The organism is Streptomyces sp. ISL-98 (assembly GCF_018614055.1).
Taxonomy (GTDB): domain Bacteria; phylum Actinomycetota; class Actinomycetes; order Streptomycetales; family Streptomycetaceae; genus Streptomyces; species Streptomyces spiramyceticus.
In genome coordinates this window covers 1-57,671 of record NZ_JAGGPB010000032.1, presented here as the reverse complement: position 1 = coordinate 57,671, position 57,671 = coordinate 1, and the positions used below count along the sequence as shown (strand labels likewise).

General features: G+C 70.5%; 41 protein-coding genes and 1 pseudogene. 24 read left to right on the top strand and 18 right to left on the bottom strand.

Features of this window, described 5'->3' with window-relative positions:
- Window positions 1–125: 125 nt before the first annotated feature.
- Entirely contained in the window at window positions 126–1,019 is an 894-nt protein-coding gene (locus J7I98_RS21420) for a LysR family transcriptional regulator (protein WP_214922715.1), read from the top strand.
- A 148-nt stretch (window positions 1,020–1,167) separates the two neighbouring features.
- Window positions 1,168–2,331, top strand: a complete 1,164-nt coding sequence (locus J7I98_RS21415) for a putative Ig domain-containing protein (RefSeq protein WP_214922713.1) — start codon at window positions 1,168–1,170, stop codon at window positions 2,329–2,331.
- Here J7I98_RS21415 and J7I98_RS21410 read toward each other — a convergent pair.
- Window positions 2,318–2,680, bottom strand: a complete 363-nt coding sequence (locus J7I98_RS21410) for a helix-turn-helix domain-containing protein (protein ID WP_308377877.1) — start codon at window positions 2,678–2,680, stop codon at window positions 2,318–2,320. The genes J7I98_RS21415 and J7I98_RS21410 overlap by 14 nt on opposite strands.
- A 137-nt stretch (window positions 2,681–2,817) precedes the next feature.
- Here J7I98_RS21410 and J7I98_RS21405 point away from each other — a divergent pair, with 137 nt between their 5' ends.
- Window positions 2,818–3,900, top strand: a complete 1,083-nt coding sequence (locus tag J7I98_RS21405; protein ID WP_214922709.1) for an NADH:flavin oxidoreductase/NADH oxidase — start codon at window positions 2,818–2,820, stop codon at window positions 3,898–3,900.
- A gap of 33 nt (window positions 3,901–3,933) precedes the next feature.
- On the opposite strand, the gene J7I98_RS21400 is transcribed toward J7I98_RS21405, so the two are convergent.
- Together J7I98_RS21400 and J7I98_RS21395 are read right to left on the bottom strand one after the other, a co-directional pair.
- Entirely contained in the window at window positions 3,934–4,782 is an 849-nt protein-coding gene (locus J7I98_RS21400; RefSeq protein WP_214922707.1) for an SMP-30/gluconolactonase/LRE family protein, read from the bottom strand.
- Window positions 4,779–5,549, bottom strand: a complete 771-nt coding sequence (locus J7I98_RS21395; protein WP_214922705.1) for an IclR family transcriptional regulator — start codon at window positions 5,547–5,549, stop codon at window positions 4,779–4,781. The genes J7I98_RS21400 and J7I98_RS21395 overlap by 4 nt, the downstream gene beginning before the upstream one ends.
- 191 nt (window positions 5,550–5,740) lie before the next feature.
- Here J7I98_RS21395 and J7I98_RS21390 point away from each other — a divergent pair, with 191 nt between their 5' ends.
- The 7 genes and pseudogenes from J7I98_RS21390 to J7I98_RS21360 all read left to right on the top strand — a co-directional run.
- On the top strand, window positions 5,741–6,889 hold the full coding sequence (locus J7I98_RS21390; RefSeq protein WP_214922703.1) for a mandelate racemase/muconate lactonizing enzyme family protein: 1,149 nt from the start codon (window positions 5,741–5,743) through the stop codon (window positions 6,887–6,889).
- Window positions 6,886–7,896: an alcohol dehydrogenase catalytic domain-containing protein gene (locus J7I98_RS21385; RefSeq protein ID WP_214922701.1), complete on the top strand. Its 1,011-nt coding sequence runs from the start codon at window positions 6,886–6,888 to the stop codon at window positions 7,894–7,896. The genes J7I98_RS21390 and J7I98_RS21385 overlap by 4 nt, the downstream gene beginning before the upstream one ends.
- Before the next feature lie 313 nt (window positions 7,897–8,209).
- A complete protein-coding gene (locus tag J7I98_RS21380) occupies window positions 8,210–9,199 on the top strand; it encodes a hypothetical protein (RefSeq protein ID WP_214922699.1) in 990 nt (329 codons plus the stop codon).
- A 6-nt stretch (window positions 9,200–9,205) separates the two neighbouring features.
- Window positions 9,206–10,327: a multiple monosaccharide ABC transporter substrate-binding protein gene (chvE, locus tag J7I98_RS21375; RefSeq protein WP_214922697.1), complete on the top strand. Its 1,122-nt coding sequence runs from the start codon at window positions 9,206–9,208 to the stop codon at window positions 10,325–10,327.
- Window positions 10,327–11,880, top strand: a complete 1,554-nt coding sequence (gene mmsA / locus J7I98_RS21370) for a multiple monosaccharide ABC transporter ATP-binding protein (RefSeq protein ID WP_214922669.1) — start codon at window positions 10,327–10,329, stop codon at window positions 11,878–11,880. The genes chvE and mmsA overlap by 1 nt, the downstream gene beginning before the upstream one ends.
- A gap of 5 nt (window positions 11,881–11,885) precedes the next feature.
- Window positions 11,886–13,124, top strand: coding sequence for a multiple monosaccharide ABC transporter permease (gene mmsB / locus J7I98_RS21365; RefSeq protein ID WP_214922667.1), 1,239 nt, complete (start codon window positions 11,886–11,888; stop codon window positions 13,122–13,124).
- A gap of 30 nt (window positions 13,125–13,154) precedes the next feature.
- Window positions 13,155–13,471 (top strand): annotated as a pseudogene (locus J7I98_RS21360) (hypothetical protein); the annotation flags it as partial.
- Between the two features lie 132 nt (window positions 13,472–13,603).
- Here the strand turns inward: J7I98_RS21360 and J7I98_RS21355 are convergent.
- The 5 genes from J7I98_RS21355 to J7I98_RS21335 all read right to left on the bottom strand — a co-directional run bounded on the left by J7I98_RS21355 (window position 13,604) and on the right by J7I98_RS21335 (window position 19,041).
- Window positions 13,604–14,002 carry a hypothetical protein gene (locus J7I98_RS21355; RefSeq protein ID WP_214922663.1) on the bottom strand — a complete coding sequence of 133 codons (399 nt, stop codon included), beginning with the start codon at window positions 14,000–14,002 and terminating at the stop codon, window positions 13,604–13,606.
- A gap of 10 nt (window positions 14,003–14,012) precedes the next feature.
- Window positions 14,013–15,182, bottom strand: coding sequence for a winged helix DNA-binding domain-containing protein (locus tag J7I98_RS21350; RefSeq protein ID WP_214922661.1), 1,170 nt, complete (start codon window positions 15,180–15,182; stop codon window positions 14,013–14,015).
- 60 nt (window positions 15,183–15,242) lie between these two features.
- On the bottom strand, window positions 15,243–16,304 hold the full coding sequence (locus J7I98_RS21345; RefSeq protein WP_214922659.1) for a hypothetical protein: 1,062 nt from the start codon (window positions 16,302–16,304) through the stop codon (window positions 15,243–15,245).
- An 83-nt stretch (window positions 16,305–16,387) separates the two neighbouring features.
- Complete coding sequence (locus J7I98_RS21340; protein ID WP_308377876.1) at window positions 16,388–18,265, bottom strand: neutral/alkaline non-lysosomal ceramidase N-terminal domain-containing protein; 1,878 nt, start codon at window positions 18,263–18,265, stop codon at window positions 16,388–16,390.
- A gap of 11 nt (window positions 18,266–18,276) precedes the next feature.
- The gene (locus J7I98_RS21335) at window positions 18,277–19,041 is read right to left on the bottom strand and encodes a class II aldolase/adducin family protein (protein WP_374225163.1); all 765 of its coding nucleotides are present in this window, start codon (window positions 19,039–19,041) and stop codon (window positions 18,277–18,279) included.
- A 158-nt stretch (window positions 19,042–19,199) separates the two neighbouring features.
- On the opposite strand from J7I98_RS21335, the gene J7I98_RS21330 reads away from it, so the two are divergent.
- From J7I98_RS21330 to J7I98_RS21310, 5 genes are all read left to right on the top strand, one after another.
- Window positions 19,200–19,868 carry a TetR/AcrR family transcriptional regulator gene (locus J7I98_RS21330; RefSeq protein WP_251020956.1) on the top strand — a complete coding sequence of 223 codons (669 nt, stop codon included), beginning with the start codon at window positions 19,200–19,202 and terminating at the stop codon, window positions 19,866–19,868.
- Between the two features lie 91 nt (window positions 19,869–19,959).
- The gene (locus tag J7I98_RS21325) at window positions 19,960–21,045 is read left to right on the top strand and encodes an exo-alpha-sialidase (protein ID WP_214922655.1); all 1,086 of its coding nucleotides are present in this window, start codon (window positions 19,960–19,962) and stop codon (window positions 21,043–21,045) included.
- Window positions 21,046–21,155: 110 nt separating this feature from the next.
- A complete protein-coding gene (locus J7I98_RS21320; protein WP_214922653.1) occupies window positions 21,156–21,833 on the top strand; it encodes a uracil-DNA glycosylase in 678 nt (225 codons plus the stop codon).
- A complete protein-coding gene (locus tag J7I98_RS21315; protein ID WP_308377875.1) occupies window positions 21,830–22,879 on the top strand; it encodes a BadF/BadG/BcrA/BcrD ATPase family protein in 1,050 nt (349 codons plus the stop codon). Before J7I98_RS21320 ends, J7I98_RS21315 begins: the two co-directional genes overlap by 4 nt.
- Before the next feature lie 95 nt (window positions 22,880–22,974).
- Window positions 22,975–23,901 (top strand): sirohydrochlorin chelatase, encoded by a 927-nt coding sequence (locus J7I98_RS21310; RefSeq protein WP_214922651.1) that lies wholly within the window; start codon window positions 22,975–22,977, stop codon window positions 23,899–23,901.
- Between the two features lie 126 nt (window positions 23,902–24,027).
- Here J7I98_RS21310 and J7I98_RS21305 read toward each other — a convergent pair whose 3' ends face one another.
- From J7I98_RS21305 to J7I98_RS21295, 3 genes are all read right to left on the bottom strand, one after another.
- Window positions 24,028–25,077: a lactonase family protein gene (locus J7I98_RS21305; RefSeq protein WP_214922649.1), complete on the bottom strand. Its 1,050-nt coding sequence runs from the start codon at window positions 25,075–25,077 to the stop codon at window positions 24,028–24,030.
- A 30-nt stretch (window positions 25,078–25,107) separates the two neighbouring features.
- Window positions 25,108–26,325: a nitric oxide synthase oxygenase gene (locus J7I98_RS21300; RefSeq protein WP_214922647.1), complete on the bottom strand. Its 1,218-nt coding sequence runs from the start codon at window positions 26,323–26,325 to the stop codon at window positions 25,108–25,110.
- Window positions 26,326–26,488: 163 nt separating this feature from the next.
- Window positions 26,489–27,991: an FUSC family protein gene (locus J7I98_RS21295; RefSeq protein WP_214922645.1), complete on the bottom strand. Its 1,503-nt coding sequence runs from the start codon at window positions 27,989–27,991 to the stop codon at window positions 26,489–26,491.
- 227 nt (window positions 27,992–28,218) lie between these two features.
- On the opposite strand from J7I98_RS21295, the gene J7I98_RS21290 reads away from it, so the two are divergent.
- Both J7I98_RS21290 and J7I98_RS21285 read left to right on the top strand, forming a co-directional pair.
- Window positions 28,219–28,701 (top strand): Lrp/AsnC family transcriptional regulator, encoded by a 483-nt coding sequence (locus tag J7I98_RS21290; protein WP_214922643.1) that lies wholly within the window; start codon window positions 28,219–28,221, stop codon window positions 28,699–28,701.
- Between the two features lie 24 nt (window positions 28,702–28,725).
- Complete coding sequence (locus J7I98_RS21285; protein WP_214922641.1) at window positions 28,726–29,421, top strand: HAD family phosphatase; 696 nt, start codon at window positions 28,726–28,728, stop codon at window positions 29,419–29,421.
- 23 nt (window positions 29,422–29,444) lie between these two features.
- Here J7I98_RS21285 and J7I98_RS21280 read toward each other — a convergent pair whose 3' ends face one another.
- On the bottom strand, window positions 29,445–31,103 hold the full coding sequence (locus tag J7I98_RS21280) for a bifunctional NAD(P)/FAD-dependent oxidoreductase/class I SAM-dependent methyltransferase (protein WP_214922639.1): 1,659 nt from the start codon (window positions 31,101–31,103) through the stop codon (window positions 29,445–29,447).
- A gap of 83 nt (window positions 31,104–31,186) precedes the next feature.
- Here J7I98_RS21280 and J7I98_RS21275 point away from each other — a divergent pair, with 83 nt between their 5' ends.
- The 5 genes from J7I98_RS21275 to J7I98_RS21255 all read left to right on the top strand — a co-directional run bounded on the left by J7I98_RS21275 (window position 31,187) and on the right by J7I98_RS21255 (window position 37,719).
- Window positions 31,187–31,780 (top strand): helix-turn-helix domain-containing protein, encoded by a 594-nt coding sequence (locus tag J7I98_RS21275; RefSeq protein WP_214922637.1) that lies wholly within the window; start codon window positions 31,187–31,189, stop codon window positions 31,778–31,780.
- Window positions 31,781–31,877: 97 nt separating this feature from the next.
- Complete coding sequence (locus J7I98_RS21270; RefSeq protein WP_214922635.1) at window positions 31,878–32,531, top strand: DNA polymerase ligase N-terminal domain-containing protein; 654 nt, start codon at window positions 31,878–31,880, stop codon at window positions 32,529–32,531.
- Window positions 32,528–33,178, top strand: a complete 651-nt coding sequence (locus J7I98_RS21265; protein WP_214922633.1) for an endonuclease — start codon at window positions 32,528–32,530, stop codon at window positions 33,176–33,178. Before J7I98_RS21270 ends, J7I98_RS21265 begins: the two co-directional genes overlap by 4 nt.
- 124 nt (window positions 33,179–33,302) lie before the next feature.
- Complete coding sequence (locus J7I98_RS21260; RefSeq protein WP_214922631.1) at window positions 33,303–35,384, top strand: neutral/alkaline ceramidase; 2,082 nt, start codon at window positions 33,303–33,305, stop codon at window positions 35,382–35,384.
- Between the two features lie 118 nt (window positions 35,385–35,502).
- Window positions 35,503–37,719 carry a sialidase family protein gene (locus tag J7I98_RS21255; protein WP_214922629.1) on the top strand — a complete coding sequence of 739 codons (2,217 nt, stop codon included), beginning with the start codon at window positions 35,503–35,505 and terminating at the stop codon, window positions 37,717–37,719.
- A gap of 103 nt (window positions 37,720–37,822) precedes the next feature.
- On the opposite strand, the gene J7I98_RS21250 is transcribed toward J7I98_RS21255, so the two are convergent.
- From J7I98_RS21250 to J7I98_RS21235, 4 genes are all read right to left on the bottom strand, one after another.
- Window positions 37,823–40,042 carry an NADP-dependent isocitrate dehydrogenase gene (locus J7I98_RS21250; protein ID WP_214922627.1) on the bottom strand — a complete coding sequence of 740 codons (2,220 nt, stop codon included), beginning with the start codon at window positions 40,040–40,042 and terminating at the stop codon, window positions 37,823–37,825.
- A gap of 268 nt (window positions 40,043–40,310) precedes the next feature.
- Window positions 40,311–41,513 carry an ABC transporter permease gene (locus J7I98_RS21245; RefSeq protein ID WP_214922625.1) on the bottom strand — a complete coding sequence of 401 codons (1,203 nt, stop codon included), beginning with the start codon at window positions 41,511–41,513 and terminating at the stop codon, window positions 40,311–40,313.
- The gene (locus J7I98_RS21240; RefSeq protein ID WP_214922623.1) at window positions 41,510–42,301 is read right to left on the bottom strand and encodes an ABC transporter ATP-binding protein; all 792 of its coding nucleotides are present in this window, start codon (window positions 42,299–42,301) and stop codon (window positions 41,510–41,512) included. The genes J7I98_RS21245 and J7I98_RS21240 overlap by 4 nt, the downstream gene beginning before the upstream one ends.
- Window positions 42,298–43,458: an efflux RND transporter periplasmic adaptor subunit gene (locus J7I98_RS21235; RefSeq protein ID WP_214922621.1), complete on the bottom strand. Its 1,161-nt coding sequence runs from the start codon at window positions 43,456–43,458 to the stop codon at window positions 42,298–42,300. Before J7I98_RS21235 ends, J7I98_RS21240 begins: the two co-directional genes overlap by 4 nt.
- Before the next feature lie 309 nt (window positions 43,459–43,767).
- On the opposite strand from J7I98_RS21235, the gene J7I98_RS21230 reads away from it, so the two are divergent.
- Window positions 43,768–44,421, top strand: coding sequence for a response regulator transcription factor (locus J7I98_RS21230; RefSeq protein WP_214922619.1), 654 nt, complete (start codon window positions 43,768–43,770; stop codon window positions 44,419–44,421).
- A 179-nt stretch (window positions 44,422–44,600) separates the two neighbouring features.
- Window positions 44,601–45,734: a HAMP domain-containing sensor histidine kinase gene (locus J7I98_RS21225; protein ID WP_251020954.1), complete on the top strand. Its 1,134-nt coding sequence runs from the start codon at window positions 44,601–44,603 to the stop codon at window positions 45,732–45,734.
- Window positions 45,735–45,799: 65 nt separating this feature from the next.
- Here J7I98_RS21225 and J7I98_RS21220 read toward each other — a convergent pair whose 3' ends face one another.
- Both J7I98_RS21220 and J7I98_RS21215 read right to left on the bottom strand, forming a co-directional pair.
- Window positions 45,800–46,321: a hypothetical protein gene (locus J7I98_RS21220; protein ID WP_214922615.1), complete on the bottom strand. Its 522-nt coding sequence runs from the start codon at window positions 46,319–46,321 to the stop codon at window positions 45,800–45,802.
- Window positions 46,322–46,533: 212 nt separating this feature from the next.
- A complete protein-coding gene (locus J7I98_RS21215) occupies window positions 46,534–57,654 on the bottom strand; it encodes a non-ribosomal peptide synthetase (RefSeq protein WP_285438063.1) in 11,121 nt (3,706 codons plus the stop codon).
- Window positions 57,655–57,671 lie beyond the last annotated feature (17 nt).

The following is a 57,671-nucleotide window of genomic DNA, read 5'->3' as shown; positions in this document are numbered from 1 at the left end:
ATCCACGACCCATGCCGCCACGGTATGGAGTGCTGCCGACCGGACCTCAATCGCCTTGACCGGGCGGACATTTGTTCACGCGTGTGCCTCTTACACCCTCACGGCCCTGGAGTTAACGTCCGCACATGACCCCCACACTGCAGCAGCTGCGCTATCTCGTAGCCGTCGCGGACTGCCGTTCCATCACCGCCGCGGCGTGCTCCGTCTACATCGCCCAGCCCGCCCTCTCCCGCTCCATCCAGTCCCTGGAACGCGATCTGGGCGTGGAGCTCCTGGACCGCAGGGGCAGGGGCGCGACTCTCACCCCCGAAGGCACGCGCGCCGTACGTCTGGCCCGCACCGTCCTGGACGCCGTGGAGGCGATCGAGGACATCGGTCCGGCGCACGGCGGCAGTTCGCCCGCCACGCTGATCGTGGCCGTGACCCCGACCCTCTCCCTCGACCTCGCCGCCGACCTCGTGCCCTCCTTCACCGAACGCCATCCCGGCGTCGACGTGCGCCTGCTCCAGCACGACAGCCGTGAGGCACTCGTACGGGCCCTGACCGACGGCGCGGCGGAGCTGGGCCTGGTCGATCTGCCCGTCGACAAGGATCTGTCCACACACCACCTCCAGGACCGCGAGGTCGTACTGATCTCCCCGCCCGGCTCCGGACTGCCCGATCCGATGCCGTTCCGGATGCTGGGCGGCCTGCGGATGGTGCTGCCGACGCCCGGCACCGGCCGGCGCACGGAGCTGGAGGCGATGTTCGGCCGCGTCGGGGTGCGTCCGGTGGCGGTGGTGGAGGCGGACGAGCGGCTCGCCTGGGTGACCAGCGTGGCGGACGGGCGCGGCTCGCTGATCTGGTACCGGGACATGGTGTTACGGGCCTTCGGCCACCGTGTGGAGGTCCGCTCCTTCACCCCGCCGCTGCTGCGCGCCGTCGGCATCGTCCACCCGCGCGGCCCGCTCAGCCGCGCCGCCCGCGCCTTCCTCTCCCACGCCAGGCACAACGCACCCGTGCGGGAACCGGCGAGGTGAGGAGCGAGAGGAGAAGAGCGAGAGGAGGAGTCGGGGTGAGGAGGCAAGGCCTGGAGGTGGGCCGCCATGCCCGCCGGGCATCGGCCCATGCCCAACGGGTGTGCGTTGCGCGCTTGGACCCTCGACCGCCCGCCGTCACATTGTGCTCATGCAGCGATACCTGATTCGTACGGCCATGGGCGCGGCGCTCGTCACCACCGCCGCCCTCTTCGCGGCCCCGCCGACCCCGGCCGCAGCCGCGCCGTCCGCCGCGCCGGAGCGCGCGTGCACCCTGCCCCCGGGCCTCGCCGAGCTCAGCGGCCTCGCCATGAGCGCCAGACACCCGGGCGTCTTCTACGCCGTCAACGACAGCGGCAACACCACTCAGGTGTTCGCCGTCGACTGCAGTGGCGCCACCGGCGTCCTGAAGGCGACGTACAGCCTCAGCGGCGCGACCAACACCGACTGGGAGGGGCTGGCCGTCGGCAAGGACGCGCAGGGCCGACCCGTGATCCAGGTCGGCGACATCGGCGACAATTTCAGCGGCCGCGCCGAGCTCACCGTCTACAGCTTCCCCGAGCCCGACCAGCTCGCGAACGCCACGGTGACACCCACCGCCCTGCGCTTCGCCTACTCCGACGGCAGACACGACGCCGAGTCGCTCCTCGCCGATCCGACGACGGGTCAGCTGTACGTCGCCAGCAAGCTGATCGGGGCCGCCGGCCAGCTCTACAAGGCCCCGCTGCCACCCCAGTCCGGCCAGGTGAACACGCTCACCCCGGTCCGTCCGGGCCCGGTCTTCGCCACGGACGGCGCCTTCTCCCCCACCGGCAAGTCCTATGCATTGCGCAGCGGCGGCCCGCTCGGTGCCAATACGGCGTACATCTACGACGCCGCCGGCACGAAGCTCGCCGAGGTGGCGCTGCCGTCGCAGCCGCAGGGCGAGACCCTCACGTACGCCAATTGCTCGACCCTGCTCGTGGGCTCGGAGAACGACACCCAGCTGTGGCGCGTCCCGCTGCCACCCGAGGCCGCACCGGGCTGCGGTGGCACCACTCCGCCGCCGGACGGGGACCTGAAGGTGTCCAACCCCGGCACGCAGACCTGCAAGTTCAACCAGAGCTGCACGATCCAGATCACCGCCACCGGCGGCAAACCACCGGTCAGCTACAGCGCCTCCGGACTGCCCTTCGGCCTGAGCATCGACACCGCCACCGGCCGGATCACCGGCAAGCCCTGGCAGACCGGCACCCTCCAGATAACCGCCAGGGCAACCGACTCCACCACAGCCTCCGCCACCACCACGTTCCCCCTCGGCATCAACTGGTTCTAGCGCCGCCGAGCCGGTCCGCCTCCCCGGCCGCCGCCGCGAGAACGGCGTCGAGCAGGCCGGGGAAGAGCGCGTCCAGGTCGTCGCGGCGCAGCCTGTTGAGCTTGGCGGTGCCCCGGTAGACCTGCTGGATCACACCGCTCTCCCGCAGCACCCGGAAGTGGTGGGTGGTGGTGGACTTGGTGACGGGCAGGACGAAGTACGAGCAGGAGAGCTCGGCCTCGTCGGCGGAGGCCATCTCGCGGACGATGCGCATCCGCATCGGGTCGGAGAGCGCGTGCAGCACCCCTTCGAGACGGATCTCGTCGCGCGCGGGGTGCGCGAGTTCACGCGCGCTGGTGACGGTGCTCACGACGGCTCCAGTTCGTTGGTGTCTTCGTCTTCGTTCAGGGATGCCCATTGTACGAGAACCATCGTAGTTTGACATTCACCGTACTACGACGAGTATCGTACGACGCGTCCCCGGCACCGTCGTGAATGGAGTCCGCCGTGAGCAGCCTGTTCGAGCCCTACACCCTGCGTTCGCTGACCGTCCCGAACCGGGTCTGGATGGCCCCGATGTGCCAGTACTCGGCGGAAGTCTTCGGGCCGAACGCGGGCGTGGCGAACGACTGGCACTTCGCCCACTACGCGGCCCGCGCGGCCGGCGGCACCGGCCTGATCCTCGTCGAGGCGACGGCTGTGAGTCCCGAGGGGCGCATCAGCCCGTACGACCTGGGCATCTGGAACGACACACAGGTCGAGGCGCTGCGCCGGATCACCGGCTTCCTCAAGAGCCAGGGCACGGTCGCGGGCATTCAGATCGCCCACGCGGGACGCAAGGCGTCGACCGACCGTCCCTGGGAGGGCGGGGCGCCGGTAGGGCGGGACGAGGCCAACGGCTGGCAGCCCGTCGGACCGAGCCCCGTCGCCTTCGCCGAGGACCACCCCGTACCGGACGAGCTGTCGGCCGACCGGATCAAGGAGATCGTCGGGCAGTTCGCCGACGGGGCCCGGCGCGCGCTGGAGGCCGGCTTCGAGGTCGTCGAGGTGCACGGCGCGCACGGCTACCTGATCGGCGAATTCCTCTCCCCGCACAGCAACCACCGCACCGACGAGTACGGCGGCTCGTTCGAGAACCGGACCCGCTTCGCGATCGAGGTCGTCGACGCGATGCGTGCGGTGTGGCCGGAAGAACTGCCCCTGTTCTTCCGGATCTCGGCCACCGACTGGCTCGACGAGAACGGCTGGACGGCGGACGACACCGTCCGCTTCGCCCGTCTCCTCAAGGCGCACGGGGTCGACCTGCTGGACGTCTCCACCGGCGGCAACGCGTCGGGCGTACGCATCCCGACGGGTCCCGGCTACCAGGTGCCGTTCGCCGCGCGGGTCAAGGCCGAGACCGGTCTGCCCGTCGCCGCCGTCGGCATGATCACCGAGCCCGGGCAGGCCGAGAAGATCCTGGCCAATGGCGAGGCGGACGCGGTCCTGCTGGGCCGTGAGCTACTGCGCAACCCGTACTGGGCGCGGCAGGCGGCGCGGGAGTTCGGCGGGGACGTCCACGTCCCCGATCAGTACCACCGCTCGGTCTGAACCGGCAGCGGGAGCCGCGGGCTCAAGCCCTCCTCAGCCCGCGAAGGGGGTGGCGGGAAGGCCCCGGCCCGCGTCCGGGAGGACCAGCAGGGAGCCTGCGAGCGGGTGCGGGCGGGTGAGGCCGGTGCGGGCCGTGGTGATGTAGAGGTCGCGCAGGCCGTGGCCGCCGAAGGCGCAGGCGGTCGGGCGCTGTACGGGCAGTTCGACGATCCGGTCGAGCTGCCCCTGCGGCGTGTAGCGGCGGATCTGCCCGCCGCCCCAGAGCGCGACCCAGACGCAGCCGTCCGCGTCGACGGTCAGCCCGTCGGGGAAGCCCGCGCCTTGCTCGATCTCCGCGAACGACCGTCGGCTGAGGGCCTGTTGACCGTCTGCGTCGAAGTCGAAGACGTCCACGCGGCGCGTGGGGCTGTCGACGTAGTACATGAAACGCCCGTCGGGACTCCAGCCCGTGCCGTTGCTGACGGCAGCGCTCAATACCTCGGTGACCGCGCCGTCCGGAGCGATCCGGGTGAGGTTTCCGCCGCCGGGCTCCTCGTCGTAGCGCATGGTGCCCGCCCACAGCGCCCCGTCCGGAGCGACCACCGCGTCATTGCCGCGACGGCCGCGCACAGGGGCGTACGCCAGCCAGGAGAAAGTAGCCAGGTCGGGTCCGTACAGGCCGATGCCGTCGCGGAGATTGACCACGAGCCCGCCGCCGGTGCGCGGCTTGGCCGCGCCGACGTGCTGTTCGGTGGCCATGACCGTACGGCGGCCGCTCACCGGGTCGTACGTGTGGATGCGGGCGGACAGGATGTCCACCCAGATCAGCCGGCTGCCCGCCGGGTCCCACGTCGGCCCCTCGCCGAGCGACGCCCGCTCCCGTACCGCGATTTCCGGCCTCACCCCTGGCCCCGGTGACCGAGGCGGAGGGACAGGTCACCCGCCCCCTTGGTGGCCAGCTCGGCGAGCTCGGTCTCGCGCTCCTCGCTCCAGCGGATCATCGGTACGGAGATGGAGAGCGCGGCCACGACCCGCCCCGACCGGTCCCGCACCGGGGCTGCCACGCAGCTCACGTCCGGGTTGGACTCACGGTGCTCGAAGGCGACCCCACGATCCCGGATCCCGGCAAGCACGTCGAGCAACTCCCCCGGATCCGTGATGCTGTTGGGTGTCATGCCGACCAACTCGCGCCCGGCGATACGGGCGTCGAGTTCGGGCTCCGGCAGAGAGGCGAGCAGCATCTTGCCGACGGAGGTGCAGTGCGCGGGAAGCCTGCGGCCGGCGGCCGAGACCATGCGGACCGCGTGCGTGGAATCGACCTTGGCGATGTAGATGACATCGGCGTCTTCGAGGATGGCGACATGGACGGTCTCGTCACAGGTCTCCGCCACCTCGCGGGCCACCTGCTGTCCCTCGGCGGCAAGATCGAGCTGCTCGGCGTACCGGCTGCCGAGCTGGTACGTCCGTACGCCGAGCCGGAAGCGGCCGGGCTGGTCGGGGACCGGCACCACGTACGAGCGCGCGGCGAGCGTGGTGATGAGCTCGTGCACGGTGGTGCGGGGGAGCTGGAGTTTGCGGGTGATGTCGGGCGCGGACAGCGTGCCGTCCCCTTCCAGGAACAGCTCGAGTATGTCCAGCGCCCTGGTCACTGCCGGGACCAGTCGCCCCATGGTCGGCCACCTTCCTCTTCCGTTCGATACTCCGATCATTGACCGGTATTGCGAACACAGGCTAACCACAGGCACCTTCACCCGGCAATGGGCGTACACAGCCATTGACACCCCCTGGAGTGGCTGATTACGGTCACGCCAGCATTTCGAACGTGTGACGAAATCTCGAACACTTCCGAGGGGCAACTGCCTTGCGCATCACCGGAATCAGCACACATGTCGTCGGGACGCCCTGGCGCAATCTCACCTACGTCCTGGTACACACCGACGAGGGGCTCACCGGTGTCGGCGAGACCAGGATGCTCGGCCACACGGACGCGCTCATCGGTTACCTCCGCGAGGCCGAGGCCAATCACATCGCTGGATCCGACCCGTTCGCGGTCGAGGATCTCGTACGGCGCATGAAGTACGGCGACTTCGGACGGGCCGGCGAGATCGTGATGTCAGGCATCGCGGTCGTGGAGATGGCCTGCTGGGACATCAAGGGAAAGGCACTGGGGGTACCGGTCTGGCAGCTCCTCGGCGGCCGGGTCACCGACAGGGTCAAGGCGTACGCGAACGGCTGGTACACCACGGAGCGCACTCCGGAGGCGTACCACAAGGCAGCGGCGGCAGTCGTGGAGCGCGGCTACCGGGCCTTGAAGGTCGACCCGTTCGGGACCGGCCATCTGGAGCTCGACCAGGCCGGAACGAACTACGCGGTGTCACTCGTCGAGGCCGTACGGGACGCGATCGGCCCGGGCACCGAGCTGATGCTGGAAATGCACGGCCGCTTCTCCCCCGCCACGGCCGTACGGCTCGCCCGGGAGCTGGCCCCCTTCAAGCCCGCCTGGCTGGAGGAACCGGTCCCGCCGGAGAACCTCAAGGCCCTGGAGAAGGTCGCGGCGAAGGTGGACATCCCGATCGCGACGGGTGAACGGATCCACGACCGGATCGAGTTCCGCGAGCTCTTCGAGTCGCAGGCCGCCGACATCATCCAGCCCGACGTGGGCCATATCGGCGGAATCCTGGAGGCACGGAAGCTCGCAGCGACAGCCGAGACGCACTACACGCTGATCGCTCCGCACAATGTCGGCGGTTCGGTGCTGACTGCGGCAAGTCTCCAACTGGCCGCCTGCACCCCGAACTTCAAGATCCTGGAGCACTTCAACGACTTCGCGGACGCGGAGATCAAGAAGGTGGTGAAGGGCGCTCCCGAGGTCGTCGACGGCTACTTCCAGGTGTCGCACGCACCCGGACTGGGTGTCGAGCTGGATGTGGCCGCCGCGGCGGAATTCCCCCAGCAACAGGCCCGGTTCGACCTGTGGGCCGAGGGCTGGGAGCAGAGGAAGCCGAAGTGAGCAGCCGACGCGTCGTCATCGACGCCCCGGGCTCGCACCGGCTGGAGGTGGGCGCACGGCCGACCGGCCCGGGTCCGGGCGAGGTGCTCGTGCGGGTCGCCGCAGCCGGGATCTGCATGAGCGACCGCGAGGTGTACGACGGCCATCGCGACCCGGCGTACGTCCGCTACCCAGTCGTCCCCGGGCACGAATGGTCCGGGACCGTCGAGGCGGTGGGGGACGGCGTGGACGCGGCGCTGGTGGGGCGGAAGACCGTCGCGGAGGGGTTCCGGGCCTGCGGGGTGTGCGAGCGGTGCCGGGGCGGTGAGACCTCACTGTGCGATTCCGGTTACGAGGAGACGGGGTTCACGCAGCCCGGCGCTTTCGCCGACCACGTCGTCGTACCGGCGCGGCTGCTGCATCCCCTCGCCGACGACGCCGACCTGCGGGCCGCCGCGCTGCTGGAGCCGGCAGCGGTGGTGGCCGCCGCGGTGCGGGCGGGGCGGGCGGAGGCGGGGGAACGGATCGCGGTGGTGGGGGCGGGGACGCTGGGGCTGCTCGCGGTGCAGTTGCTGGCGGCGGGTGGCCCGGCGGAGCTGACCGTCTTCGATCCGCGCGCGGAACGGGCCGAACTGGCTTTGGCATTCGGGGCGACGCGGGGGTGTGCGCCGGAGGAGGCGCCTCGCGGGAGGTACGACCTCGTTGTCGAGACGGCGGGTGCGCCGTCGACTGCTGCCTCGTCGTGCCTGCTGGCTCGACGCGGGGGGCGCGTGATCCTCACGGGGATGTTCGCCCCGGGGGCGACGGGCATCGACCCGGTACACCTGTCGCTGAGCCAGCTCACGCTGCGGAGCGTATTCGGGGCGCCGTCGGCGGCCTGGTCGTACGCGATACGGGCATTTACGGCTGGGCTGCTCGACCCCGGGCCGCTGATCACGCACGAGTTTCCGCTGGAGCGGTTCGGGGATGCGGTGGCGTTGGTCGGGGGTGGCGACCCGAAGACCGGGAAGGTGCTGCTGCGGCCGTAGGGCGCGGGCGGGGGCGGCTTTACCCCTACCCGCCCCTCCCGAACTGAGGGCAAGCCCCAGCCTCCCGGAGGGGCTGAATACCTCCAGCCCCTGGGGGTCCCCCTGGACGAAGTCCTTGGGGGAGTTTGAGAAGCGGGGTGGGGCGGAGCCCCACCCACGACGCCGCAAATGTCACAGCCGAGAAGGTGCGGGCAGGGGAACGCGCCGCAGGCAACCCGCACCGCACCACCACCCGCACCTCCCACCCCCACCCCACTCCGCCCACCGACTCGAACCCCGTCCGAAATATCGAACCACTCAACCAGGGAGCCACGTGACACCCACCTCCACCCACCACCGCCTCCTCCGCCGCCCCGGCGCCACCGCCCTGGCCCGCATCGGACACACCGCACCCGACGACAACCCCGCCGACGCATCCCCCCACTCCTTCCCCGACGGCGGCACCTGGCGCACCGAAGTGCCCTCCGTCGAAGGCCCCGAGGCACTGGCCGCCGTACTGAAGGAGAGCTCGCGCCTCCACGTCCCGATCCACCGCATCAGCCAGGGCAGCGGCATCTGGATGCTCACGGACGCCGAGATCACCGAGATGGTGGACTCCTGCGCGGAACGCGACATCGAGCTCTGCCTCTTCACCGGACCGCGCGGCACCTGGGACATAGGCGCGGCCACCCGCACCGACTCGGGCGGCGCGGGACTGCGCGCCCGAGGCCACGACGCCCTGGCCGGTTGCGTCGAAGACGCCGTTCGCGCAACCGAGTTGGGCGTACGGTGCCTGCTCGTCGCCGACGAGGGCGTCCTGTGGACCCTGCACCGCCTCCGCATCCACGGCGTACTCCCGGCCGACACCACCTTCAAGGTGTCCGCACTGATCGGCCCCGTCAACCCGGCTTCGTACGCCGTGTACGAGCGTCTCGGCGCCGACTCCCTCAACATCCCCTCCGACCTCACCCTCACCCACCTCTCCGAGATCCGCCGGACCAGCCGCGCCCCCATGGACCTCTACGTCGAGGCACCCGACGACCTCGGCGGTTCCATCCGGATGTACGAAGCCGCCGAGCTGATACGTCGCGGCGCTCCCCTCTATCTCAAGTTCGGGCTCTCCCGGTCCCCCGGCATCTACCCGTACGGCGCCCAGCTCCGCGACACCGCCCTCGCCGCCGTCCGCGAGCGCGTGCGGCGCGGGCGGCTCGTACTCGATCTGCTCGCCCGGCACGGCGCCGACGGCGGCATGTCCCCGCTCGGCTCCCGGCTGCCCGGCGAGCTGCACCGCTTCCCTGTCACCACCACCCCCGAGAAGGACTGATCCGTCATGCGACGACGCATATCCCGAGCCGCGACCGCTGCCGCCGTCACCACGACCGCGCTGGCCCTGTCCCTCTCCGCCTGCGGCCAGAGCAGTGAGGGCGGCAGCAAGGAGAAGAAGTCCGCGGGCAGTTCCACCGTCGGTATCGCGATGCCGACCAAGTCCTCGGAGCGCTGGATCGCCGACGGCAACACCATGGTCGAGCAGTTCGAGAAGCTCGGCTACAAGACCGACCTGCAGTACGGCGAGGACGACGTCGACCAGCAGGTCTCACAGGTCGAGAACATGATCACCAAGGGCGTCGACGTCCTGGTGATCGCGGCCATCGACGGCCGCGCGCTCAGCGACGTCCTCCAGCAGGCCGCCGACCAGGACGTCAAGGTCATCAGTTACGACCGTCTGATCCTCGGATCCCCGAATGTCGGCTACTACGCCTCCTTCGACAACGAGAAGGTCGGCGTCCTCCAGGCCACGTACATCATCGAAAAGCTCGGCCTGAAGGACGGCGGCAAAAGCAGCAAGAAGGGGCCGTTCAACATCGAGCTGTTTGCCGGGTCCCCCGACGACAACAACACCCGCTACTTCTTCCAGGGCGCGTGGAAGACGCTCAAGCCGTACATCGACAAGAAGCAGCTGGTCGTCAGGAGCGGCCAGACCAAGCTCGACCAGGTCACCACGCTCCGCTGGGACGGCGGCACCGCCCAGAAGCGCATGGACGACCTGCTCACCAAGGCGTACGGCAATGACGACGTGGACGCGATCCTCTCCCCGTACGACGGGATCTCCATCGGCATCCTTTCCGCGCTCAAGTCGGACGGCTACGGGACTTCGGCCAAGCCCTACCCGGTCGTGACGGGGCAGGACGCCGAGGTTGCCTCGGTGAAGTCGATCATCGCGGGGCAGCAGACCCAGACCGTCTACAAGGACACCCGGGCCCTCGCCAAGCAAACCGTGCAGATGGCGGACGCCGTACTGAACAACAAGAAGCCCGAGGTCAACGACACCAAGACGTACAACAACGAGAAGAAGGTCGTGCCGTCCTTCCTGCTCGACCCGGTCAGCGTCGACAAGAGCAACTACCGCTCCGTTCTGGTCGACTCGGGCTACATCAAGGCGAGCGACCTCTGATGGCGGGGCCACCGGCGGGGCCCGTCCTGGAGATGCGCTCGATCGTCAAGACCTTCCCCGGGGTCAAGGCACTCTCCGATGTCACGCTGACCGTCGAACGGGGCGAGGTCCACGCCATCTGCGGCGAGAACGGCGCGGGCAAGTCGACGCTGATGAAGGTCCTCAGCGGGGTTCATCCGCACGGGAGTTACGAGGGGAGCATCCTCTTCGACGGCGAACACTGTGCCTTCAAGGACATCCGGGCCAGCGAGGCCCACGGCATCGTGATCATCCATCAGGAGCTCGCCCTGGTGCCGTATCTCTCCCTCGCCGAGAACATCTTCCTCGGCAATGAGCACGCCAAGGGCGGGTTCATCAGCTGGAACGAGACGCTGAAGCACGCCTCCGCCCTGCTCAGGCGCGTGGGACTCAACGAGCATCCGCAGACGCGGGTCGCGGACATCGGGGTCGGCAAGCAGCAGCTCGTGGAGATCGCCAAGGCGCTCTCCAAGGAGGTGAAGCTACTGATCCTCGACGAGCCGACGGCCGCGCTCAACGACGAGGACTCGGCCAAACTCCTCGATCTGATCCTGGAGTTGAAGAGTCAGGGCATCACCTCGATCATCATTTCGCACAAGCTCAACGAGATCGCGATGGTCGCCGACTCGGTGACCATCGTCCGCGACGGCCGGACCATCGAGACCCTGGACGTCAGGGCCGAAGAGACGACCGAGGAGCGGATCATCCGCGGCATGGTCGGCCGCGATCTCGACCACCGCTTCCCCGAGCGGACGGCGTACGAGGGCGAGGCGGGCGCAAATCCAGCCCTAGAGGTCCGCGACTGGACCGTGCACCACCCCATCGACCAGCAGCGCAAGGTCGTCGACGGCGTCTCGGTCCACGTCCGCCGGGGCGAGATCGTGGGCATCGCAGGGCTGATGGGCGCCGGCCGCACCGAGCTCGCGATGAGCGTCTTCGGGCGGTCGTACGGGCGCAACATCAGCGGCACGGTCCTCAAGGACGGCAAGGAGATCCCTACCAGGACCGTCCCGGAGGCGGTGGGCCACGGCATCGCGTACGTCACCGAGGACCGCAAGCAGTACGGCCTCAACCTCATCGACACCATCGGACGCAACATCACCCTGAGCGCCCTGCCCAAGGTGGCACGGCGCGGCATCGTCGACGAGCACGAGGAGACCAGGGTCGCCGAGTCGTACCGCAGGAGCATGAACATCAAGGCGCCGACGGTCTTCGAGCAGGTCGGCAGGCTCTCCGGCGGCAATCAGCAGAAGGTCGTACTCAGCAAGTGGATCTTCGCGGGTCCGGACGTGCTGATCCTCGACGAACCGACCCGCGGCATCGATGTCGGCGCCAAGTACGAGATCTACACGGTCATCGACAAGCTCGCCGCCGAGGGCAAGGCCGTCGTCTTCATCTCCTCCGAACTCCCCGAACTGCTCGGCATGTGCGACCGCATCTACACGATGTCCGCCGGCCGGCTCACCGGTGAGATCGAGCGGGCGGACGCGACCCAGGAAGTTCTGATGCGACACATGACCACGGACAAGAGGTAGGACAGATGGGCCCGGTCACCACCGACAAGCCGCAGCCTTCGGGGCCGGCCGTCGCCGAGCCGCGAGGCTCCGCCGTCAGCACGCTCCTGCTGGAGGCGATGCGCCGCAACATGCGCCAGTACGGGATGCTCATCGCCCTCGCGCTGATCGTCGCGCTCTTCGCGATCTGGACCGACGGCGTGCTGCTCCAGCCGAACAACGTCACCAATCTGGTGCTCCAGAACAGCTACATCCTGGTTCTCGGCATCGGCATGATGATCGTCATCATCTCCGGCCACATCGACCTGTCGGTCGGCTCGCTGGCCGCGTTCGTCTCCGCCGCGTGTGCGGTGATGATGGTCGAACAGGACGTGCCGTGGGTGCTCGCACTGGCCCTGGCCCTGGTCATCGGGGCGGTCGCCGGGGCCTGGCAGGGGTTCTGGATCGCGTACGTCGGCATCCCGTCGTTCATCGTCACGCTCGCCGGGATGCTGCTCTTCCGTGGCGGTACGCAGATCCTCCTCGGCTCGCGCTCCATCGGCCCGTTCCCCGAGGGCTTCCAGAAGATCTCCACGGGCTACCTCCCCTCGCTCGGCCCCGACACGAACTACCACAACCTCACCCTGCTGCTGGGGCTCGGGCTGCTCGCCTTCGCCCTGGTCCAGGAGGTCAGGGACCGCCGCAGGCAGCAGAGTTACGACCTCGAAGTCCTCCCCCGGTCGCTGTTCCTGACCAAGTGCGTGGCGATGGCCGCGGCCGTCTTCGCCTTCACTCTCACCCTCGCCAGCTACCGGGGCGTGCCAGTGGTTCTGCTGCTGCTCGCGGTGCTTCTCATCGGCTTCGGCTTCGTGATGCGCAACGCGGTCGTCGGCCGGCATGTGTACGCGCTGGGCGGCAACCAGGCGGCGGCGAAGCTGTCCGGCGTCAAGGACAAGCGCGTCACCTTCCTGGTCTTCGTGAACATGGGCGTACTCGCCGCCCTGGCCGGTGTCGTCTACGCGGCCCGGCTGAACGCGGGCGTGCCGCAGGCCGGTATGAACTTCGAACTCGAAGCGATCGCGGCCGCGTTCATCGGCGGTGCCTCGATGAGCGGCGGCGTCGGCACGGTCTTCGGCGCGATCATCGGCGGTCTGGTCCTGGGCGTGCTGAACAACGGTATGTCGCTGGTCGGCATCGGCACCGACTACCAGCAGGTCATCAAGGGTCTGGTGCTGCTGGCCGCGGTCGGGTTCGACGTATGGAACAAGCGCAAGGTCGGTTCGTAAGTCCCCCAGCCTTCTTGAGGAGCCGCACACATGAGCACGAGCAGACGCACAGTGATAGCCGCGACGGCCGCGGCGGCAGGGCTGGCCCCCGTGGGGGCGGGCAGCGCGCACGCCTCGGCCGCCAGCAATGCGCGGCGGGAGCTCTTCGGCCGGCTGGCCGACGGCACCAAGGTGTACCGCTGGACCGTCGCCAACGGCGGAACCCGGCTGAAGGCGACGGGCCGAACAGCCTTCACGGCGGCGACAAGGGCTTCGACAAGCAGCTCGAGCCCTACAGCCGGGGTTCGGACCGGGGCCTGGTCCTGAGCCGGACCAGTCCAGACGGCGAGATGGGTTACCCCGCCTCGTAGAAGATGCCGTACATCGACTTGTCGATCGCGGGGCCGGTGCGGGCGGGATCGACGGTGATCGAGTAGTCGGTGGCCGCGTCGGCCGCCGGAGCTTCGGCGGACAAAGGGCTACGGGCTGGGGGCTGGGGGCTACGCGCGGCGCCGGAGGCTGATGTCCGTGTCCGTCGCGTAGCTCTGGGTCCACTGGCGCCCGACGTCCGACGTCCACGTGACGTGGACGGTGTCGCCGTCGGTCCTGACGCGGTCCACCGTGATCGTGCGCTCGCCGGTACGCACATCCCCGCGCCGCAGCTCGCCCGCCTTCACGGTCTCGTACGTGTCCCTGGCCTGCGCCTCGGCCTCGTCGGCGGCGCGCAGAAGGGCTGCGGCCAGCTCCCGGGCCTGCGCGGGGGTGGCGACGAGGGGGACGTACTCGCTGCCGTGCGCTCCGACGTGGATCTGACCCGCTTCCGCGTTCCCGGCGGGACCCGGAGCGACCTCGACATGGTGCGTACCGCCGTCACGGGTGTGCATGCGGATCTCGGGCATCGCTGTCTCCTCAGGCGTGCGGGCCCACCGTGATCGTGCCGACGGTGAGTTCGGTGCTGCCCTCCATGATCTCCCCGACCCGCCCCACCTGGTCGTCGAGCTCCTTGCGCTGCGCAGCGGTGAGGGCACCGAGCGGTTCGACCGTGATGTGGATCTTGCGTCCGGAGCGGCGCTGGTGCCAGACGCCGGCCGCGACGCCGTCCACCAGCAGGACGGGGTAGTTGCCCGCCTGGCCGCCGGCCAGTGCGCGCCCGTAGGCCCGTCCGGGGAAGAGCCGCTCCCGGGGCTGAGACGCGATGACGTACGCGTCGAAGTACGGCAGCAGGCGCACGCCCCGGGGCTTGGCGGTGGGCATCGCCGTGTCCCCGGCCACCACCCAGGCGGGGGCGCCCTCCAGCTCGACCTGCTGGAGTTCGGCGGCGAGCGAGGCGAAGAGGTCGCTCGTCCAGCGTGGTGGTGCGGCGAGCCAGCGTGCGAAGTGCTGAGGGGTGGCGGGCCCGTAGGCGTACAGGTAGCGCTTGACGAGTTCCGTGAGCGCCGTGCGCGCCTCGGCGGGCCGGAAGTCCGGCAGCCAGCGGCGGGGGCTGGTGTAGGTGACCTTGCGGCCGAGGCTGGGGCCGAAGCACAGGGCGCCTCGGTTGGCCGCCGTGTCGACGGCCTGGAACCAGCGGGGCCACTTGTCCTGGAACGCCTCCATGACCGGGTCCGCGGCCCATGGGCCCGCCTCTTCGGCCAGTGCTTCGGTGAGTTCCTCGACGGTCAGGTCGGCGTCCGCGAGGACGACCGTCATGGCGTCCACGACGGCCTCGGTCTGATCGGGCGTCAGCAGCGACGCCTGCCCCTGGGTGCTCCGGCCGCCGGGCAGCGCGGAGAGGGCGCCGGTCCACATCGGCAGGTCCTGGGCGCTCAGCAGATGTACGGTGCCGCGCGGTCCCCGGGTCTTGACCAGGGTGCGCTCGGTCCACAGGGCGTGGCGGACGTCGGCCCGGGTGCCTTCGGCCATCCGCATTCCGATCGACAGCTCGGCGGCGGACAGCACTTGGGCGTGCGCACCGCACATCACGGCGGCCGGGCCGGCGGGTCCGGCGCCCTTCAGGGGGGCGGCGAGCCCGTTGCGCTCCAGCCGCCTGGCGGACACCTGTGGCCAGGAGAACCTCGGGGTCGCGGTCGCAGGGTTCATGGCGATCAGTGTGCCGTGCGGCCGGTCCGGGAGGGGGCCGGCCGCACGGTGAAGGGCTTCCTACCAGTCGCCGTCGGCCACCGGCTTCCCCGGCGCGTCGCCGAGCGACTTCACCTGGTGCGGCGAGGGCTCCTGCCACGGTGTGTGGTCGTCGCCCAGCCACTCCCCGGCGGGCAGCACCGCGCCCAGCGTCTCGGACGGCGCCAGGTCCTCGCCCTCGGCGTCGTAGTAGTCGAACCAGGGCAGTCCGGCGCGCGTGTACGCGGCCCGGTCCACGGGGGACGGCGGGGGCTCCTCGCCCGTGATACGCCGCCACTCCGGGGGCGTCACGAGGTGGACGAAGACCCGGCCCGACGGCTCGCCGGCCCAGTCGGACGCCGGCCGGTCGTCCTTGTAGACCTCCTGGCGCATGGAGCCGCCCACGCCCAGTCCCATCGCCGCCTGGGCCCTGGGGGCGCCGCCCGGCCTGCCGAAGGGAGCGGCCGCCATGGCGGGCGCGGCGGGTACCGGCCCTCCGTATCCGTACCCGCCGCCGGGCTGGGGCGGCGGGGGCATCGCCGCCCGGCGCTCCGCCTCGCGGCGCTGTTCCTCGCGCCAGGCGGCCAGGGCCGCCCCGGTGAGGGGGAAGGACTGCAACTGGAGCCCGCCCCACGTCTCCTCACCGGTGACCTGGCCCTCCACCGTCGCGCCCATGCCCAGCGGCACCGCCACGAACTGACGCACCGTGCCCTTGCCCGAGTTGATGCCGTCGAGCCACGGCTGGCGGGGCAGCACGAGGTAGTTCTGCGGGTCACGGGACAGCCGGCCACTCCACGGCTTCCCCGACACGGCGCACACCTTGCCCACGCCGACCTGGAGGGCGCCGGGCTCCGCGGTCCCGGCGAAGCTGAGCCACATCGCCTCCCGCAAGTACACAGGCAGCATGATGCCGCCCCTGGCCAGCCACTGCTGCGGCGCGGTGTCCGGGTAGTCCTCGACCCTGCGCAGCGGGAAGTTCCCCAGCCCGGGCGGCAGCGCGTGCGTCCCCTTCTCGGGCAGGCGCAGCGTACGTACGAAACGCACCTGCACCCCGCCCGGCAGCACCAAGCTGTCCCCGTCGATCCGCACCGCCCCGATAGTCACCGGCGCACTCCCCTTGTCTCGGTACCGCTGATCGCTTACGGAGGTACCACGACGACGCCACGTCCCCCGGTTCCACGTGCGCGTCAGGTGCTGCGCCCCACGTCGAACGGCGCCGTCGTCCCCGTGAAAGGCCCCGCCGCCGTGTCGCCGAAGTAGCGCACCCGGTACGTGCCCGCCGCGGCGTCCGGCGGGACGGCCCAGGTGATCGTCACTGTGGACGACGACGCGCCCGCCCCTGTCCCCGCCCTGGCCCAGCGGAACGTGGTCGACCAGTCGCCGTCGTCGGCGACCACGGTCCACACTCCGCCGCTCCCCATCCGCTCCACCGCGAGGAAAGTGCCGCCCCTGTGCAGGTCGTTGCCCGGATGGGCGCCCACGAAGCGGGCGGTGACCAGGCTGCCCGTACGGGCGAAGGTGAGGACGTCGCCGAAGGCCCGGCCGGGGTGCGGCGCGTCGTGCCCGCGCCGCCGGTACCGGAAGCGCGGCGGCCGGATGCGCTCCGGCGTGCCCCGGGCGACCCGCCTGCCGTCGCGCATCGCTTCCGCGAGGCCCGCCACGCTCTGGCAGAGGGCCGGCAGCTCCCAGCGGCCGAAGAGCGTGCTGCCGCCCTCGTACTCCTGGGCGTCGTACTCCTCCGGTGTGGTCACGTAGTGCGCGTACGCATTGCTGTAGCCCGCGACCAGTACGTTCGCCAGGTCCGCGCCGACGATTTCGGCGACGGTACGGCGCAGACGCAGGCCCGCCACGATCGTCACCTCGGCGGGAATGCCGACGAGGTACAGGGGGCCGATGCGCAGCAGTTGGACCGGGAGCCGCTCCTGGACCATGGGCAGGACGCGGTTGACCGGGCCTGCGGGCAGGCACATCCCCTTGGGGGCCTGGGCGTCGCGCAGGCGGGGCGCCAGGGGGTAGACGACCTGCTGGGACAGGGTGTCCCAGAGGAGGTTGCGGCCCGGCCTGAAGCCCCTGAAACCGGGGCCGTCCACCCAGGCGCCCGCGAAGGCCGCCGCGCCCGCGACCGGGCCCGAGGTGCGGTGTGTACGGCCGTCTCCGGTGAATTCGGGCCGTACCGTCACCGCTGAGAGGTTGACGTGGGTGAGGCGGCTGTCCAGTCCGCCGGAGATCTCGTCGCCGTCCAGTGCGGCGGCTGCCTCGTACTGGCGGCTGCCGATGATCCGGGTGTTCTCGAATTCGTCCTCGGTCGGGCCGCTGCCCGGCCTGAGATTGAGGTTCGGCGACATGTCACCGGCGTTGGTCTGCGCGAAGGCGGCCACGAGGCCCGTGTCCTCGGCGGAACGCTCCCAGTGCGACGCCGCGTAACCCTTGTTGTCGGCGCTGATGAGCGTATTCGTGTTGGTCATGCTGGTGTTGTGGGTGGCGAACCAGTTGACGGCGCCCGCTGTCCTGCCGTCCCGCTCGATGCGCAGCAGCGTGGTCTGCGGGTCCACGGCGTCGGGGAAGCACGCCCGGTCGGCGGCCGGGTTGCGGGAAAAGGCCCGCTCGGACCGGTTGACGCTGGCCTTGAGGAGTTCGCCGTGGGCCAGCCGGAGCGTGGCGGGGGCGAGGGCGGCGTGTGCGGCCAGGGCGGCCTCGACGATGCCGTCGACGATCGCGGTGTACGTCTGCTCCCTGAAGCCGCCGGTGTTGCTGTTGTACAGCGCGTGATGGAAGTAGCCGCCGGGGCCGCAGTGGGTGTGCGTCGCGGTGATCATGACATTGGCCTCGGTGTAGCCGTCGGGCAGACGGCTCAGCACGTCCCGTACGACACCTGCCGACATCAGCGGCAGTTCGCAGACCACGAGCAGCAGCCGCCGCTCACCGTCCGCAAAAGCGAAGGCCCGTGCGTGCAGCCTGGTGTGGATGCCGCTGGTCTGCTGTTCGGCCTTGCCGTACCCGAGCATTCCGCACTCGGCGGCCTCACCCGTGATGTCGGCGATGCCGCACCCTGCCAGGTAACTCACCGGGTGACTCATCAGTCGAAGAGGTCCGGGTCGGACGCTGTGATCTGGTCCCACAGGGGCTGGGCCTGGAACCAGCCCGCGAAGTGGCCGCCGACCTGGCCGCGGGTGTGCAGTGCCGTGTCTCGGTCGATGAGTTTCGGCGTACCGGCGGCCATCGCGAGGAGCTGGGCCTGGCAGGAACGTTCCATCGTGATGAACCACCAGACGGCCTCGGCGACCGACTGCCCGACCGTCAGCAGGCCATGGCTCTGGAGGATCACGGCCTTGTACGAGGCGAGGGCCGCGCCGATGCGTTTGCCCTCCTCGGCGTCGCTGACCACGCCCTGATAGTCGCTGTAGAGGCCGTGGTCCTCGAAGAAGGCGCACGCGTCCTGGGTGATCGGGTCGAGCGGTATACCGAGGCTGGAGAACGCCTTGCCGTGCAGCGAGTGGGAGTGCGCGGCGGCCAGCGCGTCGGGGCGGGCCTTGTGGACCTCGGAGTGGATGACGAAAGCGGCACGGTTCACGGGGCGGTTGCCGTGCAGGAGGCTGCCGTCGTGGCCGACCAGGATCAGATCCGACGCCTTGATCCGGCTGAAACTCATCCCGAAGGGGTTGACCCAGAACGCATCGGTGTTCTCGGGGTCGCGGACGGTGATGTGCCCGGCGACGCCCTCGGAGAAGCCGAACCGGCCGAAGAGGCGGAATCCGGCGGCCAGTTGCTCCTTGCGGTAGCGGCGTTCCTCTTCGACTGAGTCGAAGGTCGGAGGTGTCGGGACCGAGACGCCTTCCGGCATGGGTCCCGCGACTGCCGCGATGACCTGGGACATGGTGGGGCGGCGCGGCGCTGCTGCGGGCATGGTGCCTCCTCGTCCATCGGATACATTCGCGTATCCGATACGGGTGGGGATGCTTTCCGAGGCCGTACGCGCTGTCAAGTGCCTTGGGAATCAACATGACTTCGGGAAGGTGGCAGATGCCGAAGGGGACGACCAGGCGGCGGCCGCAGACGCTGGCGCGGCTGCTGGACGCGGCACGCGAGGTGTTCGCCGAATCCGGCTTCCAGGGCGCCCGGATCGAGGACATCTGCCGAAGGGCGGGCTACACCCGCGGCGCCTTCTACTCCAACTTCCGGACCAAGGACGAGCTCTTCTTCGCGCTCTTCGACGCGCACGCCGACCGCGAACTGGCGCGCATCACCAAGGCCGCGGCGGCGTTCGGCGACGACGAGCTCACGGTCCGGCGGATCGCCGAGGTGCTGGCGTACATCGATCCCGACGAGCGCACGTGGTTTCTGGTGACCACCGAATTCACTCTGTACGCGATCCGCAACCCGCCGGCGGCGCGGGCGCTCGCCGATCATGACGCCCGGCTGCGGGCCGAGGCGGTCGGGCTGCTCCGCGACCTGTTCGAGCGCGCCGGGCTGCGGCCCACGGTCGACCTCGACGAGCTGGTCAGGGTGGTGATCGCGATGCGGGAGGGGGCGCTCGGCCAGAGTTACGTCGAACCGGACCGGCTGACGCCGGGCGCGCTCGCCGGACGGTTCCTGCCGCTCCTGCTGGCCGCGTCGACGGCGGAACTGAAAGGCCCGCCGCCCCGGCTTCAGGGCGCACCACCGCCCTGAACTGCGACAACGCCCGCTGCGAGGTCCACTGTCAGTCGGCGGGTGCACACTGGCCCGTATCTCAGACAACGGCGTCCTGGAGGTGTCGGTCATGACCGACGTACTGCTGACTGTAGGTACACGAAAAGGACTCTTCATCGGCCGCAGGCGCGGAGGTCAGTGGGAGTTCGACGGGCCGCATTTCAACGCGCAGGCGGTGTATTCGACCGCCATCGACACCCGCCGGGCGGTGCCCAGGCTGCTAGTCGGCGGGGACAGCGCCCACTGGGGTCCTTCGGTCTTCCACTCCGACGACCTGGGCGAGACCTGGACCGAGCCCGCCCGGCCTGCGGTGAAGTTTCCGCAGTTCACCGGGGCCTCGCTGGAGCGGGTCTGGCAGCTGCATCCGGCCGGGCCCGCGGCGCCCGACGTCGTGTACGCCGGCACCGAGCCCGCCGCGCTGTTCCGGTCCGAAGACGGTGGAGAGTCCTTCGATCTGGTACGGCCGCTGTGGGAGCACCCGACGCGCTCGCAGTGGATGCCGGGCGGTGGCGGCGAGGGGCTGCACACCGTCATCACCGATCCGCGTGACGCACAGGCCCTGACGGTCGCGGTCTCCACGGCGGGGGTCTTCCGTTCGCTGGACGGCGGGGCGAGCTGGGCGCCGTCCAACCGCGGAGTGTCGGCGGTGTTCCTGCCCGACCCCGATCCCGAGTTCGGCCAGTGCGTACACAAGATCGCCCAGGATTCGGCCGATCCCGACCGGCTGTATCTGCAGAACCACTGGGGCGTCTACCGGAGCGACGACGCCGGAGCCAACTGGTCCGACATCGGGGCCGGGCTGCCCTCCACGTTCGGATTCGCCGCCGCGGCGCATCCGCACCGGGCGGACACGGCGTACGTCTTCCCGATCACCGCGGACTCCGACCGGGTGCCCGCCGACAACAAATGCCGCGTCTACCGGACGGGTGACGCGGGCAAGACGTGGGAGCCGCTGTCGGCCGGACTGCCGGAGGAGGCGCACTACGGGACGGTGCTGCGCGACGCGCTCTGCACGGACAACGCGGACCCGGCGGGGGTGTACTTCGGCAATCGCAACGGCGAGCTGTTCGCGAGCGCGGACGACGGGGACAGCTGGCAGCTGCTCGCCTCGCATCTGCCGGATGTGCTGTGCGTACGGGCGGCGGTCATGGGCTGAGCTGCGGGCCGTCGGTCGGGCTACGGCGATCGACTGCCGCCCTGGACCGTCGGCTGAGCTCCGGCCATCGGTTGATGCGGGCGGGTGCGCCACCAGTAGAGTGACGCCCCGTGGCAGCAAGACCGTTGAAAGAGATCGTCGAGCCGGGCTGGGCGGACGCTCTGGAACCAGTGGCCGAACGGGTCGCCGCTATGGGCGACTTCCTGCGTACGGAGATCGCCTCCGGACGGACGTACCTACCGGCCGGGGCGAACGTACTGCGGGCGTTTCAGCAGCCGTTCAGCGAGGTACGTGTCCTGATCGTCGGCCAGGACCCGTATCCGACGCCGGGGCACGCGGTGGGGCTGAGCTTCTCCGTCGCGCCCGAAGTGCGTCCGCTGCCCGGCAGTCTGGAAAACATCTACCGGGAGATGCACACCGACCTCGGTCTGCCCCGGCCGTCGAACGGTGACCTCACGCCGTGGACGCGGCAGGGTGTGCTGCTGCTCAACAGGGCGCTCACCACGGCTCCGCGCAAGCCCGCAGCGCACCGGGGCAAGGGCTGGGAAGAGGTGACCGAGCAGGCGATCCGGGCACTGGTCGCGCGCGGCACTCCGCTGGTCTCCGTGCTGTGGGGGCGTGACGCCCGCAACCTGCGGCCGCTGCTCGGCGATCTCCCGGCCGTCGAGTCCGCGCACCCCTCCCCCATGTCGGCGGACCGCGGTTTCTTCGGCTCCCGGCCGTTCAGCCGCACCAATGAGCTGCTGGCCCGGCAGGGCGCGCAGCCGGTGGACTGGCGGCTGCCGTGACGCCGGGCCCCGGCCCCAACGGCGGTTGGGTGCTGGGCGTGGACTCCGGCGGATCCGGGCTGCGGGTGGCGCTCGCGGACGCGTCGGGCACCGGGCGCGCGCGGACCACCGCGTCGCGCGAGCCCGTGCGCACGGGTCCCGCGGGCATCGACGCGGCGCATCTGCTGGATCAGTTGCTGCCCATGGCACGCACCCTTCTCGACGGTGCCGGAAGCAGCGCCGGGGGCACTGCTGGTGACACCGTCGCCGTCGGCGCTGTCGCGGTCGGTGCGGCCGGGATGGTGACCCTGGGTGACGACCTGCGCACCCGGCTGCCGGCGGCGCTGGAGAGTGCGCTCGGCGTACGGCGCGTCGCGCTCGCCGCCGACGCCGTCACGGCGTACGCGGGGGCGCTCGGTGAGCGTCCTGGGGCGGTAGTGGCGGCAGGGACCGGGATGATCGCCCTGGGCACCGATCTGGCCTCCTGGCGCAGAGCCGACGGCTGGGGGCATCTGCTCGGCGACTGCGGCGGCGGTGCCTGGATCGGCCGGGCCGGGCTCGAAGCGGCGATGCGCGCCCATGACGGGCGTCCCGGTGGCTCCCCGGCGCTGCTCGCCGCGCTGGAGGCGGTCTTCGGCCCCGCGCCCGAACTGCCCGGCCTGCTCTACCCGCGCACCGACCGGCCCGCCGTACTGGCCTCCTTCGCGCCGGAAGTGGCCCGGTGCGCCACGGCCGGGCCCGGCGAACCCCGCGAAACCGGTGACCCCGTAGCGGCGGGAATCCTGCGGGAGGCGGCCCGGCACATCGCCGACGCAGCTGCCGCCGTCTGCCCGGCGTCCGGGGAGTGCGAAGTCGCCCTCACCGGCGGCCTGTTCAAGATCGGCGACCCACTGCTCGTACCCCTGCGGGCCGAACTCTCCGCTCGACTGCCGCACGCACGTACCGTATCGGCGGCCGGTGACCCGCTGGCCGGGGCCGTGCGCATCGCCGCATCCCTCGCCACCGGCGACCTGCGGCTGCCGCGTGACGGGCGCCTGTTGCACGTACCGACAGAGCAGGGCAGTTGAACTCAAAGCGACTCACGGGATAAATAGGGACAGACACCGCTCGAATGCCCCCTCCCCGAACGGCCCAACCCCGAAAGCCAGTAGCATGCGGCGCCATGAGCTCCCCCACTGGGCCCGCATCCGGCCTGCCTGTACGAATGCCGCGACCTCGCCAGCCCGGACGGCACCGCCGCCCGGAACCCGTGGTGGCGCCCGAGGGCGCGCCCGCGCTTGTCCTCGCCGTCCCCGGCACCCCGGGCAGCGCTTCGCGCAGCCTGGCGGAGGAAGTCGTCAGCATCGCCCGTTCCGAGCTGCCCGGCCTTGACGCCAGAATCGGCTACCTCGACGGCGACAACGCCGAGTACCCGACGCTCGAAAACGTCCTCGCGCGCACCGCTGCCGAGCGCACCGCCCGCTACGAGCAGGCGCTCGCGGCGGGACGCGAGGTCGAAGAGCCGCACGGCCCGGTCGCCGTCGTGGTGCCGCTGCTCGCCGGTCCCGAGAGCGCCCTCATGCGCCGGATACGGCAGGCAGTCATGGACAGCCGCGCCGCGGCCGAGCTGACCGACGTCCTCGGCCCCCACCCGCTGCTCGCGGAGGCACTGCACGTGCGCCTCTCCGAGGCCGGTCTGTCCCGCGCCGACCGCGCCAGGCTGTTCACGGTGGCCACGGCGGCCGACGGCATCATCCTGGCCACCGTGGGCGGCGAGGAGGCCGTGCAGGCCGCCGGGATCACCGGCATGCTGCTGGCCGCGCGTCTCGCAGTACCGGTGATAGCCGCGGCGCTCGACGAGCAGGGTTCGGTCGCCGCCACCGCGGAGCAGCTGCGTGGTTCGGGTTCGGTGCAGCTCGCACTCGCGCCGTACGTGATCGGCCCGGAGGTTCCGGACAGCCTGCTCGACGCGGCCGTCAAGGAGGCGGACTGCGCGACGGCGGAGCCGCTGGGCGCCTACCCGGCGATCGGCAAGCTCGCGCTGTCGCACTACACGACGGCGCTCGGCATCGCCCCGCAGCAGCAGGCTCAGGGCATGTCGACCCACTGACACGGCACACCACGTCGGACAACGGCAGACGGCGGGGAGGGCCCGCACCGATCACTCGGTGCGGGCCCTCCCCGTGTGTCAGGCGTGTCAGGGATATCAGGGATGTTCAGCGGTGTCAGGTATGCGTCAGGCGATGACGACGCAGGACGCCGCGGGCGCCTCGACGGAGCCCGCCCTGCGCGGGATGCCCGTCTCCTGGTCGATGTCGAACCAGGTGACGTCTCCCGAGCGTTCGTTGGACACGTACAGCCTGCGCCCCGACGGGTCCGCGGTGAGGTCGCGCGGCCAGTGCCCGCCGCACTCCACCGTCGTCACCAGTTCCGCTCGCGCCCCGGCCGCGTCGAGTGCGAGGACGGCGATGCTGTCGTGTCCCCTGTTGGCCACCCACAGAAAGCGCCCGTCGTGCGCCACGACGGCCTCGGAGGGGTACGTCGCCCCTTCCGTGCCCGGCGGCACCAAAGGGGCCTCAGCGAGCGGCACAAGCACGCCCGACTCGGCGTCCCAGCGGCAGACCGTGACGGTCGGCTCCAGCTCGTTGAGGACGTACGCGTGACCGCCGTCCGGGTGGAAGGCCAGATGGCGGGGGCCTGACCCGGGCCGCAGCGCGGTCTCGGTGTGCACGCGCAGCGTCCCAATGGGGGTGGTGAGTTGGCAGACCCGTACGGAATCGGTGCCGAGGTCGACGCTGAGCACCCAGCGCCCGGTGGGGTCGGGCAGCACCTGGTGCGCGTGCGGCCCGGCCTGGCGGTCCTCGTCCGGGCCGTTGCCGCGGTGGTGCAGTACGCCGGTGGCCGCCTCCGGGGCGCCGTCCGCGCCGACGGGGAGAACCGTGACGCTGCCCGAGCCGTAATTGGCGGTCACCAGATGCCCGGCGGTGAGGGCGAGATGAGTGGGCGCGGCGGCGCCCACCGGCACCGGCTTGCCCACCGGCTGCGGGGCGCCGTCGCCCGTCACGTCGAACGCCGCGACCGCCCCGTCCTCGGTCTCGCTCACCGCGTACAGGACCGAACCGCCGGGCGCGAGCGCGAGGTACGACGGGTCGGCGACGGCGCCGGTGGCCCCCAGGACGGTCAGCCCGCCCGTCTCCGGGTCCACGGCGGCGGCGATGATCCCCCGGCCCCCTGCCGACGTGAAAGACCCTATGAACGCCCGCCCTGCCGCGTTGCTGCTGCTCACCGAGGAGCCCCTTTCCGAGACAGCTGTGGATCACATTCTGCCGGGCCGCGATTCGGGGTGGTGCACGTACGCGGGACTCCGCTCGGTCGCGTCGTACGTCCGGTGGAAGACCGGCGTGGCCGCGCCGGAGATCGGCGGCACGATCCACGCCCAGTCGGCCCCGACCCGGCGGCCTCTCGCCTGCTCCCGTTCCAGGTGGGCGAGGAAGCGCAGCGACTCGGCGTGGTGGTCGGTGATGGTGACTCCGGCGCGGTCGAAGGAGTGCAGGACGGCGCGGTTGAGCTCGACGAGCGCGCGGTCCTTCCACAGCGAACGGTCGCTCGACGTGTCGAGTCCGAGCCGTTCGGCGATACGCGGGAGGAGGTTGTACCGGTCGGTGTCGGCGAGGTTGCGGGCGCCGATCTCGGTGCCCATGTACCAGCCGTTGAAGGGCGCGGCGGGGTAGTGGATCCCGCCGATCTCCAGGCACATGCAGGAGATGGCGGGTACGGCGTGCCAGCGCAGTCCCCACTCCGCGGCCCAGTCGTCGTCGGGGTGGTGCAGCTCTACTTCGAGGACCGCGTCGTCCGGCAGCACGAACCAGCGCGGCTGCCCGACCCCGTCACTGCCCTGCCCGGCGCTGCCCTGATCCTCACCGCCTTGGATCACCAGGGGCAGTACGTCGAACGGGGTGCCGGGGCCGCCCGGCCAGCCGAGGCGCTGCGCGAGCGCGGTGACGGCGGCGTTGCGCGGGTCTCCGGTGACGCCGCCGCCCGGCGCGGCGTAGCCGGCGTACCGCACGAGCTGCTCGTTGCGGATGCGCGGGCCCCGGCGCAGCGGGGTGTCCGGGGCGAAGACGGTGATCAGGGGGCGGATCCGGCCGCCGTTGGATGCCTCCCGCAGATGGGCGGCGGCCTCGCGCGCGACGTCCTGGGCGGCGGTGATGTGGCGGCGGTCGCGGACGCGCAGGGAGTGCCAGTACAGGCGGCCGATGCAGCGGTTGCTGTTGCGCCAGGCCACGCGCGCGCCGAAGACGAGTTCGGCGGCGGTGTGCCGGTAGGTCCCGGTGGCGGCGATCTCGGCCCGTACGGCGCGGATTCGGCGTTCCGCATCGCCCGTGGCGGGCTCCTCGCGGTGGTGGAGCCGGATGAACTCCCCCGCCTGTCCGATCAGCGCCCGTTCGGGCTGTTCGGTACGGGGCAGGGAGCGGGGCGGCCAGAGGTCTTGGGCCTGGTCCTGGTCTGCGGCTCGGCGACGGTACTTGCGCATGGTGCGGGCACCCCCAAGTGCGGAAGGGGCACGGGCCGTTTCCGCACGGACCGTGCCGGTCACCCGTGTGATGCGGCCGGGTCTACCCCTCGCACGCGCTGATCCACCCTGTCCGTGTTGGATGCATCTGCCTCATTCGGCGGCCTGCTGTCCAGGCCGCAGCTCAGGCGCTTACGACGGGGGCGCGCGGAGAGGTGCGCAGGGGCGTGGCGAGCTCGGCGAGCGCCTGCTCCAGCTCGTGGAGATGGCTCAGCGCGGCCTCGGCGCCCGGGTGGTGCGCGGGTGCCTGTACGGGCTGAACCGGCGGCCTCTCGATCTCGGCCCCCGGCGACACGAGCGCCTCGACGGCGGCCTCGACCCGCCAGCAGGCGGCGGCGAGGCGCGCGTCGTGGGAGGCGTCGGGGTCGGCGGCCACGGAGGCGAGGGCCCGTACCAGCCGGGCGCAGTCGTCGAGCAGCGCGATGACCTGGCGGGCACGTGCCTTGCGGGCGCGCAGCGGGCTCAGCGGGTGGACCAGCGGGGCGAGCGTGTGCCGTACGCGGCCGAGGAGCAGCTCCAGTTCGGCCACCCGGGGCGCCGGGTCGGCGGCGGTGTCCCCGGCCAGCCGCCGGGCGGCGTCGGCGGTGCAGGCGCGTACGCAGTGCAGCGCGCGCTGGATCCAGGCGTTGGTCGTCCCGTGGGTGGTGACCGGCAGGACGACGGCGACGGCGACGGCCGCGCCGAGTGCGCCGACGGCGGTCTCCTCGAAGCGCAGGAGGAGCAGGCCGGGGTGCAGGACGCCGAGGAGTCCGTACAGCAGACCGGCCATGACGGTCACGAAGAACATCATCCAGCTGTACGAGGGCGCCGCCGTGTAGAAGATGCCGAAGACGCAGACGGCGACCAGGGCGGCCGTCGGCGCGGGCGACCCGGCGACGGGGACCGCGATCAGCAGGCCGGCGGCGATGCCGGCGACCGTGCCGAGTACGCGACGGAAGCCGCGTACGAGCGTCTCGCCGCGCGCGGTGGTGTTGACGAAGATCCACCACGCGGTGCCCACGGCCCAGTACCAGCGCTCCTGCGAGAGCAGCTGCCCCAGCGCCAGCGCGAAGGCGCACGCGGCGGTGACCTGGAACGCCTGGCGGGTGGTGGGGCGCGCGAGACGGCGCCCGGTCAGCGGGGCGGGCGCGGCGGGCGGCGGAGTGCGCCGCTCGATGCACCACGCGCCGAAGCGCACTGCGGCCGAGGCCGCGACGGCGAGCGCGACAGCGGCGTACAGCTCGGGCAGCTGGGACGGCTGCGCGTGCAGGAACTGGGTGGCGAAGAACTGCATGAACGCGAAGATCCCGAGCGCGTGGCCGCGCGGCCCCCAGCGCCTGGCGTACGCGCCGCAGAAGACCACCAGGAGGAATGCCAGGTCGCGCGGGAGCGGGTGGTCCTGGAGGGCTGTCGCCAGGGCGAGTACGGGGAACCCTGCGAGCGGCAGCAGCGCGGTGGTGACCACCTGGCGGCGGACCGTCGCATCCTGGACGGTGAAGAGCGCGAGGAGCGCGGCGAGTCCCGCGGTGATGGAGGCGGTCAGGGACAGCCCGGCCAGTTCGGCCGCGGCCACCGCGAGCCCCACCCCGATGACGGCGCGCGTGGACACGCGCAGACGCAGAAGCCCCGGATCTGGAGCGCTGAACATCCTCTTCACGACGGTGTGACCGCCCCCCTCGGCGAACCGATCTTTCACAGACATGGCAAAGGCGCCGCTGTCCGGGAGCGGCTTCGTCGCCGGTCCGGCGCTGCGCGGCGCCATGAATACACAAAGGAAAGCATCAAGTGGCACGGTGGCTCAACTCGACCTGGAAGCACTGAGCCATTGGTACAGTAAACAGTCCGAGAACCGAGCCAGAAGGAGGCCAACGGATCATGGCGGTGGACGAGCTCGACACCCGCATCCTGCGCCTGCTCATCGAGCAGCCCCGCACCAGCGTGCGCGAATACGCCCGCGTCCTGGGCATCGCGCGCGGGACGCTCCAGGCCCGGCTGGAGCGGCTGGAGCGGGACGGAGTGATCACCGGTACGGGTCCAGCCCTCTCCCCCGCCGCGCTCGGCCACCCCGTCCTCGCCTTCGTCCACATCGAGGTCACCCAGGGCCACCTGGACGAGGTGGGCGACGCGCTGGCGGCCGTACCGGAGATCATCGAGGCGTTCTCCATCACGGGCGGCGGCGACCTGCTGACCCGGGTGGCGGCGCGCGACAACGGGCACCTGGAGGACGTCATCCAGCGGTTGATCCAGCTGCCCGGTGTCGTACGGACCCGTACCGAGGTGGCACTGCGCGAACGCGTGCCGCACCGGCTGCTTCCGCTGGTCGAGGCGGTGGGCAGGGCGGCCGCCAGAGCTCAGTAGTCACCGGCTTGGCATGCTGGTGCCATGAGCAACCCGCACGGCACCTCGGTCATCTTCGATCTCGACGGAACGCTCGTCGACAGCGAGCCGAACTATTACGAGGCCGGCTGGCGGCTGCTCGCCCGGCACGGCACCACGGACTTCACGTGGGAGGTGCACGCCCGCTTCATCGGGATCAGCACACGCGAGACGCTGATGGCGCTGCGTGAGCGGTACGGCATCGATGCGCCGCTCGACGAACTGCTCGCCGAGAAGAACCGGCTCTATCTGGAACTGGCCGGCGCCTCCACCGAAGTGTTTCCCGAGATGCGGAAGTTCGCCGAGCGGCTGCACGCCGAAGGGACCCCGATGATCGTGGCCTCGGGGTCCTCACGCACCGCCATCGACGCCGTGCTCGCCTGCACCGGCCTGGACGCCCTGATCACCACCGTCGTCTCCGCCGATGAGGTGCCGCACGGCAAGCCCGCGCCCGACGTCTTCCTGGAGGCCGCCCGCAGGATCGGCGCCGCGCCCGCCGACTGTGTGGTCCTCGAGGACGCCCCGGCCGGTGCGACGGCAGCGCACGCCGCGGGCATGCGCTGCATCGCGATCCCCTACGTCGACGGCACGGACACCGACCCGGCGTTCGCCACGGCCGGGCTGCTCTTCCCGGGCGGCCAGAGCGAGTTCACGGCGAAGGCGGCGTACGACTGGCTCGCCCAGCGGCCCGCTCGGCCCTGACCTATCGGCCCTGACCCAGAGGTCTAGCCGGTGCGCCGGACCTTGAGCGTGTTGTCCGTACGGGTGCCGGGCTGCCCGTCCGGCCGGGTCTGGATCCGCTCGTGTTCTTCGCTGACCAGCACCTCCCACTGCCCGTCCGGAAGCTCAAGCGCTTCGAGAACCTCATCCGGCGTGGGGAAGGGCACGTCGACAGGGTGGTTGTGCTCCCACGACGGGTACCCGGCATGTCCGACGATCAGGAGTACGCCGCCGGGCGCGACGGCCTCGGCAGCCGCCCGCAGGATCTTCTCGCGTGGCATTTCGCCCCAGGAGTGCAGGAACTGGGCGGATACCAGGTCGAATTCGCCCTCGGGGAACGACTCGCCGAGGTCGTGCCGCTGCCAGTCGATCCGGTCGGCCACTCCCGCCTCTGCCGCGTGCCCGGCCGCACGGCCGAGGGCGATTCCGGAGATGTCGGTGGCGGTGACTCGCCATCCCTGCTGTGCGAGCCAGATCGCGTCGGCTCCCTCGCCGCACCCCAGATCCAGGGCCCTGCCCGGCTTCAGGCCGGTGGTTTCACGGACCAGGGCAGCATTGGGGTTTCCGCTCCAGATGCGGTCACTCTCGGCGTACCGGGCGTCCCAGAGCTCCGCGCCCGACTTGAGCTCCGCGCCCGACTTCGCATCCTCTGTCATCGATGTGTCCTCCCATGTCCTGCTGTGTGCGACGGCCCGGTGCGCGACGGCCCGGCGGGTGTCCTCGGCGACGAGGTCGGCGTTGATCGCCGCGGCGGCGCGCACCCCAGCACCGGCGGCGCCGATGACCTGTTCCGTCAGGTTGGCGACATTGCCGGCCACCCACACGCCAGGCACGGCGGTCGCACCGGTCGGGTCGGCGGCGATGCAGCTGCCGATCACGTGTCCGTCCCGTTCCTGCTCGGTCGGCTCAAGGCCCAGGCCGGCCAGGAGGCCGCCGCGTGCGGTGAAGAGCGGGGCGACGACAAGAGCCTCGCAGCCGACAGTCCGGCTGTCGGCCAGGGTCACGCCGGTGAGGCGGTCGCCGGTGATCTCCAGACCGGTCACCTGCCCGTCCACCACGGCGATGTCGCGGGCCGCGAGCTGCTCGTACTCCTCCTCGCCCACACCCGTCCAGGTGTGCAGGAAGAGAGTGACGTTCGTGCTCCACTGCCGCCACAGCAGCGCCTGATGCACCGCGAGCGGCCCGGTGGCCAGGACGCCGATCGGCCGATCGCGCACCTCCCAGCCGTGGCAGTACGGGCAGTGCAGCACCTCGCGCCCCCAGCGCTCCGCCACGCCGGGCACCTCGGGCAGTTCGTCGACCAGGCCGGTGGTCACCAGCAGCCGGTCCGCCTCGACCATGGCCCCGTCTTCGAGTACGACGCGAAAGCCCCCGGCGTCCATGCGCTCGGCCGTCACGACGCTGCCCGTCACGATCTCGCCGCCGTAGCCGGTCACTTCCGCGCGGCCCTCGGCGAGGAGCTCCGCGGGCGGCGCCCCCTCGCGGGCGAGGTAGCCGTGGACGTGGGCGGCCGGGGCGTTGCGGGGCCGGCCGGCGTCGATCACCAGCACCGAGCGGCGTGCCCGGGCGAGGGTCAGTGCGCCGCTCAGCCCCGCGGCGCCACCACCGACGACCACGACGTCGTAGCGCACCTGCTGCGCCGCCTGCTCTCTCTGTACGGTCATGTCTGGTACCTCCATTCGTGGGAGATGGTCCGCCCGGACCCCGACGCTTGACAAAGTTTGTTGCCGGGTCGGCAAATGGAGAGATGGCAGACGACGACTTCGCGAGTGTGCTGACCGCTGTGGGACCGCGCCTGCGGGCGCTGCGCCGGGAACGCGGCACCACCCTGGCCCAGCTGAGCGAGACCACCGGAATCTCCCTCAGTACGCTCTCGCGCCTGGAGTCCGGGCAGCGCAAACCGACCCTGGAGCTCCTGCTGCCCCTGGCGAGGGCCCACGGCGTACAACTGGACGTACTCGTGGACGCGCCGGCGACGGGCGATCCCCGCGTCCATCCACGCCCGTTCACGCGCCACGGCATGACCTTCATCCCGCTGACCCGCCAACCCGGCGGCCTGATCGCGTACAAGCAGGTCATGCCTCCCGGACACGGCGGTAGCGGGGAGCTCGAACAGCGGGTGCACGAGGGTTACGAGTGGCTGTACGTCCTGGCCGGCCGACTGCGGCTCGTCCTGGGCGAGCACGACTTCGTCCTCACGGCCGGGGAAGTCGCCGAGTTCGACACCCGCACGCCGCACGCCTGGGCCAATGCGGGAGCGGAGCCGGTCGAATTCCTCAGCCTGTTCGGAAAGCAGGGCGAGCGGATGCACGTACGCGCCCGCCCCGCCGCAGGCAAGTGACCCGCAGGTGAATCAGCCCTTGTGCGCTCGGTGACCTGCGGCGGCACAGTGGAGGTACGGACGGAATCCGTACCAGAGGTACTCAAGGGACTCAGCCGTGAAGGACGACGACACGCTGCGGACCTACCGCGGCAAGCGGCACTTCGACACGACCTCGGAGCCACGCGGCGACGGCGAGCCGGCGGGCGACGCCCCGCGCTTCGTCGTGCAGATCCATGACGCGCGCCGCATGCACTTCGACTTCCGGCTGGAAGTGGACGGCGTACTGAAGTCGTGGGCCGTGCCGCGCGGCCCCTCGGAGAACCCGCATGACAGGCGGCTGGCCGTGCCGACGGAGGACCATCCGCTGGAGTACCGCGAGTTCGAGGGCGTCATTCCGAGCGGCGAGTACGGCGGCGGCACGGTCATCGTCTGGGACCAGGGCACGTACGAGCCGCTCAGCCACGACCGACTGGGCAGGCCCGTACCGTTCGACGAATCCCTGGAGAAGGGGCACGCCACCTTCCGGCTCGACGGGACCAAGCTGCACGGCGAGTTCGCCCTCACCCGCTTCCGGGGCGGCCACGAGGGCGACGAGCCCGGCGAGGAAGCGTGGCTGCTGATCAAGGCCAACGACAAGCGGGCCGTCCACGGCAAACCGGGTACGCCGGACCCGAACCGCGCCCGTTCGGCCCGTACGGGGCGCACCCTGCGCCAGGTCGCCGCCGAGGAACCGGCAGACCTGCCGCGAGAACCGGGAGAGCCGTCATGACCGACCGCAAGGACCGCAAGACGGTGGAAGCCCTGCTCGACGAGTACGGCGAGACCTACGCCGACGAGGCGGGCATCAGCCTGCGCGACACCCCGCAGCCGCTCTATCAGCTCCTCGTCCTGAGCCATCTCCTCAGCGCCCGCATCCGCGCATCCGTGGCGGTGGCCGCGGCACGTGCGCTGTTCGACCACGGCATGCGCACTCCGCGCAAGATGGCGGACGCGACCTGGCAGCAGCGCGTCGACGCCCTCGGCGAGGGCGGCTACCGGCGCTACGACGAACGGACCGCGACCCAGCTCGGCGACGCGGCGCAACTGCTGCTGGACGAGTACGGCGGCGACCTGCGTCGCCTGCGCGAGGAGGCCGACGGCGATCTCGACGAGCTGCGGACAAGGCTGCGCCGGGCCCCGGGCATGGGCCCGGCCGGTGCGGACATCTTCCTGCGCGAGGCGCAGGCCGTGTGGCCGGAGGCCGCGCCGTACATCGACAACAAGGCGCTTCAGGGCGCGGAACGCCTCGGCCTGCCCAAGTCGCCGGACAAGCTGGCCGCCCTGGCGGACGACCGCGGCCCGGCCGTGCTGGCGGCGGCGCTGGTGCGGGCGGCGCTGGACAGGGAAGTCGCGGCGGACGTACGGGAACGCGTCTGACGGGGACCGCAAGCAGCAGCGGCAGCAACCGACATGTGCGGGCCGATCCGAGGTCTTGAGGTTGTCATGAGCACGATGCTAACTTCAAAGCTGAAACTCTCTCAGGTTTGAAGTCGGAGGCCCGGTGAGCACGAGCCCGAAGCCGCACGCTGTCGGACCGGCGCACCGGCCGAGCCGGTGGCGTACGACCGCCGTCGTCACCGCCCTCGCCCTGCTGGGCATCGCCGCCCCCGCGGCGGCGGAGGACTCGACGCCCACGCCCGCCGCCGAGCCGTACCTCGTGGGCCGCGGGATCGCCGACGCGACCGGGGAAGTGGCCGCGACGGGGATGATGGGATACGGCCGGACCGACCAGGTCGCCGAGGGGCTGCATACGAGGCTGCGTTCGCGGTCGTTCGTCATCGTCGACCGGGCGACCGGCAGGCGCGTGCTGCTCATCGTCGCCGACTCGCCGATGATCTTCGAGAGCGTGCACCAGCGGGTGCTGAAGCGGCTGGCCGAGCGCTACGGCGGCCTCTACACCGAGCAGAACGTGCTGATCACGGCAACGCACTCGCACTCGGGGCCCGGCGGTTACTCGCACCACCTGCTCTACAACCTCACCACGAAGGGCTACCACGAGAAGACCTTCGCGGCGATCACGGACGGCATGGTGGAGTCGGTGACGCGCGCGCAGGCCGACCTCGCTCCCGCCTCGCTCACCCTCACCCACGGCGAGCTGCACCATGCCAACGTCAACCGCTCCAGGACCGCGTTCGACAACAACCGGCGGGACAAGGAGTTCTTCCCCGAGGCGCGTGACCCGCAGACCTCACTGCTGCGCATCGAGCGGGGCGGCCGCCCGGTGGGCGCGATCAACTGGTTCCCCACCCACAACACCTCGATGACCGGCGAGAACAAGCTGATCAGTTCGGACAACAAGGGGTACGCCGCCTACCGGTGGGAGCGCGAGAGCGCCCACGTCGACTACCTCGCCGACGCCGAACCGGACTTCGTCTCCGCCTTCGCACAGACCAACGCCGGCGACATGTCCCCGAACATCGCGCTGAAACCGGCCGACGAGCTGCCCGCCACCGAGTTCGAGAGCACCCGGGAGATCGGACTCCGCCAGTACGACGCGGCACACGACCAGCTCGACGACACGGGACAGCGGCTCGACGGGGCGGTCGACTCCCGGCTCACCTACGTCGACCTGGCGAACACCACGGTCGGCCCGGCATTCACCGGCGACGGCAGGGAGCACCGCACCTGCAAGCCGGCGATCGGGGCCGCCATGGCCGCGGGCAGCACCGAGGACGGCCCGGCCTTCCCGGTCTTCAAGGAGGGCGAGAACCCGGTGTGGGACGCGGTCTCGAAGACCGTCCTCTACGGCGCGGACGAGGAGTTGAAACAGTGCCAGTCCCCGAAGGGCATCGTGGTGCCTATCGGCGGGATGAACGCGGTCTACCCCTGGGTGCAGGAGCAGGTTCCCGTCCAGCTGGTCCGCATCGGCGGGCTCTACCTCGTGGGTGTCCCCGGTGAGGTCACCGTCGTCGCGGGGCTGCGTCTGCGGCGGACAGTGGCGGAGATCGTCGGCGCCGACATCAAAAACGTCCTCGTGGCCGGGTACAGCAATGCGTACATGCATTACGTGACCACGCCCGAGGAGTACGACAAGCAGCAGTATGAGGGCGGCAGTACGCTCTTCGGCCGCTGGGAGCTGCCCGCTCTCCAGCAGACCGCCGCCGGGCTGGCCACCTCGATGCGCGCGGGTGAGCCGGTCCCACGCGGGTCCGTTCCACCGGACCTGTCGGGCCGCCAGCTCTTCCGGCAGCCGGACAACGGGCCCGACACCCCACCGCTGGGCCGGCGGTTCGGCGACGTACTGACCGAGCCCGCCGCCTCCTACTCCGGTGGGCAGCAGGCCGCGGCGGTGTTCGTCGGCGCGCATCCGAACAACAACCTGCACCGGAACGGCACTTACCTCGAAGTGCAGCGCCTGGACGGCTCGAACTGGCGTCGCGTCGCCGACGACGGCGACTGGTCGACGAAATTCCGCTGGAAGCGCGAGGGCCTCACGGCTTCGCGGACGACCGTGACCTGGGACATTCCGGCCGATGCGGAGCCGGGCAGCTACCGGATCCGCTACCACGGCGACGCCAGGAACGTCCTCGGTGGGATCGGCCCGTTCACGGCGACGTCCCGCACGTTCGAGGTCAAGGACTGACCCGGGCGGCACCCGGCGTCCCGACGGCGTGGCAGAGCGCGCGGCCTTCTGTTGCGCGGCGGCGGTCTCTCGTAACCTCGGCACGGTTTGAAGTGGCCATGCCGAGAAGAGGGTGCCCATGCACAGACGTCTGCTTCACCTTGTCCTCGCCCCGCTCGCGGGCGCCTTATTGATCGGGGCGCCGGCAGTCGCGGCGCCCCCGGGTCCGCCCGACGTCTACCGGCCCGTGCGCGGCCCCTCGGCGCCGGCCGAGTACCGGTACCTGCAGAAGACCTTGCCGGGGCAGTCGATTCCGCGCCACGCCCACGAGGACGCCGCAGCGCAGGCGCGTCAACTGCCCACCGCCGGCGGGCGCTGGAAGTCGGTCGGCCCGACGAACATCGGCGGCCGGATCGTCTCGCTGGCGCTCGACCCCAAACGCGCCGACACCGTGTACGCCGCAGCGGCCAGCGGCGGGATATGGCGCAGCACGGACGCCGGGCAGACCTTCGAGTCCGCGTGGCCCGACAGCTGGACGCAGGCCATGGGCGCGGTCGCCACGGGGCCCGACGGCGCCCTGTACGCCGGGACCGGCGAGGCCAACCCCGGTGGCGGCAGCATCACTTACGAGGGAACGGGCATCTACCGCAGCACCGACGGCGGCGCCCACTGGCGCTCGATCGGGCTGCGCGACTCAGGTGCCATCAGCGCGATCACGGTGGACCCCGGCAATCCGCGCCGCCTCTACGTCGCCGCGGCCGGATCGCTCTACAACGGCGGCGGCGACCGGGGCGTCTACCGGTCGGACGACGCCGGCAAGACCTGGCAGCGGATCCTCACCGGGGCCAATGAGTTCACCGGCGCCACCGAAGTGGTCGTCCAGGGCAAGAATCTGTACGCCGTGATGTGGGACCACCGCCGCACGCCCCAACTGCGCACCTACGGCGGCGTGGGCTCCGGCGTCTTCCGCAGCGGCGACGGCGGCAAGACCTGGCAGCGGCTCGGCGGCGGGCTGCCCGCGCAGGGCCCTGACGTGGGGCGGATCGGACTCGCTGTCGCGGGGACACGGGTCTACGCCATCGTCAACAAGAGCAGCGGTCCCTTCGAGGGCTTCTACGCCTCCACCGACGGCGGCGACAACTGGAGCCGGACCCCGGCGGACGCGAACCTCACCGGGTCGCAGTCGTCGTTCGGCTGGTGGTTCGGGAAGATCTGGGCCGACCCGGCGGACGCCCGTCATGTGCATGTGGCCGGCGTCCCGCTGATGACCACCAAGGACGCCGGGGCCACCTGGACGTACGACGACAGCAGCATCCATGTGGACCAGCACGCCATGGTGTGGGACCCGCGCCGACCCGGCCGCGTCTACCTGGGCAATGACGGCGGGGTCTACCGCTCCGACGCGAACGGGGACGGCGGGTGGGTCAAGGCCCGCCACGAGCCGTACACCCAGCTCTACAGCGCGGCGATCAGCCCGCAGGACACCTCACGCATCTCCGGCGGAGCCCAGGACAACGGTTCGCTGCGGTCCTGGGGCGGGGACGGCTTCAACGAGTACCTCGGCGGGGACGGGGAGGAGAACCTCATCAACCCGACCGACGTGAACAATGTCTTCGCCTGCTACCAGTACGGCAACTGCTTCCGGTCCACCGACGGCGGCGACACCCTCACGTACTTCGCCGACAAGACCACCTTCAAACGGCGCAACTGGTTCACGCCCGTCGTCTTCGACCCCCGCGACCCGAAGATCCTCTACTACGGCTCCGAGGTGCTCAACCGCTCCACGGACGGCGGCGCGACCTGGCAGCCCATCAGCCCCGATCTGTCCGGCGGCCCGGGTCCCGACCCGATCTACACCAATTACGGGACCATCACCTCGATCGCCCCGGGGGGCGACGGCCGCACCGTGTACGCCGGCACCGACGACGGCCGCGTCTGGGTCACCAAGGACCTGGGCGCGACCTGGACGAAGCTGGCCGAGGGCCGCCCCTGGGTGACCCGGGTCGTCGTCGACCCGGCCGATCCCGACCGGGTGTACACGACCCACTCCGCCTACCGTGCCGGGTCGGGTCTGGCGCATGTGTACGGCAGCACGGACGGCGGCAAGCACTGGAAGGACCTGTCGGGCAACCTGCCGGACGCACCCGTCAACGACCTCGTCATCGGGCGCGGCAAGCTCCTGTACGCCGCCACCGACCAGGGCGTGTTCACGTCCGCGACAGGCGGCAGGCAGTGGCTGCGCCTGGGCCGGGGCATGCCCGCGGTTCCGGTGGACGACATCGAGTACGACGCCGGGCACCACCGCCTGGTGGCGGCCACGTTCGGCAGGGGCTTCTACGAACTGACCACGGCCTGAACGACGTAGACGCATAAAAGCAGAAGGCAAAGAGCAGAACGCAAAAAAGCGGACGGAGGGCGGTCGCCTGTGCGGCGTGACCGCCCCCCGTCCGCGGCTTGTGTCAGCCCAGGGTCGCGATGGCCTGGTTGAGCGTCTTCGACGGGCGCATCACGGCCGAGGCCTTCGCCGGGTCGGGCTTGTAGTAGCCGCCGATGTCGACCGGCGAGCCCTGCACCGCGATCAGCTCGTCGACGATCGTCTGCTCCTGCTCGGCCAGCGTCGTGGCAAGAGCCGCGAACGCCTTGGCGAGCTCCGCGTCCTCGGTCTGCTTCGCCAGCTCCTGCGCCCAGTAGAGCGACAGGTAGAAGTGGCTGCCGCGGTTGTCGATGCCACCGAGGCGACGGCTCGGCGACTTGTCCTCGTTGAGGAAGGTCGCGGTCGCGCGGTCCAGGGTGTCGGCGAGCACCTGGGCGCGCGCGTTGTCCGTGGTCTGTGCGAGGTGCTCGAAGCTGACCGCGAGGGCGAGGAACTCACCCAGGCTGTCCCAGCGCAGGTAGTTCTCCTTGACGAGCTGCTGGACGTGCTTCGGCGCGGAGCCGCCGGCGCCGGTCTCGAACAGTCCGCCGCCGTTCATGAGCGGCACGACCGACAGCATCTTGGCGCTCGTACCGAGCTCCAGGATCGGGAACAGGTCGGTCAGGTAGTCGCGCAGCACGTTGCCGGTGACCGAAATCGTGTCCTCGCCGCGGCGGATGCGCTCCAGCGAGAACGCGATCGCCTGCTCCGGCGCCATGATCTCGATCTGCAGCCCGTCGGTGTCGTGCTCGGCCAGGTACGTCTTGACCTTGGTGATGAGGCTGGCGTCGTGCGCGCGGCCCTCGTCGAGCCAGAACACGGCCGGGTTGCCGGTCGCGCGGGCGCGGGTGACGGCGAGCTTGACCCAGTCCTGGATCGGGAGGTCCTTGGCCTGGCACATGCGCCAGATGTCGCCGGCGCTCACCGCGTGCTCGAGGACGGCGTTGCCGGCGCCGTCGAGGACCCGCACCGTGCCGGTGGTGGGGATCTCGAAGGTCTTGTCGTGGCTGCCGTACTCCTCGGCCTTCTGCGCCATCAGGCCGACGTTCGAGACCGAGCCCATCGTCGACGGGTCGTAGGCGCCGTTCGCGCGGCAGTCGTCGATGACGACCTGGTAGATGCCGGCGTAGCTGCTGTCGGGGATGACCGCGAGGGTGTCGGCCTCCTGGCCGTCCGGGCCCCACATGTGACCGGAGGTGCGGATCATGGCCGGCATGGAGGCGTCGACGATGACATCGCTCGGTACGTGCAGGTTGGTGATGCCCTTGTCGGAGTCGACCATCGCCAGGGCGGGGCCCTCGGCGAGCTCGGCCTCGAAGGACGCCTTGATCTTCGCGCCCTCGGGCAGCGACTCCAGGCCCTTGAGGATGCCGCCCAGACCGTCGTTCGGGGTCAGGCCGGCCGCGGCGAGCGCCGCGCCGTGCTCGGCGAACGTCTTCGGGAAGAAGGCGCGCACGACGTGGCCGAAGATGATCGGGTCGGAGACCTTCATCATCGTGGCCTTCAGGTGCACGGAGAACAGGACGCCCTCGGCCTTGGCGCGGGCGACCTGCGCGGTGAAGAACTCGCGCAGCGCCGCGACGCGCATGACGGACGCGTCCACGACCTCACCCGCGAGCACGGGTACCGACTCGCGCAGGACCGTGGTCGTGCCGTCGTCACCCGCGAGCTCGATGCGCAGCGTGCCGTTCTCGGGGACGACCACGGACTTCTCGGTGGAGCGGAAGTCGTCGGTGTCCATGTGCGCGACGTTCGTCTTCGAGTCGGACGACCAGGCGCCCATCCGGTGCGGGTGCGCCTTGGCGTAGTTCTTGACCGACGCGGGGGCACGGCGGTCGGAGTTGCCCTCGCGCAGGACGGGGTTGACGGCGCTGCCCTTGACCTTGTCGTAGCGCGCGCGGACGTCCTTGTCCTCGTCGGTCCGCGGGTCGTCCGGGTAGTCCGGCAGCGCGTAGCCCTGCTGCTGCAGCTCGGCGATCGCCGCCTTCAGCTGGGGGATCGAAGCCGAGATGTTCGGCAGCTTGATGATGTTCGCCCCGGGCGTCTTGGCGAGCTCACCGAGCTCGGCGAGCGCGTCGTCGATCCGCTGGGCGTCCTGGAGACGCTCGGGGAAGCTGGCGATGATCCGCCCCGCCAGGGAGATGTCACGGCTCTCTACATTGACCCCGGCCGTCGAGGCATAGGCCTCGACCACAGGCAAGAACGAATACGTCGCCAGGGCCGGGGCCTCGTCGGTGTGCGTATAGATGATGGTCGAGTCAGTCACCGGTGCTCCGCTCCACGTCTGCAACATTGCTCGACATCAAGATATCTCGTGATCGCCCCCCTATCGACAGGGGCCTGCCCCCGCGGATGGCAGACCGGGGGGCAGCAGCGCGTGTGGCGGCTGCGGCACACGCAACTTCGCCCGGAATCCCATCGGGAGATTCCGGGCGAAGTCGGGGACCGTACCCGCGCCGCGGGGGTCGTACGCGGGTACGGAGCAGGAGGGCGTCGTACGACGCCGGGTGAGCGGTGTTACGCGGCCACGGGCACTACGTGGTCCGGAGAGCTTCGGTGGGCTGCATGCGGGCGGCGCGCAGCGCGGGAAGCAGGCCGGCGATGGCACCGATCGCGATGGCCGCGAGGAGGCCCCCTCCCCAGGCGAGCGGGGGGACGACCGTCGCCCAGTCCTTGACCTGGGCGTAGACCGTGGTGGCGATGACACCCAGTGCCACCCCGACGACGCCGCCCAGTGCGGCGAGGAGGATCGCCTCGGACAGGAACTGGAGGCGGATGTTGCCCTTGGTGGCGCCGAGCGCGCGTCGTAGCCCGATCTCGGACCGGCGCTCGAGGACCGAGATGACCATGGTGTTGGCGACTCCGATGCCGCCGACGAGCAGGGCCACCGCCCCGAGGCCGAGGAACAGGCCGTTCAGCGCGGACTGGGTGGCGGCGCGGGCTTCGAGAGCGGCCGAGGGCTGGCTGACGCTGACCTCGTCGGCGTTTTCCGGGTTTGCCGTCGCGGCCAGTACCTTCTGGACGTTGGTGACCTGGTCGGTCTCGGAGCGTACGTAGACCGTGGACGGGTGGCCGTCGAAGTCCAGGTACTTCTGCGCGGCCGGGTAGCCGACCAGCACCGAGGAGTCGATCTCGGGCGTCAGGGTCGCCTGGTTGAGGATCCCCGCGACGTAGAACCACTGGCCGCCGACCCAGATGCGCATCCCCGTGTGGACCTCGGCGATGCCCAGGCGGCTAGCGGCGGCCGCGCCGAGCACGGCGACCGGCTGCTTTTCGGTGGCGGCGTTGAGGTACTTGCCCTTGGCCACGGTCGTGCGCAGCGCGGCGGGCAGCTCCAGGCTCGCGGCGTTGACCGTGATGGAGTTCGTGTTGATGCTCGGGATGTACGGGTTGCGGAAGGCGTTGGCCTTGGTCTTCCCGGTGCTCTGGACCGATTCGACCGGGCCGACCCGGGCGATCATCGCCGGAGCGTCGAGCGGGAGCTTGGCCTCGCCGCCGCCCAGGACCCGGCCGGGGGTGACCGTCAGCAGGTTGGTGCCCAGCTTGTCGATCTCGGCGAGCAGACCGGCCTGGGACGAGGCGGACAGCCCCATCACCGCCACCATCGCAGCGACGCCGATGGCGATGCCGAGTGCTGACAGTGCGGCCCGCATCCGGCGGGTGCGCAGCCCCACGCTGGCGGTCCGGGCCAGGTCGGCCGGGCGCAGCCGGCCGGGAGCCGGAGCCGTGGTGGTCATGGCAGGTGCCTTTCGGTGGACAGGGGCTGCTCCGACGAGCTGACGTCGGCGACGATGTGACCGTCGAGGACCTCGATACGGCGCGGCATTCGTGCGGCCAGTTCACGGTCGTGGGTGATCACGACGATGGTGGTGCCCTCGGCGTTGAGTTCTCTCAGCAGCTTGAAGATCGCTGCCCCGGTGACGCTGTCGAGGTTGCCGGTGGGCTCGTCGGCCAGCACGATCGCCGGGTTGCCGGCCAGGGCGCGGGCGATCGCGACCCGCTGCCGTTCGCCTCCGGACAGTTCCGGCGGGCGGTGGTCGGCCCGGTGGCCGAGGCCGACCCTGGTCAGGGCCGCGGCCGCCGCCTTCATCCGCGTGGCGTGCTTGGCGCCCGAATAGAGCATCCCGTCGGCGACGTTCTCCAGGGCGGTGGAGTTCTGGGCCAGGAAGAACTGCTGGAATACGAACCCGATCCGGGTGGCTCGCAGTCCCGCCAGGGCGCGGTCCGACATCTTCGCGACGTCCTCGCCGACGACCCGTACCGTGCCCGAGGTGGGACGGTCGAGGCTGCCCATCACTTGCAGCAGCGTCGACTTTCCCGAACCCGAGGGGCCCACGATCGCCACCAGCTCGCCCCGGTGAATGGTGAAGCTTGCCTTGTCCAGAGCCACCACCGGCGACGCGCCGGGGTAGATCTTGGATACCTCTTCCAGCTGCAGGACCGGCTCACTGGTGGGCTGAGCACCCGCTGCGCGTGTCGTCGCTGTTTCCGCCGCTTCGGCTGTTTCCGTGTCCGCGCCGGTCATGAGGACGGCACCACGATCTTCTGACCGACCTTGAGCCCGTCGCCCTTGACCTCGACCATGCCGGCGCTGTCGTCGAACAACCCGGCCGTCACAGGGATCAGGCGATGCGCGTCGTCGGCCCCGACGACCTCGACGGCGTACCCACCGCCGGCCAGCGCCAGCAGCGCGTTCACCGGCACCGACAGCACGTCCTTCACCGTGTCGGTCACGATGGACACCTGCACGGGCGCCTGGTCGAGCTGCCCGGTCGCCTTCGGGTTCGACGGCTTGATCTCGACGGAGATGGTCATGCTGTCGTCCGACTTGGTCGCGATCTTCCCGACCGACGACACGACACCGTCGGTCGTCTTGCCGTTGGGCAGCGAGATGGTCACCTTGTCACCGATCGCCACGTCGGACTGCTGGCTGGCGTTCAGCGCGACGGTGACCTGACGTTGGGTCGAGGACGCTTCGAGGACCACTGCGCCGGGCGCCGCCGCACCACCGCGTACCGCGCTGACCTTGGTGACCCTGATCTCCTTGGCCGACAGGAACACGGCCTGCCCGAGGGGCAGTTTGCCGGTCTCCTTCAGGCCCACCTCGTCCTGCATCTCTTTGAGGGCGTAGTACGTCTGCCAGCTGAAGTAGTCGGAATCGGGGTCGATTTCGTCCTTGGTGGCGTATCCGAGGGCGACCAGCGCGGCGTTCAGCTGCTGTACGTCGGCTCCTTCCATGTTCCACTCCAGGGCCCGGTAGACCGGCACATAGGCGCCGTACAGGAAGAGGACCGGCTTGCCGTCCACCCGGTAGAGCACCTTGCCCTGACGGACCACCGTGCCCGCGCCCGGCAGCTTCGTGACCGTGCCGCCGGCCTTGTTGACCACCTTGTAGTCACCGGCGTAACCCAGCGTCCCGTTCTCCTGGGTCCGGGCTGCCAGGGTTCCCTTGGTCACCTTCGCCAGCCCGGTCCGGGCAGTGGGCTTGGTCAACGGGTCCTTCGCCTCGCCGCCGAACGGGTCGGTGACGACGATCCCCACACCCGCCGCGACCAGAACGCTCACGACGACCGCTATCGTCCGCCCGCGCCGTCCGGAGCCTCCGGAGCGCGGACGCCGCCCCTTCTCACCCGGCTCATTGACATCCGCGTCGTCATCCATGGAAATCTGCGAAGTGCTCATGATGCGCCTCCGGGCTGCTGAGGAACCGTCACAGTATTCACGCGCATGCCCCGGCCCGCCTTTTCCCGTTCGCGTTCCGGTCGGCATCGCACTTGACGGTGCTTTGCATATCGCCCTCCATTACCGTCCGAATTCCTGCCTGGGTTCCTGCATGGGTCCTTTCTACGGAGGGATCGGTTTCACAAAGGTTTCGCTCCGCCACGTGCAGGGCAGCCCGGCGATGAAACGCTGAGGAAACCGGGGGTTGAGCATCCTGGACCGGCTTGTCAAGGTGTGCTGTGAAAGAAGTGGTCGTCGAGGGGGCAACAGGTGCGGGTACTCGTGGTGGAGGACGACGAGGAGATGGCGCAGACGGTGGCCATCGGGCTGCGCCAGTCGCAGATGGCCGTGGACGTGGCGTTCGACGGCCCGTCCGGGCTCGAACGCGCGCTGTGCAACGACTACGACGTGATCGTGCTCGACCGGGACCTGCCCGGGATGCACGGCGACGAAGTGTGCTCCGAGCTGCTCTCGGCCGGGTGCCGGGGCCGGGTGCTGATGCTCACCGCCGCGGCGACGACCGAGGACCTCGTCGACGGGCTCGGCCTGGGCGCCGACGACTACCTCCCCAAACCCTTCGACTTCCCGGTGCTGATCGCCCGGATCAGTGCACTGGCACGCCGGGCTCATCCGGTCGTGCCGCCGGTGATCCGCCATGGAGACCTCGTGGTGGACACCGCACGGCGTACGGCCAGCCGGGGAGACCGACTGCTGGAGCTGGCGCCCAAGGAGTTCGGCACGCTGGAGCTGCTTCTGGCCTCCGAGGGCCGGGCCGTCTCCGCCGAAGAACTCCTCGAACGGGTCTGGGACGAGGCCGCCGACCCGTTCACCAATGCCGTGAAAATCACGATCAGCCGGTTACGGACCAAGCTCGGGGATCCGCCGATCATCGAGACCGTGGCCAAGCGCGGATACCGGATTTGAGGAAATACATGTCGGTCGTCGCCCGGCTCAGGAGCCGCGTAATCCGTCCCCGTCTGCCCCGCCGCACAGTCCGGGCCAAGATGACCCTCCTGTACGGGGGGTTGTTTCTCATTTCAGGCGCCGCTCTGCTGGCAATCGCCTATCTACTTGTGCGGTACTCCGTGCTGGGCGATCCCCCCATGGATTCCAGCTCCAACTTCGCCACTCCGCCACCCGACAATGGCGGTATCAAGCCGCCCGAGAACTCCGAGGGGCCTGTCGATTCGCCGCAGGACCAGTCGGTCGCCATCGACATGCTGTCGGCCCAGGCGCAGAAAGCTCTTGCCCGTCAGCGGTCCCTCGTCATGCACCAGTTGCTCGTCAATTCCGGGATCGCGCTCGCTCTCATGTCGGTGATCTCGATCGCACTGGGCTGGATCGTCGCCGGCCGCATTCTGCGCCCGCTGCGGACGATCACGGCTGCCGCACGGGACATCTCGGCGACCAGCCTGCACCAGCGGCTTGCGCTCGACGGTCCCGGCGACGAACTCAAGGAGCTCGGCGACACCTTCGACGGCCTCCTGAGCAGGCTCGAAAGCTCCTTCCAGACCCAGCGCCAGTTCGTGGCCAACGCGTCCCACGAACTGCGCACTCCCCTGGCCCGCCAGCGGGCGCTCGGCCAGGTCGCGCTGTCGGACCCCGAGGCGACGGTGGAGTCTCTGCGGGCGGCGCACGAACGGATCCTCGCCGCGGGCGCCCAGCAGGAACGGCTCATCGAGGCACTGCTCACCTTGACCCGCAGCCATGTGGGCATCGAAGTCCGCCAGCCCTTCGACCTGGCACAGCTCACCCACGAGGTCGTCGACCCCCGGAAGGCCGAGGCGGCTTTCCGGACGGTGAAGATCCGGTCGTCGGTCTCCGCGGCCGTGGCGGCGGGCCACCGGCCCCTCGCCGAACGCCTCGTCGTCAATCTCGTGGACAACGCCATCCGGCACAACACGCCGCACGGTGAGGTGGAGGTCACGACCCGGACCGTGGACGGTCATGCCGTCCTCACGGTCGCCAACACCGGTCCCGTCGTGCCGCCGGGCGCCATCGACCGGCTCTTCCAGCCGTTCCAGCGGCTCGGCACGAACCGTACCGGCGGCCGTAGCGAAGGACTGGGGCTCGGACTGTCCATCGTGCAGGCCATCGCGACCGCCCACGACGCCACCGTCACCACCACAGCGGGGGCCAAGGGCGGCCTGATCATCACCGTCACCTTCCCTGCCGTGAGCAACCACGCCCCGCTCACCCGGCACCGTCCGGAGCAGGCCACCACCGCACGACGGTAGCAACGGAGAGCGCCGTACCCCCCTCGTAGTCAACGAGGGGGGTACGGCGCTCAGTTGCGGAGCGGTCACTGGGGTCCGCTTCCGGGCCCGCCGGACTGGATCTCCTTGGGGCCGCCGGCGACCTTCTCCAGAATGGGCTGGCAGGTCTTGTCTGCGCCCTTGAAGACATCGCCGTTCGGGTCGACGCCGAGCGTTTCACCGTTGATGTCGAGGCCGCCCTCGGCATTGGGGTCCGGGAACTTGGGAACCCCGTTCTTACGCATGCACTTGGAGTACTCCAGCGCCGCTTCCTTCACCCCGGCCGGCGGCTTGGCGTTGCCGACCGCGGGCAAAAGCGGCTTGCATGCCTTGTCGGCGGCCTGGGCCTGCGACGACTTCATGTCGACCTTGTTGCCGTCGATGTCGAGAAGGCCCTGGGCATTGGGGTCGGGGAAGTTGCTGATTCCGTGCTCTCGCATGCACTTGGCGTACGCCAGCGTGCTGCCGCCCTTGGGCGGGGCGGCCTTGGCCGTCCCCTTGCTGCTCGGAACGTCCGCAACGGCATTCTCACTGGGTTTGTCATTGGAACAAGCGCCCGCGAACAGCATGATGGCCGTCACCGCGGCGAGCGAACCGACCAGCGACCGGGTCCGCCGCGACCGACCAGAACAGCTGCTGTCGAGGACACCGTGGCCAGAGGCACCTTGCATGTCTTTCTCCGTCTCTCGTGGAGGTTCCTGTTGGCTTCGTCAGCGACCGGGCGCTGTCGTAGCCGGGACGCTTGATCAGACGTTACGGTTCAGGGGGTTTCGGCGAGGTATCAAGAACGCTGGTGCCCGAGCTTCTCCAAAACCACGCGGGCGATCTCAACGAGCGGTTCCGCCTTTACCAATTGACGGTGGTCGCACTCAATGGAGTGGGTCTCCACATCGCCCTGGACATAGGGGCGCCAGGATTCGGGAGCGGCCTCGGCCGACATGAGTTCCGGGCGTCCGAGTGTCGCCACGAAAAGGAGAATATCTCCCTCTACGAGGCCGGGAGTGAATCTCTGCAGAAGCCGCAGATTGTTCTCCTCGACCTTCTGGACGACCGACAGCGTCTCAGCGCCCTGTTTCCCGTCGGCCTGGTCCACTGCGGCCGCCTCGGGGGCTCCGGTTACAACGTCACCGTCGATGAGCAGCACCGGCTGTTCCCCGGGCCGGAGATCGCCGAATCCCGCGAATTCCTCACTGCCTTCGCCGCTGCCGTTTCCGATCTCGTTCTCGTTCGCCGTCGTTATCTCACGGTTCGGATATCCGTCCAGAATGGCCAGCATTCCGACCGTGTCGCCCTCCCGCTGGAGGTGCGCCGCGACAGCGTGGGCGACGACTCCGCCGAAAGACCACCCCAGGAGGTGGTAGGGCCCGCTCGGCTGTACGGAGCGGATCTGCTCGGCGTAGTCGGCCGCCATTTCCTCGACGCTTTCGGGCAGCGCGTCGGTTCCGGTAAGTCCGCGCGCCTGCAAGCCGTATATGGGGTATTCGGCCGGCAGATGGTTCACCAGAGCCGCGTAGTGCCAGCTGAGGCCCCCGCCGGAATGCAGGCAGAACAGCGGTGGCCGGTCGCCGCCGGTCCGCAGTGGCAGGATCATTTCGTAGTCGCCCGTGGCGTCGGAGTCCTTGTCGAGCACCGCGGCGACCGCGGCGGCCGTCGGCCCGGCGAACAGCTCCCGGATGTTGATCTCCGTGTCGAGTACGGTCCGGATCCGCTCGATCAGCCGCATCGCCAGCAGCGAATCGCCGCCCAGGTCGAAGAACGACTCTTCGGCGCCGACCCGGTCCACGCCCAGGACTTCGGCGAACAGCCCGCACAGGGCCGCTTCCACCAGCGTTGCGGCCTCCCGGCCCGTCCCCGGGCCGCCGAGGTCCGGGGACGGCAGGGCCGCCCGGTCCAGCTTCCCGTTCACCGTGACGGGCAGGGTCTCCATCATCATCACGGCGGACGGCACCATGTAGTCCGGCAGTGCACGCGCCGCGTACTCCCGCAGGGTGTTCCCGTCCAGCGCCGGGTCCGCGGTGACGACGTAGGCGACCAGGCGCTTTGTCCCGGGCTGGTCCTCGCGCACGGTCACCGCGACCTGGCCGACGCCTTCGTGTCCGGCCAGCACCGACTCGACCTCGCCCGGCTCGATGCGGAACCCGCGAATCTTCACCTGATCGTCGGCCCGGCCCGCGAACACCAGCTCGCCGTCCGGCGACCAGCGCGCCAAGTCACCGGTCCGGTACATCCTTTCGGCGTTCTCGCTGAACGGGCAGGCGACGAACCGTTCCGCCGTCAGTCCTGCCCGTCCCGCGTAACTCCGGGCCAGACCCGCACCGGCGACGTACAGCTCTCCGGTCACTCCGGGCGAGAGCGGGTGCAGGAATTCGTCCAGCACAAACGTCCGGCTGTTGTCCATCGGGCGGCCGATCGGCACGTTCGACGGGACTGTGTCGGCGGCGGTGTACGGGATCTGGGTGGTGAACGCCGTCGTCTCGGTCGGCCCGTACGTCGTGCGGACCACCAGTCCGGGATGGGCCTCCAGCAGGGTGCGGATCGCTGAGGCCGACACCACGTCACCACCGGTCGAGACCTCGCGGACCCCGGCGAAGATCTGGGGCGACTCCTCGGCCAGAAGGCTGAACAGTCCGGCGGTGGCGTGCACGTTGGTGACACCGTGCTCGGCGATCAGCCGGCCCCGCTCGGCCGCGCCGACGTCTCCCGGGGGCATGACGACCAGTCGGCCACCGTGCGCGAGGGTCACCCAGATCTCGTACGTCGAAGCGTCGAAGGCGTGGTTGGCCTGCACCAGGACCCGCTCGACCACGTCCTCGCGCCAGCTCCGGTCCTCGGCAAAGCTCACGACATTCCGGTGGGTCACCGCGACGCCCTTCGGCGTGCCGGTCGACCCGGAGGTGTACATCACGTACGCCAGGTGACCGGGGAGCAGCTGCGCCGAACGGTCGGCGTCCTGAGGCGCGGTCGGCGGGCACAGCGCCATCCCGACGACTGCCTCCTCCCACACCACGTGGTCGTACTCGTCCGGCAGAACGCCCCGGGTCGTCCTGGTGCACAGCACCAGAGTGGGCTCCGCGTCGGCCAGCATGAGCCCGATGCGCTCGGCCGGGTAATCCGGGTCGACCGGCACGTACGCCGCGCCCGCCTTCAACACGCCCAGCAGCACCACCAGCAGGTCGGCCGACCGGTCCATCACCACGGCGATCCGGTCGTCGGGTCCTGCGCCCCGGCCGATCAGCCAGTGCGCGACCCGGTTGGCCAGCGCGTCCACCTGCGCATACGTCAATGTGGCGTCCCGGGCTGCGATCGCGATCGCGTCGGGGGTGCGTTCGACCTGGCGCTCGAAGAGCTCCGGCAGGGTGGTTGTGGCGACCGGGTGTGCGGTGTCGTTCCATTCCCGGAGGACCGTCCGCTGCTCCTCGGGGTCGATGATGTCGAGCTTGCCGACCCGCACCCGCGGATCGGCGGCTATCTGTTCCAGCACCTTGACCAGCCGGTCGGACAGGGCCTGGGCGGTGCTCTCGTCGAACAGGTCGGTGGCGTACTGGACAGTGCCGCCGATGCCGTCGGGCGTCCCGGTCTCGTCGCGGAACTCGCCCAGCGTGACCGACAGGTCGAAGCGGGCCGCGACGGCGTGGTCCGGGTTCAGCTGCTCCACCTGGAGGCCGGGCAGGTCCCACGCGTCCTGGGCCGCCGGGCCGCCGGAGTGCAGGGCCAGCATGATCTGGAACAGCGGCTGCCGGGCGAGCGAGCGCACATGGTCGAGGTCGTCCACGAGCCGCTCGAACGGCAGATCCTGGTGGGCGTAGGCCGCCAGGTCCGTGTCACGGACCCTGACCAGCAGCTCCTCGAACGTGGGGTCGCCGCTGACGTCGGTGCGCAGCACCAGGGTGTTGATGAAGAACCCGGCCAGGTCCTCCACCGCACTGTCGGCACGGCCGGCGACCGCGGTGCCGACGGGAATGTCGGTGCCCGCGCCGAGCCGGGCCAGCAGCATCGCCAGCGCGGCCTGGACGACCATGAACATGGTGGCCGAACTCTGCCGCGCCACCTCCGCCAGGGCCGCGTGGGCCTCCGCGTCGAGCCGGAGGGGTACGGATCCGCCCTGGAAGGACGAGATCGCGGGCCGGTTCCGGTCCACCGGCAGCGTCAGTTCCTCGGGCAGACCGGCCAACGCCTCCCGCCAGTAGCCCAGCTGAGCGCTGATCAGACTGTCGGGATCGTCCAGATCGCCGAGGACCTCGCGCTGCCAGAGCGCGTAGTCGGCGTACTGCACCGGCAGTGGCACCCAGCCCGGCTCGGAGCCGGTCTGCCGGGCCTTGTAGGCCGTCTGCAGGTCGCGCTCCAGGACGCCCATGGACCAGCCGTCCACGGCGATGTGGTGGGCCACGATCACCAGCACGTGTTCCGTACCGGAGACGGTCAACAGCTCGGTCCGCCACGGCAGATCGCGGGCCAGGTCGAAGCCCTTGCCCGCCACCTCGGCCATGGCGCCGGGGAGTTCTGTCCGGGTGACGTTCCGGACGTTGAGGGCCGGACGGCCTTCGAGGATCTCCTGTCGGGGGCTGCCGTCGGTCGAGGGGAACACGGTACGGAGGGTCTCGTGCCGGTCGGCGACATCGCCGATCGCCGCGTCGAGGGCCGCGATGTCCAGCTCACCGGTCAGTCCGAGCGCCAGCGGCACGTTGTACGCCGCGCCCGCGCCCGCTTCTTCCATCCGGTTGAGGAACCACATCCGTTGCTGGCCGAACGACAACGGCAGCACCTCGGGCCGTTCCCGCACGACCACACCGGCCCGCGCATCACCCTGGCCGCTCTCGACCAGCCTGGCCATTGCGGCGACGGTCGGCGCGGCGAACACTTCGCGGATGTTGATCTCGACGTCCAGGGCCGAGCGCACCTTGGCGATCAGCCGCATCGCGAGGAGTGAGTCACCGCCGAGCTCGAAGAACGACCCGTCGGCGCTCACTAGTTCCAGACCCAGCACCTCGGCGAACAGCGCGCACAACGCTTCCTCCGCCGGGGTGGCCGGAGCCCGGTGTTCGCCGCTGCCGAAGTCCGGAGCGGGCAGGGCGGCCCGGTCCAGCTTCCCGTTCACCGTCACGGGCAGGGATTCCAACGCGACGACTGCCGCCGGAACCATGTAGTCCGGCAGCACACCGGCCGCGTACTCCCGCAGCGCGTCCCCGTCGAACTCCTCACCGGCCAAGACGACATACGCAACGAGCCTCTTCGTCCCCGGCTGGTCCTCACGGACGATCACCGCGACCTGACCGACACTCTCGTGCCCGATCAGCACCGCGTCGATCTCGCCCGGCTCGATCCGGAAGCCACGGATCTTCACCTGGTCGTCGGCACGGCCCGCGAAGAGCAGCTGCCCGTCCTTGGACCAGCGCGCCAGGTCGCCGGTCCGGTACATCCGGCCGCCGTACGGGCACGCCACGAACCGCTCCGCCGTCAGGGCGGCCCGGCCGTCATAGCCGCGGGCCAGGCCCGGTCCGGCCAGGTACAGCTCCGCGATCACGCCCGGCGCGACCGGCTGGAGGAACTCGTCCAGTACGTACGTCCGGACGTTGTCCATCGGCGACCCGATGGGCAGCACGGCCGGGGCCTCGGCTCCGGATTCCACCACGAACGTGGTGGAGCACAACGTCGATTCCGTGGGCCCGTACAGATGCCGCACCCGCAGCCCGGGCACGGTCTCCAGCACTCGGGCGACCGAACCGGCCGGGACGACGTCGCCGCCGGTGAGCACCTCGTCCAGCCCCGCCAACGATTCGGGAGACTCCTCCGCCAGGACACCGAACAGGCCGGCCGTGACATGGACCGTGGTCAAGTCGTACGCCTCGGCCAGTCCGGCCAGCACCGCGCCGTCCACGGCCCCCGCAGGAGCGACCACCACCGCACCGCCGCGCACGAGCGGCGCCCACACCTCGTACGTCGAAGCGTCGAAGGCGTGGGGGGCGTGCATCAGGACCCGGTCCCCCGGGCCCACCGCCCAGCCCCGGTCGAGCACGAGTCCGGTGACGCCGCCGTGCGTGGCCACGATGCCCTTCGGCACTCCGGTCGAGCCCGAAGTGAACATCACGTACACGGCCGAACCCGCCGACACCCGGCTCTCCGGGGCGGGGCCCGAGCAGGATGCGACCTCGGCCGCCACCTCGGGGTCGTCCCAGACGACCCGCTCCGCTTCCGGTCCGGAGAGCAGACCCGCGGTGTCGTGCGTGCAGAGCACGATCTCGGGGGCCGCACCGCTCAGGATCTGAGTGATCCGCTCGGCCGGATAGGACGGGTCCACCGGCACATACGCCGCACCGGACTTCACCACTCCGAGCAACAGCACGACCAGGTCGGCCGAACGGTCCATCACCACGCCGACCCGGCTTTCCAGGCGTACGCCCCGGTCCGCCAGCCAACGCGCGACCCGGTCGGACCGGGCGTCCAGGTCGGCATAGGTCAGCGTTACGCCGTCGTCGGCGCCGATCAGCGCGACCGCGTCCGGTGTACGGGCCACTTGTGCCGCGAACAGTCCGGCCAGCGACGTCTCCGGCACCGGCCAGGTGGTGTCGTTCCAGCCTTCGACCACCTGTCGGCGCTCGGTGTCGTCGAGGATGTCGAGCCTGCTGACCGGGAGGTCCGGGTCAGCCGCCACCTGCCGTAGAACCTCGGCCAACCGGGCCGTCAGAGCCCGGGCAGTGTCGGCGTCGAACAGGTCGGTGGCGTACAGGAGGTCGCCGACGATCCCGGCCGGGCTGCCGTTCTCGTCACGGCGTTCGGCCAGCGTGATGGACAGATCGAACCGGGCCGCGACGGTGTCTTCCGCCGGCATCGGCCGGACGTCCAGCTCCGGCAGATCCCAGGAGGATCCCTCCTGGGGGAGGTTCTGCAGTACGAGCATGATCTGGAAGAGCGGGTGCCGGGACAAGGACCGGGCCGGGTTGAGGTCTTCCACGAGCCGTTCGAACGGTACGTCCTGGTGGGCGTAGGCCGACAGGTCCGTCTCCCGGACGCGGGCGAGAAGCTCGGCGAACGTGGGGTCGCCGCTGACGTCGGTTCGCAGGACCAGGGTGTTGATGAAGAACCCGGCCAGGTCCTCCAGGGCGCTGTCGGGGCGGCCCGCGATCGCGGTGCCGACAGGTATGTCGGTGCCCGCGCCGAGCCGGGCGAGCAGCATCGCCAGCGCGGCCTGGACCACCATGAACATCGTCGCCGAACCCTGCTGGGCGGCCTCCACCAGCCCGGCGTGGGCGGCGGGGTCGATTTCCACCGGAACCGAACCGCCCCGGTAGGACGAGACCGCGGGTCTCGTCCGGTCCGCCGGGAGGAGCAGTTCCTCGGGGAGATCGGCCAGCGCCTCGCGCCAGTAGCCGACTTGGGCGCTCACCAGGCTGTCGGGGTCGTCCAGGTCGCCGAGGACCTCGCGCTGCCAGAGGGCGTAATCGGCGTACTGCACCGGCAACGGTGACCAGGCGGCCTCCGTACCGTGCAGACGGGCTCCGAAGGCTGTTCGCAGGTCGCGCGCCAGGACGCCCATCGACCAGCCGTCCACCGCGATGTGATGCGCGACCAGCACCAGCACGGACTCGGTGTCGGACAGGACCAGCAGCTCGGTCCGCCACGGCAGGTCGTGCGTCAGGTCGAACGTCCTCCCCGCCACCTCGGCCACAGCCGAGGGCAGGTCTGTCGGCGTGACGTTCCGGACGTGGAGGGTCGTGCGGCCGGCGGCGCCGTCCAGGACCTTTTGGCGGGGAACACCTCCGGTCGTGGGGAACGTGGTGCGCAGCGTCTCGTGCCGGTCGGCCACATCGTGCAGAGCCGCCTGCAGGGCGGCCACGTCCAGTTCGCCGGACAGGCGCAGTGCCAAGGGCACGTTGTAACCCGCGCCCGCGCCTGCCTCTTCCATCCGGTTCAGGAACCACATGCGCTGTTGGCCGAACGACAACGGCAGCACTTCGGGCCGCTCCCGCACACCCACACCTGCCCGTACGACACCCTGGTCGCTCTCCACCAGCCGGGCGATACCCGCGACCGTCGGCGTGCCGAAAAGTTCCCGGATGTTGATCTCGACGTCCAGGACCGAGCGCACCTTGGCGATCAGCCGCATCGCGAGGAGTGAGTCGCCGCCGAGCTCGAAGAACGACCCGTCGACGCTCACTTGCTCCAGACCCAGCACCTCGGCGAACAGCGCGCACAACGCCTCCTCCGCCGGGGTCGCCGGAGCGCGGCCTTCGCTGTGGCCGAACTCGGGGGCGGGGAGGGCGGCGCGGTCGAGCTTGCCGTTCACCGTCATGGGCAGGGCGTCCAGCGCGACGACAGCAGCCGGAACCATGTAGTCCGGCAGCACACCGGCCGCGTACTCCCGCAGCACGTCCCCGTCGAACTGCCCATCAGCCGGGACGACATAGGCAACGAGCCTCTTGGTCCCCGGCTGGTCCTCACGCACAATCACCGCGACCTGACCGACACCCCCGTGCCCGGCCAGCACCGCCTCGACCTCACCCGGCTCGATCCGGAAACCACGAATCTTCACCTGGTCATCGGCACGGCCCGCGAAGAGCAACTGCCCGTCCTTCGACCAACGCGCCAGGTCACCCGTCCGGTACATACGACCACCGAACGGGCACGCCACGAACCGCTCCGCCGTCAGCCCCGACCGCCCCGCATAACCGCGAGCCAGCCCGGCACCGGCGACGTACAGCTCCCCGACGACTCCGGGCGGCAGCGGACGCAGGAACTCGTCCAGCACGAACACCCGGCTGTTCCACACCGGGCCGCCGATCGGCACGGCGGTCCGCCCCGGCTCGGGCGTCAGCGTGCCGGACATCGTCGCGCAGATCGTCGTCTCGGTCGGCCCGTACGCGTTGACCAGGTTCAGCCGTTGCGACCATTCGGCCACCAGGGACGGCGGGCAGGCCTCGCCCGCCACGACGACCGTCTCGACGGACGCGGGCAGTTGAGCGGCACCGGCCAGCACCGAGGGCGGCAGTGTCACGTGCGTGATCCCGTAGTCGCCGAGGAGGTCCTCCAGCGGCGCGTAGGGCGGCATCCGGTCGGCGGGGGCCGTGACGAGGGCCGCCCCGGACGTCAGCGCCATGACCAGTTCCCATACGGAGGCGTCGAAGCCCAGCGCCGCGAACTGCAGCACCCGCGAACTGGGCCCCACCCCGAACCGGTCGATCTGGCAGCCCGACAGGCTGGCGAGACCCGCGTGGGTGACGACCACTCCCTTGGGAACACCGGTCGACCCGGACGTGTAGATCACATACGCGGGATGTTCAGGACGCAGCGCAACCACCGGTGCGCTCACCGGACGGTCCTCGATCTCCGCCACCGTCGCGGGGTCGTCCCACACCACCCGCTCAACCCCGTCGGCGAGCAGGCCGTCGGTCCCGCTCGTGCACAGCACCAGCGCGGGCAGGGCGTCGGCGAGCACGAACTTGATCCGCTCGGAGGGGTAGTTCGGGTCCACCGGGATGTAGGCCGCTCCGGCCTTCACCACGCCGAGCAGAACCACGACGAGGTCGGCCGAACGCTCCATCAGTACGCCGACCCGGTCCTCCGGGCCGATGCCCCGGCCGATCAGCCAATTCGCCACCCGGTTGGCGCGTCGCTCCAGCTCCGCGTAGTCGAACGACGTCTCGCCGATCAGCGCCGGCTCTGCGGGGGTTCGCGCGACCTGGGCCTGGAACAGCTCGGGCAGGGTCGCGGCAGGGATCGGCCGGGCGGAGTCGTTCCATGCTTCGAGCACCGCCCGCCGCTCGGTCTCGTCGAGTACGTCGACCTGGCTGATCCGGACGTCCGGGTCGGCCGCGACCTGCTCCAGGACCTGGGTCAGGCGTGCCGCCAGGGCCACGGCGGTCGGCTCGTCGAACAGGTCCGTGGCGTACTGGAGGCTGCCGAGGATCCCCGCGGGGATTCCCTGCTCGTCGCGCTGTTCGGAGAGGTTCACGGACAGGTCGAATCTGGCCGCCACATTCTCGTCGACGGGCATCGGCTCGATGCTCAGGCCCGGCACGTCCCATGGCGTCTCGGTCCGGGGCACGTTCTGCAGGATCAGCATGATCTGGAACAGCGGGTGCCGGGACAGCGAACGGGCCGGGTTGAGCTCGTCCACCAGCCGCTCGAACGGCATGTCCTGGTGAGCGTAGGCGCCCAGGTCGGCCTCCCGGACGCGGGCGAGAAGCTCGGCGAACGTGGGGTCGCCGCCCGTGTCGGTCCGCAGGACCAGGGTGTTGATGAAGAACCCGGCCAGATCGTCGAGCGAGCTGTCGCCGCGGCCTGCGATCGCGGTGCCGATGGGGATGTCGGCGCCCGCGCCGAGACGGCTCAGCAGCACGGCCAGCGCGGCCTGGACGACCATGAACATCGTGGCCGAACTCCGCTCGGCGACGTCCACGAGCCCGGCGTGCGCTCCGGCGTCGACCTGGACCCGTACCGACCGGCCCTGGAAGGTGGCGACGGCGGGCCGCGCCCGGTCCACGGGGAGTACGAGTTCCTCGGTGAGGTCCGCCAGGGCGTCCCGCCAGTAGCCGAGCTGGCCGCTGATCAGGCTGTCGGGGTCGCCGGGATCGCCCAGGACCTCGCGCTGCCAGAGCGCGTAGTCGGCGTACTGGACGGGCAGCGGTGTCCAGTCAGGGGCCGCTCCCGCGTGGCGGGCCTTGTAGGCGGCCCACAGGTCCCGGGCGAGGACGCCCATGGACCAGCCGTCCACCGCGATGTGATGCGCCACCAGCACCAGAACGTGTTCGGTGGTGGAGAGTGCCAGGAGCTCGACGCGCCACGGCAGGTCGGCGGACAGGTCGAAGCCCCGGTCACCGGCGGCGGCCACGAGGCCGGGCAGCTCGGCGTGGGTTGAACGGCGAACGTGCAGGTCCGGACGGGATCCGGGGCCCTCCAGGATGCGTTGCCGGGGAACGCCGTCGGTCTCCGTGAAGACCGTGCGGAGTGTCTCGTGCCGGTCGGCGACGTCGCCGAGCGCCGCTTCGAAGGCCGAGACGTCCAGGTCACCGGTCAGCCGTACGGACAGTGAGACGTTGTAGGCGGCGCCCCCTCCGGCCTCTTCGAGCCGGTTGAGGAACCACATCCGCTGCTGGCCGAAGGAGAGGGGCAGCACCTCTGGGCGTTCTCGTACGACGACACCCGCCCGTACGACGCCGTGGTCGCTCTCCACCAGCCGGGCCATTCCGGCGACCGTCGGCGCACCGAACAGTTCCCGGATGTTGACCTCGGCGTTCAGCTCGGACCGGATTTTCGAGATCAGGCGCATCGCGAGGAGTGAGTCACCGCCGAGCTCGAAGAACGACCCGTCGGCGCTCACCTGCTCCAGACCCAGCACCTCGGCGAACAGCGCGCACAACGCCTCTTCGACCGGGGTGGCTGGAGCACGGCCTTCGGCGCCGTCGAACTCGGGGGCGGGGAGGGCGGCGCGGTCTAGCTTGCCGTTCACCGTGACGGGCAGGGATTCGAGCTGCGTGATCGCGGTGGGGACCATGTAGTCCGGCAGCTTGCCCGCGACGTACTCGCGGAGCAGCTCGGCGTCCACGTCGCCATCGGCGGGAACGACGTAGGCGACCAGCCGCTTCACGCCCGGCTGGTCTTCACGGACGATCACCGCTACCTGGCCTACGCTCTCGTGCGCGGCCAGCACGGCTTCGACCTCGCCCAACTCGATCCGGAAGCCACGGATCTTCACCTGGTCATCGGCACGGCCCTCGAACAGCAACAGGCCGTCCTTCGACCAGCGGACCAGGTCGCCGGTGCGGTACATGCGGCCGCCGTGCGGGCAGGCGACGAACCGCTCCGCCGTCAGGGCGGCGCGGCCGTCGTAGCCTCGGGCCAGACCGGAACCCGCGACGTACAACTCCCCTGTCACGCCCGGTGCTACCGGACGCAGGAATTCATCCAGTACGTACGTCCGGGCGT

Coding starts and splice junctions, on each gene's coding strand:
- J7I98_RS21420 (WP_214922715.1), top strand. CDS start 126: ATGACCCCCACACTGCAGCAGCTGCGCTATCTCGTAGCCGTCGCGGAC.
- J7I98_RS21415 (WP_214922713.1), top strand. CDS start 1,168: ATGCAGCGATACCTGATTCGTACGGCCATGGGCGCGGCGCTCGTCACC.
- J7I98_RS21395 (WP_214922705.1), bottom strand. CDS start 5,549: ATGGGGCGACTGGTCCCGGCAGTGACCAGGGCGCTGGACATACTCGAG.
- chvE (WP_214922697.1), top strand. CDS start 9,206: ATGCGACGACGCATATCCCGAGCCGCGACCGCTGCCGCCGTCACCACG.
- mmsA (WP_214922669.1), top strand. CDS start 10,327: ATGGCGGGGCCACCGGCGGGGCCCGTCCTGGAGATGCGCTCGATCGTC.
- mmsB (WP_214922667.1), top strand. CDS start 11,886: ATGGGCCCGGTCACCACCGACAAGCCGCAGCCTTCGGGGCCGGCCGTC.
- J7I98_RS21355 (WP_214922663.1), bottom strand. CDS start 14,002: ATGCCCGAGATCCGCATGCACACCCGTGACGGCGGTACGCACCATGTC.
- J7I98_RS21350 (WP_214922661.1), bottom strand. CDS start 15,182: ATGAACCCTGCGACCGCGACCCCGAGGTTCTCCTGGCCACAGGTGTCC.
- J7I98_RS21335 (WP_374225163.1), bottom strand. CDS start 19,041: ATGCCGGAAGGCGTCTCGGTCCCGACACCTCCGACCTTCGACTCAGTC.
- J7I98_RS21330 (WP_251020956.1), top strand. CDS start 19,200: ATGACTTCGGGAAGGTGGCAGATGCCGAAGGGGACGACCAGGCGGCGG.
- J7I98_RS21325 (WP_214922655.1), top strand. CDS start 19,960: ATGACCGACGTACTGCTGACTGTAGGTACACGAAAAGGACTCTTCATC.
- J7I98_RS21310 (WP_214922651.1), top strand. CDS start 22,975: ATGAGCTCCCCCACTGGGCCCGCATCCGGCCTGCCTGTACGAATGCCG.
- J7I98_RS21300 (WP_214922647.1), bottom strand. CDS start 26,325: ATGCGCAAGTACCGTCGCCGAGCCGCAGACCAGGACCAGGCCCAAGAC.
- J7I98_RS21295 (WP_214922645.1), bottom strand. CDS start 27,991: ATGTTCAGCGCTCCAGATCCGGGGCTTCTGCGTCTGCGCGTGTCCACG.
- J7I98_RS21290 (WP_214922643.1), top strand. CDS start 28,219: ATGGCGGTGGACGAGCTCGACACCCGCATCCTGCGCCTGCTCATCGAG.
- J7I98_RS21285 (WP_214922641.1), top strand. CDS start 28,726: ATGAGCAACCCGCACGGCACCTCGGTCATCTTCGATCTCGACGGAACG.
- J7I98_RS21280 (WP_214922639.1), bottom strand. CDS start 31,103: ATGACCGTACAGAGAGAGCAGGCGGCGCAGCAGGTGCGCTACGACGTC.
- J7I98_RS21275 (WP_214922637.1), top strand. CDS start 31,187: ATGGCAGACGACGACTTCGCGAGTGTGCTGACCGCTGTGGGACCGCGC.
- J7I98_RS21265 (WP_214922633.1), top strand. CDS start 32,528: ATGACCGACCGCAAGGACCGCAAGACGGTGGAAGCCCTGCTCGACGAG.
- J7I98_RS21255 (WP_214922629.1), top strand. CDS start 35,503: ATGCACAGACGTCTGCTTCACCTTGTCCTCGCCCCGCTCGCGGGCGCC.
- J7I98_RS21245 (WP_214922625.1), bottom strand. CDS start 41,513: ATGACCACCACGGCTCCGGCTCCCGGCCGGCTGCGCCCGGCCGACCTG.
- J7I98_RS21240 (WP_214922623.1), bottom strand. CDS start 42,301: ATGACCGGCGCGGACACGGAAACAGCCGAAGCGGCGGAAACAGCGACG.
- J7I98_RS21235 (WP_214922621.1), bottom strand. CDS start 43,458: ATGAGCACTTCGCAGATTTCCATGGATGACGACGCGGATGTCAATGAG.
- J7I98_RS21225 (WP_251020954.1), top strand. CDS start 44,601: ATGGATTCCAGCTCCAACTTCGCCACTCCGCCACCCGACAATGGCGGT.
- J7I98_RS21220 (WP_214922615.1), bottom strand. CDS start 46,321: ATGCTGTTCGCGGGCGCTTGTTCCAATGACAAACCCAGTGAGAATGCC.